Origin of the sequence: Bradyrhizobium tropiciagri (genome assembly GCF_001189845.1) — a bacterium.
GTDB lineage: Bacteria > Pseudomonadota > Alphaproteobacteria > Rhizobiales > Xanthobacteraceae > Bradyrhizobium > Bradyrhizobium tropiciagri.
On sequence record NZ_LFLZ01000003.1, the window covers coordinates 1 to 55891 of the forward strand.

Sequence of the window (55891 nt, forward strand, 5' to 3'; positions counted from 1 at the left end):
AGCTGCGCGCTGCTTGCGACAGTGGGGCCGTCGCACTGCGAGGCGTCGCGCCGAGGCTCGAGGATTGCAGTCAGGCTGGCCCAGCAGACGAAGAGCGCGACGATCCAGTCCAGTACATTGGTTGCCGTCATGGCAGCACCGGCATCAGCATTTCCATGCGCCGATGGTGCAGCCGGCGCGAGGCTTGCGCAATTCGGAAGCTACGAAACGTAACTTCGGCAAAACCGAGTGGCACATCCGTTCGCTAGACACCGTCATTGCGAGGAGCGCTAGCGACGAAGCAATCCATGTCTCCGCTTGCGGCACAATGGATTGCTTCGAGGAGCCTGTCATCCGGCGGCGCTTCGCGCCGACCGGGTGGCTCGCAATGACGGCGGATGGGATTGAGTGCCAGCCCTGAGTCGTATAGTCGCTGCTCCTGGGGCTACTCGGTCCGCGCCCGCCGTCCCTCGATCGGGTACGCTGGATCGTTGAAGCCCGGCGTCGACGGATGGCCTGACACGACGAGGCGGTCGATCAGGGCTTCGTCTTCGGCGGTGAAGCGATAGTCGAGCGCGCGGATGTAGTCGTCCCATTGCGCCTCGGTGCGTGGGCCGGCGATCACCGCGCTGACGAAGGACGAGTTCAGCACCCAGGACACCGCGAACTGCCCGGCGGTGATGCCGCGGCTCTCGGCGTGGCGCTTGATCTCCTGCGCGAGCTGCAAGGATTCCGGCCGCCACTCCGTCTGCATCATGCGCTTGTCGTTGCGCCCCGCGCGGGTGTCCGCGGGCGCGCCACATCGGGCGCGTATTTGCCGGTCAAGACGCCGCGCGCCAGCGGGCTGTAGGGCACGATGCCGAGGCCGTAATAGGCGCAGGCCGGAAAATGCTCGACCTCGGGCATCCGGTTCATCGCGTTGTAATAAGGCTGGCTCGCGACCGGACGGTCGATGCCGAGCCGGTCGCAGATGTTGCAGATCTCGGCGACGCGCCAGGCGCGGTAGTTGGAGACGCCGAAATAGCGCACCTTGCCGGCGCGGATCAGGTCGCCCATCGCACGCACCGTCTCGTCGAGCGGCGTCGCGTGGTCTTCCTTGTGCAGGTAATAGACGTCGATGTAGTCGGTGCCGAGCCGCTTCAGGCTCTCGTCGGCGGCCTGCAACACCCAGCGCCGCGACAGCCCGCCATGGTTCGGATCCTCGCCGATCGGATTGGCGAGCTTGGTCGCGAGCACCCAGTTCGACCGGCTGTTGGAGATCGCGCGGCCGACGACCTCTTCGGACTTGCCGCCATTATAGGCGTCGGCGCTGTCGATGAAGTTGATGCCGGCCTCGCGCGCCTTGGCCACGATCCGCGACGAGGTCGCCTCATCGCTCGGTCCGCCGAACATCATGGTGCCCAAGCAGATCGGCGAAACCTTCAGGCCGCTGCGGCCGAGCTGGCGATATTGCATCGATCGTTCCTCCGGAATGACGGGGATCAACTCTCGTTCTTCAGAATCTTGAACACGCCGTTGGCCATCGCGATGCAGCGCTTGTCAACCGTCACCTCGGCGGTGATGAAGATCAGGCTGCGGGTCGAGCGTACCACGCGCGGCCGCGTCGTAAGGATCTCGCCGATCTTGCCGGCCTCGACGAAATGGGTGTCGAGCTGCACCGTCGCAAGCGTCGGCTTGCCCGAGACGAAGCGCGCGGCCATGCCGCAGGCGCGGTCGGCGAAGGTCATGATCACACCGCCTTGCACGAGGCCGCGGCGGTTGTGGTGCTTGTCCTCGGTGATCAGCGCGAGCTCGAGCGCGCCGTCCTTCAACCGTTCCCACAGGGGACCGATCAGCGTCAGGAAACCCGTGGTGTCGGCGACCTTCCAGCCGTCGGATTTGAGTCTGTCCGCGGCCTTGGCCGTCATGAGGTGAGGATCCGTTGCTTGGCTATGATTGATCGCAGGAGGCATGTCGTTCAGCTCATTTCATCAAACGCTGATGTGTTGTAGTCAAGCGCAATGGCCCGCACATTTGACGATGCCACCCGGCGGAATATCGCAGAGCTCTGTGCCGCGTTCGCGCGTCAGGCCGCGGCCGATGCCGCGCCGACGCTGAAGCGCGCCGCGGTCGCGATCGCGCTAACCGAAGCCGATGACGGTAATGGCACAGCGTTCCTGCTGACCCGGCGCAGCGCGCGCCTGCGCGCCCACAGCGCGCAATGGGCGCTGCCGGGCGGGCGCTGCGATGCCGGCGAGACGCAGCCCCAGGCCGCGCTGCGCGAATTGCACGAGGAGCTTGGCCTTGCACTGTCCGAGCGCGACGTGCTCGGCATGCTCGACGACTATCCGACGCGCTCCGGCTATCTGATCACCCCAGTCGTGGTCTGGGCCGGCGCACATGCGGCGATCACGCCGAACCCGGACGAGGTCGCGTCCGCGCATCGCATCGGTCTCGATACGATCGAGCCGGACGACGCATTCACCTTCGTCACGATCCCGGAGAGCGCGCGGCGGGTGATCCGTTTCCGGCTCGGCGGCCAGCAGATCCATGCGCCGACCGCCGCGCTGGTCTATCAGTTCCGTGAGGTGCTCGCCGGCCGCAACACCCGCGTCGCCGATCTCGAGCAGCCGGTGTTCGCATGGAAGTAGGCCGATGCTATCGGTGAAGCCGCTTGCGGGCGTTCATCTTCATTGCCTTGCCCGGCGCAACAGCCGGATGAGTCGCGGTCGCGGGTTCCGGAGGCGCGCGCGACACATTCTCGTAACAAGAGAACCGTGAGCGCGTATCCGGAAACGACCCGCAGTCCGGACGCTCCGCGCGTGTCGGTGCGGCGAGTATCAGAGCGCCAGCGGCGGCGAGCCACAGTGCCATCCTCATCGCAATCTCCAAGCCCTTCCCGGGACACGCATTCTTCGGAGAACACCGCATTGTGGCGAAATTTCTGGACCTGATCGCGGCATCCGGCCGCCTTCGATCCGGACATTTCCGGGCTGACTTCGCAGCAGTGCTTGCTACAACGAGGCCATGCGCCTGCAATTGATTCGCCTCTCGTCAGGATTTGTCGCGCTCGCGCTGGCCGCAAGCGCGCCGTCAGTATCGGCCGGTGAGGCCGATGCGCTGCCGCCGTCCGTCGCCAATGCGATGGCGCAGGCCTCGCCGCAGGCGATCATGGAATATCGCCGCAAGCTGCAGGAATACGAGGAGGCGCGCGCCGCCTTCGAGCAGGATGCGGGTGCCTATTGGAGCGCGATCGCCGACAAGCGGCGCGGCCGCAATGCCAAGCGACGCGACCTCGTGCAGATCACGCTCGACGATTACGTGCTGCAGCAGCCGCCGGTCTATGAGGGGCCGCGGCGGCCGGTCAATCCGGCGCCCGAAGAGGAGGGCGGCAAGCCGCCGCGTCCGCCCAAGACGATCCCGGTGGTCTCCGATCTCGTCAGGGCGGCGGCCGAGCAATTCCAGTTCGCGCCGCAGCGGCCGTCGAGCGAGGTGGAGTTCAAGCGCGCCTATGCCCGCTACGCGCGCGCGGCGGGGCTGACGCCGGAGCAGGCGGTGCGGGTCTATTCATTCGAGACCGGCGGCACCGGCAATTACGACGTGCAGGCGGGGATCGAGCATGGCGGCAAGCGCGCCATCTCCACCGCGATGGGCTACAACCAGCTGCTCACCACCAACACCGTCGAGCTATTGGCCGAGCAGGGCCATGAATTCGTGCGGGATCTGACCGAGCGCGTTGCGGGGACGCAAGGGCCGGCGCGCAAGGCCATGGAGCATAAGCTCGCGGTGCTGAAGAAGATGGTCGCGTTCACCCGTACCGTGCCCGACGACTGGTCGGCGCATCAGCGCCTCGCCGACACCGCGCAAGGCTGGGCGTGCCACGCCATGGTGCTCGACATCGATGTCGGCCCGATGCTGCAGACCCACAAGCTGCTGACCTCGGTGATCTTCGCCCGCAACAAGGGCTACACAAGGCCGCTGACCGCGGCCGAGCTCGAGATGATGAACCTGACCGGCGACGGCACCGGGCTCGACATGGTGACCATGCCGCAGGCGATGCGCGAGCAGGTGCCGACCGCGAACTTCTTCCAGCGCTCGGGCTATGAGCGCAACCCGGTCGCGATCCGCCACAACACCGTGGCCAAGCTGCTTGCCGTCACCAACGAGCGGATGGACTTCAACAGCAACAAGTCCGGCGCAAGGGAATTGGCCGGGGCGTTCTGAGGTCTGCCGAACGACGTCAGCGCATTTCCGGTTCTGATTGAATCAGAACCGGAGCCCCAGACGCTTCCTTTGACGCGTTTTCTTCACGCGAACCGGCGTCCACTTCGCTCGAAAACGCTCTATTTCGAGCCGAACATGAACTTGCCGTCGCCCTCGAGATAGGGCCCTGAGCGCATGTAGAGCTGACCGTTCTGCCCGATGAAGAACAGCGTCCCCTTCGGCACCTTCTTGGCGCCCTTCAGCAGCGTGCCGGCATTGCTGGTCCCCATCTTGTAGGCCCAGGTCTTGCCCTCCTTGTCATAGGCATAGCCCATGTCGGACTTCAGCTCCCAGGGCGCAGCCTCCTGCGCAAATGCGCATGTCGTCATCGCAGCAAGGGTCGCGGTCGCAATAAAGGTCTTGGTCAAAAAATGCGTCATGATCCACCTCCGGCCGAAAAAAAACGGCATCGTCCCCACACTTCTGAACAAATCACGAACGGTGTTCGGGCGTCAATACGACAATCGGCGCGGCCCGCTCACAGAGATCAGCGACTTTGTGATTTCCCGCATCAAGCTTGGCGACTATCTTCGCGTTTCCGTTTACAAACGCTTTGATTGGCGGAAACACTACCTGGGGGTGATCGCGATGAACCACGTCATGAAGATCGGTATCGGTGTCGCACTGTCGTTCATGGCGCTGGCGTCGGTCGCGCGGGCGGACGAGTTCAAGCTCTCCAACAACCAGCGCATCTCCTGCAGCCGCGGCCTGTCCGCCGGCAAGCTCAAGACGTCGACCTGCAAGTCCTACGCCTATCTGTTCAACGCCAAGACCTCGGAATACTTCCGCTGCCAGGTCTCGCTGGCGCTGACGCAGGACAACAAGGAGGTCATCAACGTCCAGGCCGACGGCAGCTGCACCAAGAAGCCGCGCATCTTCGAGACCGACGGCAATTACACGTTCGATGCCACCGAGACCGAGCCGCCGAACACCAACTCGTTCTTTGGCACCGGTGGCTATGCGATCTGGGCCAACGACACCACCACCCAGAAGATCCGCGGCTGCATCACGATCTCGTCCGGCCTCGGCTCCGACATTTCGAAGTGCCTCGACATGACGTTTCAGTGACGGCGGTGCGGGCCGTGTGATGCGCAAGCTGCGCCCAGCCCCGCTCTGCCGCTCCTGGCTGTTTCTCGAAGGCGCCAACGAGACGGTGCTGCAGCACGCGGCCGCCAGCGGCGCCGACGTGCTGATCCATGAGCTCGAGGATTTCACCCCGCCGTCGCTGCGTCCGAAGGCGCGGGCGCTCGCGCCTGAGCTCTACGCAACCTGGCGCGACCAGGCGCGGTGGTTGCGGTTCGCGTCAACCCGTTGGACCAGGACGGCATGGACGATCTTGCCGCCGTGATGCGCGGCCGTCCTGATATCGTCGCGCTGCCAAAGGTCGCCGAGCCGCACCATGTTGTCAGGCTCGACGAGGCGGTGACGCGGTTCGAGCGCGACTACGGCATCGCCGAGGGATCGACGTCACTGCTGCCGAACATCGAATTCGCGCGCGGCCTGGTACAGACCGGTCCGATCGCAGCGGCGAGCCGGCGCACCATCGGCTGCCTGATGGCGTCGGAAGATCTCGCGGCCGATCTCGGCGCCGAGCGCGGCAGCGACGGCCTGGAGCTCGCTTACGCGCGGCAACGCTTCATCGTGGAATGTCGCGCCGCCGGCGTCGTCGCGGTGGACTGTCCCTACACCTGGAGCGACGCCGCGGGCGTCGCGCGCGACACGGTCTGGGCGCGACGGCTGGGATACACCGCAAAGAGCCTGGTCGATCCCGCGCATGCGGCCATCGTCAACGGCGTCCTCACGCCGAGCGAGGACGAGTTGCGCCAGGCGGGCAGGATCGTGGCAGCCTTCGAAACGGCGCGGACACAGGGCCTTGGCCGCGTCGAGCTCGACGGCTCGCTGCTGGAAGTCCCGACCTATTCCAACGCGAAGCGGTTGATCGCGCGCGGCGAGGCGCTGCACGCGATCGATCGCGAAGCCCGGGCCTGAACGGAGGCGATGCCTCAGGAGGCCGGCTCTTTCTCCGAGAAGTGCATGCGTGAACGGGCAAACTTCTTGACGCCCATCGGCTTGCCGAACAGGTAGCCCTGAACCTGATCGAAATCCATCTCATGCGCGGCGAGAAAATCCGCGCGCGTCTCGACGCCCTGGGCCACGACCTGCGCGCCGGCATCGTGGGCGAGCTCGACGATGCGCCGGCACACCGTCTGCTTCAGGCGCTGATCCGCGCAGCCGGTGACGTATTGATGATCGACCTTGAGCTGGACGAACGGAAAGTTCGGCAATCCGAGCAGGGACGGCCAGTTCGCGCCGACATTGTCGATCGAGATGCCGATATTGTGCAGGCGAACGCGCCTCGCGACATCGATCGCGAGATCCAGATTGTCGACCACCTCGGTGCTGTCGATCTCGATCAGCAGGCCAGCGAAGGCGGCATGGTCCGGAATCCGGTAACACAGCTCGCGCACCGCATCATCGTCGGCGAGAAACGAGATCGGCAGGTTGATCGAGAGATTGACCGGCCCGATCTGTTCGAGGAGATAACGCCAGTCCTCGATCGCGCGCTCGATCACGAACTCGGACAGCGCGTGAAAATGCGGATCGCTTTCGTCGGGGATGAAGTAGGCCGGCGGCACGACGCCCCATGCGGGATGGCGCATCCGGATCAGTGCCTCGGCTCCGCTCGGAACCAGCGTCCGGAGATGAATTTTCTGCTGATACCACAGCTCGAGCCAGCCGGCCTTCAGCGCTTCGGGCACGTCCACCGCCGGGCTCGGCGCCGGTTCGAGCGGCAGCAACGAGGCAAGACTGTCACGCAGGGTTCCGGCGCTGAACGGGGTGGACAGGGCCGGCAGCATGGCGATGCCGTACTCATCGCCGATCTGCCGGACCGCCTTGACGATGATCGAGTCCGGTTGGCCGATGACGAGGACCTTGCCGCGATAGTCCTTTCTCACCAAAGTCTCGAGAATTTTACTGACTTCGATGCCGTCCACGGACACGCCGAGCACCAGAAGATCGGGCCGTTCCGCGTCCAGGACGGTGTCGAGTTCCAGGGCCTGGCCGCATTCACTGGTGATGAAGCCGAGGTCTTCCAGCGCCTCCGCAAGGAAGGTTCGAAGGTGCTTTTTGCTGTCCGCAATGCATGCGCGCGGGGTCAGCTTGCGATGTCCGAACCATCCGGCGCGTGTCTGTGTGATGTGGCTGATGTGATTCATGCCCCGCCTTGTCCGTAATTACCCCGGCTTGACTCGTACATCTAAGAACCCCGGCAATCATGGAAATTTCTGGTTCATACATTGATTGGCTCGCTAACCTTAAAGGATTCAATTCGAATCAAATGATGCTGGAATCGCTGCATCTCGCCGCGGTTACACGTGCAACAAATGCGTCATCTGAGCTTCATGAGCGCGATTGCGCGCGACTTTGGACTTACGCAGAAACATTGCGCGCGTGTGTCATCGAGAGACGACGTTAATCACTGTGTTGTCGCGTCGATGCAGATGCGGAACTGGATCATTGTCGGACATCGGATCGCTTCACGCGCGGTGATCCGCAGCGCGCCAACGGCGAATCACGGATCATCCGTCGTGTGACGCCGAAGCGGATGTGTGTGATGTCGCCGTTGCCGTGCGCAGCGTCTCCGGCATCAACGCGCAGTAGCCGATCAGCCCTGCACAAGCGACGGCTGCAAGGAACAGGAATGCCGCGCTGTAGCCGGCGTGGACAATAATGAATCCGGCGACCGCCGTGCTCAGCGCGCCTCCGAGGCCGGTCGCCGTGGCGATCGCGCCCTGGCTGATGTTGAAATGCCCGGTACCGTGCGTGAGATCGGCGACCACGAGCGGGAACAGCGCGCCGAAGATTCCGGCGCCGATGCCGTCGAGCAATTGCACCGACACCAGCCAGTACGGGTTGTCCGACAACGGATAGAGCGCGCCGCGGACCGCCAGCACCGCGAGCGCCACAGCGAAGATCGGCTTGCGACCCCAGACGTCGGCCTTGCGTCCGACCAGCATCGCAACCGGCACCATCACGATCTGGGCCGCGATGATGCAGACCGACATCAGCGACGTGCCGAGGTTGCGGTTGACCAGCGCGAGCTTCTGGCCGACCAGCGGCAGCATCGCCGCATTGGCAAAATGAAAGATCACGGTCGAGACCGCAAAGATCAGCAGCGGCTTGCAGGTCAGCAGCACGCGAAAGCCGGATGGCCGGTGATGCGGCGTGCCGTGCGCCTCCGCGGCATCGTCGAGCCCGCGCGCGACCTGGTGGTCGATGGCGGCTGATGGGATCGACAGCGTCGCGGCGATGCTGGCGAGCGCCATCGCGGCCAGCAGCCAAAATACGACGACGGGGCCGAACCAGTAGGCGGTGCCGCCGGCGATCGCCGCGGCCACGGCGTTGCCGGCGTGATTGAACGCCTCGTTGCGGCCGGTCCGTGCCGCGAACGCCTTGGGGCCGACAATGCCGAGCGTCACCGCGGCGATCGCCGGCGCGAACACCGAGCCGCTCGCGGCGGCAACCGCCTGGGTCGCGGCGACCAGCGCGAAGTGGTCGAGCAGCGGCAGCAGCAGGCACGCGGCGGTGACGGCGACCGCGGCCGCGATCATCAAGGCGCGCTTGGCGCGACTGCCGTCGATCAGGGCACCGGCCGGTGTCTGTGCGACGATTCCCGCGATCGCGGCGATCGACATTACCGACCCGATCGAGGCCTCGTCCCACTTCCGTTCGGTGAGAAGGTAGATGGCAAGATAGGGGCCGAGCCCGTCCCGTACGTCGGCGAGGAAGAAGTTCAACGCATCAAGCGCGCGCTCAACGGTCGTCGTCCCGGACGGCTGCAAGTCATACCTCGCGGCGATATTGCGCATCTCAACCCGCTTGCTCGCGCGGAGTTCCCGCGCAGGTAAAGTGGTGCTGCCATCGGGGGTTTTTGGCTGCGCATGCGTCATTTGGATGGGTTGACCCGGCAGGGTTGTGCGGCCAATTTCCGGCCCGGCTTAGGGGAGAATATTACTCATGAATTCAAGGTTGATGGCTGCTGCGATCGTGGCAGCCAGTGTTTTGGCTGCGCCCGTCGCGCAGGCCGAGCAGTTCATTAACGTGCTCACCGGCGGCACCTCGGGCGTCTATTATCCGCTCGGCGTCGCGATCGGGAAGATCTACGGCGACAAGATATCAGGCGTGAAGACCCAGGTGCAGGCGACCAAGGCCTCGGTGGAGAACCTGGTGCTGCTGCAGCAGGGCCGCGGCGAGATCGCCTTCACGCTCGGCGATTCGCTGAAGGCGGCCTGGGAAGGCGACACCGAGGCTGGCTTCAAGACCAAGCTCGACAAGCTGCGCACCATCGGCGCGATCTATCCGAACTACATCCAGATCGTCGCGACCGCCGAAAGCGGCATCAAGACGCTCGCCGATCTCAAGGGCAAGAGCCTGTCGGTCGGCGCGCCGAAATCCGGCACCGAGCTCAACTCGCGCGCGATCCTCGCGGCCGCCGGCATGAGCTACAAGGACCTCGGCAAGGTCGAGTATCTGCCGTTCGCCGAATCGGTCGACCTGATGAAGAACCGCCAGCTCAACGCCACCTTGCAGTCCGCCGGCCTCGGCGTCGCCTCGCTGAAGGACCTCTCGACCTCGAGCGACATCACCGTGGTCGCCGTGCCGAAGGAGACCGTCGACAAGATCGGCTCGCCCTTCGTCTCCGTGATCATTCCGGCCAACACCTATACCGGCCAGGACAAGGACGTGCCGACCGCCGCGGTCGTGAACTACCTCGTCACCTCCAGCGCGGTGTCGGACGATCTCGCCTATCAGATGACCAAGCTGATCTACGAATCGCTGCCGGAACTCGCCAATGCCCACGCCGCGGGCAAGGAGATCAAGCTCGAGGCCGCCGCGACCGGCAGCCCGGTGCCGCTGCATCCCGGCGCAATCCGCTTCTACAAGGAAAAGGGCCTGATCAAGTAAGGCCTCGACATTCGCCTCCTGCCGTCATTGCGAGGAGCGAAGCGACGAAGCAATCCATGTCTCCGCTTGTGGCGTGATGGATTGCTTCGCGGAGCCTGTCATCGGGCGCGCGTTCGCGCGACCCGTTGGCTCGCAATGACGGGCGCGCTTTTCCTGACGCGGCTTTTGGTGGGCGGGTTCTATAGATATAAGCGTCGCGGGCACGGCGGGGGACCATTTCAATGCAGCAGCAGATTGCGGGCGAAGAGCCCATCAAGGTTGAATTCGACAATTTCGAACATGGCTTTCCGGAAGGCTTCGGCCCGGGCGCATGGGGGCATCTGGCCTACGCCATCGGTCTCGCCTTTGCGGTGTTCCAGCTCTATGTCGCGGCGTTCAACTATTTGCCGAGCCAGGTGGTGCGCGGCGTCCATGTCGGCTTCCTGATCCTCCTGACCTTCGGCCTGATCGGCAATTTCACCGCGAAAACCGATTTCGGCCGCGCGGTGAGCTGGATCGTCGGCGCCGCCGGCTTCCTCTGCGGGCTCTACCAGTGGATTTTCTATGCCGATTTGATCGCCCGCGACGGCGATCCGACCAACATGGACCTTGCGGTCGGCACGCTGCTCGCGATCCTGATCTTCGAGGGCACGCGGCGGCTGATGGGCGCGGCGCTGCCGCTGATGTGCGGCGCCTGTCTGCTCTACTGGTTCTTCGGGCAGTATCTGCCGTCGCCGTTCAACCATCGTGGCTATGATTTCGACCAGATCGTCACCCATCTCTCGTTCGGCACCGAAGGCTTCTACGGCGTGCCGATCTACGTCTCGGCGACGTACATCTTCCTGTTCATCCTGTTCGGCTCGTTCCTGGAGCGCGCCGGCATGATCCAACTCTTCACCGACGTCTCGCTCGGCCTGTTCGGCCGCACCCGCGGCGGCCCGGCCAAGGTCGCGGTGTTCGCCTCGGGCATGATGGGCACGATCTCCGGCTCGGGCGTCGCCAACGTCGTCACCGTCGGCCAGTTCACGATTCCCCTGATGATCAAGTTCGGCTATCGCCGCGCGTTTGCCGCCGGCGTCGAGGCCACCGCCTCGATGGGCGGCCAGATCATGCCGCCGGTGATGGGCGCGGTCGCCTTCATCATGGCGGAGACGCTCGGCGTTGCCTATTCGGAGATCGTCAAGGCGGCGGTGATCCCGGCGATCCTGTATTTCGCCTCGGCGTTCTGGATGGTGCATCTGGAAGCCGGCAAGCATGGCCTCGTCGGCATGAAGCGCTCGGAGATCCCGAGCGCCTGGAAGGCGCTGGTGGCACGCTGGTACCTGGTGTTGCCGCTCGCCGCTTTGGTCTACATGCTGTTCGAAGGCTTCACGCCGCTCTATGCCGGCAGCATGGGGCTCGCGCTGACGGTGGCGCTGATCCTCGGTGCCAGCATCACGCTCGGCTTCTCCAACACCGTCGTGCGCTACGTGTTCTGGATCGGCCTTGCGCTGGTGGTTGCGGCGGTGTCGCGCCACGGGCTCGAGATCGTGCCGGTTGCCAGCGTCGTCGCCGGTCTGATCGTGATCGCGGCGATCACGCGCGGCGGCCGGGCCACGCTCAGGGCCTGCCGCGACTCGCTCGCCGACAGCGCCAAGTCGGCGTTGACCGTCGGCATGGCCTGCGCGATCGTCGGCACCATCATCGGCATGATGACGCAGACCGGCGTCGGTACCATCTTCGGCAGCTGGATCATCGGGCTCGGCGCCAAGAGCCTGTTCCTGGCGCTGATCATGACCATGCTGCTGTCGATCCTGCTCGGCACCGGCATTCCGACGATCCCGACCTACATCATCACCGCAGCGCTGGCGGCGCCTGCGCTGGCCAAGCTCGGCGTGCCGCTGATCGCAAGCCACATGTTCGCGTTCTACTACGGCATCATGGCCGACCTCTCGCCGCCGGTGGCGCTCGCCGCACTCGCGGCAGCGCCGATCGCCAGGGAGAATCCGGACAAGATCGGCTGGGAGGCGATGCGGATCGCGCTCGCCGGCTACGTCATTCCCTTCATCTTCGTCTATTCGCCGGCGCTGATGCTGCAGACCAACGACCCGATGGCCGCCCAGCTCGGCTTCTACGGCGCGGTGGCGCTGGCGACCTTCAAGGCGCTGGTGGCGATCGGGCTGTTCGGCATCGTCGCGATCGGCTTCCTGTTCACGCGGCTGAGCTTGATCGAGATCGCGGTTGCGTTCGGCGCCGCGCTCTGCCTGCTCGGCGATTTCCGCTTCTCGGATACGGCGGGCTTCACGCTCGCCGCAGCCGTCGTGCTGTGGCAGTGGCGGCAGCGCCCGCGCGATGCGGTGGCGGCGGCTTGAGCCTCTGCCTTGCATCCGCCGGTGTCGTGAAGACGCTGCAGGTCGCAGCCTTCACGCTCGCCTGGACGCATTCGATCGAGAAGACCACCTGGCGGGAAGACTGGCAGGTCACGCCGGCGGGGCTGACGCTGCAACAGGCGCGCATCAAGGGCACCGGCGCCGGCATGGAGCCGACGCCGGAGGCGCGCCTCGTCGATGGCTGGTTTCAATGGTCGCCACAGCCTGTGCCACGGCCGGAGGTCGTGCTCGGCAATTCCGGCGCGGCGGGCGAATGGCATCTGTGCCACGCGGGACGCTGCCAGACGCTATCGGAGATTTTCGGACATCCGATCGGTGCTAATGTCACGACGATGAGTGTGTGTAAGAATCCGTAGCCCGCATGAGCGGAGCGATATGCGGGGACACTGTCCCGGATATCGCTGCGCTCATCCGGGCTACAATGACAACAACAACGGAGAACAGGCGATGGATCGGCTCAAGGGCAAGGTTGCGATGGTGGTCGGTGCGGGCTCGATCGGGCCCGGCTGGGGCAATGGCAAGGCGACCGCCGTCACCTTCGCGCGCGAGGGCGCCAGCGTGTTCTGCGTTGATCGCAACGGTGCCGCAGCCGAGGAGACGGTCAAGATCATCACCGAGGAGGGCGGCAAGGCTGTCGCATTCACCGCCGATGTCTCGCGCGCCGCCGAGGTCGAGGCGATGGTCGCGGCCTGCCTGAAGGCCTATGGCCGCATCGACGTGCTCGACAACAATGTCGGCATCGCCGAGGTCGGCAGCGTGGTGGAAGTGGCGGAGCCGGAGTGGGACCGCGTCTTCGCGGTCAACCTCAAGAGCGCCTATCTGTCGATGAAGCACGTCATTCCGGTCATGATCAAGCAGGGCGGCGGCTCGATCATCAACATCTCCTCGATCGCCTCGATCCGCCATGTCGGCATTTCCTATGTCAGCTACAATGCGAGTAAGGCGGCGATGAACCAGATGACGCGCTCGACCGCGGTCGAGTTCGCCTCCAAGCATGTCCGCGTCAACGCGATCCTGCCAGGGCTGATGAAGACGCCGATGGTCGCGCATTCGGCCGGGCTCGCGCAAAGCTACGCCAAGGGCGATGTCGAGGCGATGTGGCGCGCCCGCGACGCGCAGGTGCCGATGGGTCACATGGGCGATGCCTGGGATGTCGCCAACGCCGCGCTGTTCTTGGCGTCGGACGAATCGAAATACGTCACCGGCATCGAGCTCGTGGTCGACGGCGGCATCACCTCCAAATCTGGTGCATGAAGTCGGGCGCCTGAGCAGCGGCCTTCGCTTTACCTCGCCCCGCGTGCGGGGAGAGGTCGGAATGCATCGCTAGATGCATTCCGGGTGAGGGGGAGTCTCCGCAAATGCCGCTATCGCCGGTTTCGCGGAGACAGCCCCTCACCCCAACCCTCTAAGAGCAAGCTTCGCTTGTCTCGACCCCGTAAAGAACGGGGAGAGGGAGCGCAGTGCCGTCGCGGCGGCTATTCATCCCGACCTCATCACGCGCTACGCTTCGACGCTGAGCTCGGCGCGGTCGAGCTCTTCCTCGACCAGATGGAAGGCGTCGTCGCCGATGGTCTCGGTGCGGCGCAGCTTGAGCAGCGCCTGACGCGCTGCCGCGATGGCGCGGCGCCGCAGCGGATCGGCCGGCAGCTCGCGCGAGGTGAGCCCGCCGTCGGGGTCGTTTTCTGCGCGCATGAGTACCGCGCGGTATTCGAGCCGCAGGATCTCGGCCTCTTCCGATGGGTCCGCTTCGATCTCGTCGAGCGCCGCGCGAAACGCGACGCTTCGGGCGTGTGCGGCCTCGCGCCCGACCGGATCGTCGTCAGCGAAATTCAGCGCCAGGATCAGCGGCCGCAAGGTCAGGCCCTGGATCACCAGTGAGCCGAGCACCACGGCGAACGCGGTCAGCAGGATCAGGTCGCGATACGGAAACCATTCAGGCAGCGCGAACGCGGCCGCCAATGTGACGATGCCGCGCATGCCGCACCAGGACACGATGAAGCCGCGCTTCAGGGTCGGCACCGCGTCCACCACATGGGCGGGCAGCCAATGGCGCGCCTTCAGCGTGCGCAATAGCGCGCCGTAGGGCATCACCCAGAGGATGCGGGCGAGGATCACGACGGCGAGGATCGCGGCGGCGAAGCTGCAATATTTCCACCGCACCTCGGCGTCGAGCTCGGACCAGATCGGGCGCAGTTGCAGGCCGATCAGCATGAAGGCGAGCACGTTGAGCACGAACACGACGGTCTCCCACACCGCATAGGACGACACGCGCAGCCGCGCCGAGGTGCGGGCCGGCGCGGTGCGGGCGATGGTGATCGCATAGGCGATGATGGTGAGGATGCCGGACAGGCCGAGATGCTCGGCGACGATCCACACCATGAAGGTGCCGCCGAATTGCGTGATGATCGCGCTCGGCGCCTCGGTGATGCGGCGGGTGATCATCATCCAGACCTGCGCGAACAGATAGCCTGCGGCGAGGCTGCCGAGCAGCGCGATCGTGATCGACGGCACGAATTCGCGGATCTTCATGTGCTCGGCGGCGACCAGGCCGACCGCGACGCGATAGATCAACAGCGAGGTCGCATCGTTGAGCAGGCTTTCGCCTTCGAGGATCTTCTGGATCCGGTAGGGCAGGCTGACTTGGCGCAGGATCGCGGTGGCCGCAGCCGCGTCCGGCGGCGCCACGATGGCGCCGAGCGCGATCGCGACCGCCCAGGGCATGTCCGGGCGCAGCCAATGCGCGACCACGGCGACCGCTGCCGTGGTGACGCCGACCGCGACCACGACCAGCGTCGAGACCGGCAGCCAGTTGTTGCGCAGATCGCGCAGCGAGGTGTCGAAGGCGGCATCGAGCAGCACTGGTGCCACGAACAGCGCCAGCGCCAGCTTCGGTTCCAGGGCCCAGGTTGGCGCCCACGGCAGCAGGGTCAGCAGCACGCCGCCGAGCGCAAGGAAGGTCGGGTAGGGCACCTTGATCCGCCGCGCCAGCGCCGACAGCGCCACCGCTGCGAGCAACAGGCCGATGATCCATTCGAATGTCAGCAAGGCGAACCCCCAAGGTGCGGCTGCAGATGCGGCTCGAAGTGCCGCCGATCGTCGCAATTGACGTATAATCCAGCGTGTGGTTTTGCGGCAAATGGCACCGGTCGAAGTCGGAGGCCGGTGGTACAGGCGTGGGATGTCTTGTCGGTGATGGGAATGCGACGCAACACTCGAAATCTGGCTGTGGCGCTGCTGTGCGTTTGCCTGTCAGGCGTGCTGACTTCAGGCGGTGCACGCGCGACCAGCAGCGAACCCGGCAAGGATGTGCAGGCCGATGCCGGGCCCTGCGTTGCCGCCGCTGCGGCGACGGATGACGACAAGATCATCGAGGTCTGCGGCGCGCTGATCGACAACGAGAAGGCGGCCAAGCCCGATCGCGTCAAGGCCCTGCTGGCGCGTGCGAGCGCCTATGACCGCAAGCAGCTGATCGACCGCGCGATCGCGGACTACGACACCGTGCTCCGGCTCGATCCATCGCTTGCGGACGCGCACAATGCCCGCGGCGAGCTGTGGCGGCGCAAGGGCGACCGGCCGAAGGCGATCATGGATTTCGGCGCCGCCGTCAAGCTCGACCCGAACCATGCCGCCGCCAAGGCCAATTACAAATCGCTGTCGCTGGAGCTGGAGCGGATCGGCGCGATGATGGCGGTCGCCGGCAAGCCGAGCTTCGATTGCCGCAAGGCGCGCCGGCCGGTCGAGAAGGCGATCTGCGGCAATCCCGCGCTCGCCGATCTCGACCGCGAGATCGGCGCGTCGACCTTTCGCGCGGTGCGCGAGGCCGGGGATGCGCGCCAGGCGCGCGAGCTGCAGCGCGCGCAGGACGATTTCATCGCCCGCCGCAATGCCGAATTCGGCAAGCCGGGCTACGACCTGCAAAAGGCGATGCGCGAGCGGCTGCAGCAGATCAACGGGGTCGACGGTTATTAGCCGGCCCCAGATGATCCGGCCGAAGGTCGGGGTCATTTCGGCTTGAAACCGCGCCGCTTCCCGTGACAATGGTCGGCAAATGACGCGCGACCGCGCGAGGGAGAAACGCAATGAACATTCAGCAGGGCCGGTATCATGAGGTGTATGCCCGCTCGCTTCGGGACCCCGAGGGCTTTTGGGCGGAAGCGGCGCGCGAGATCGACTGGATCGAGCCGGCGCAGAAGATCTACGATCCCTCCGTGGGCGCCTATGGACGCTGGTTCGCCGGCGCCGTGGTCAACACCTGCCACAACGCGCTGGATCGCCATGTCGCCGGCGGCAGAGCTGACCAGGTCGCGCTGATCCACGATTCCCCGCTCACCAACGCGATCACCAAATTCACCTATTCCGAGTTGCTGAAGGAAGTGCAGACGCTTGCCGCGGTCATGCAGGATTTCGGCGTCGCCAAGGGCGACCGTGTCATCCTCTATATGCCGATGGTGCCGGAGGCCGTGGTCGCGATGCTCGCCTGCGCGCGGATCGGCGCGGTGCACAGCGTGGTGTTCGGCGGCTTTGCGGCCAAGGAGCTCGCGACCCGCATCGACGACGCCAAGCCGAAGCTGATCTTCTCGGCGAGCTGTGGCATCGAGCCCGGGCGCATCGTGCAGTACAAGCCGCTGCTCGACGAGGCGATCCGCCTTGCCGGCGCCAAGCCCGAGACCTGCATCATCCTGCAGCGGCCGCAGCAGGCGTGCGAGCTCACCGCGGGCCGCGACCATGACTGGGTGGCGCTCCGCCGTGCCGCGCTCGACGCCGGCAAGACCGCGCCCTGCGTGCCGGTCGCCGCAACCGATCCGCTCTACATCCTCTACACGTCGGGCACGACCGGGATCCCGAAGGGCGTGGTGCGCGACAATGGTGGCCATCTCGTCGCGCTGAAATGGTCGATGGGAAATCTCTACGGCGTGAAGCCCGGCGAGATCTGGTGGTGCGGCTCCGACATCGGCTGGGTGGTCGGTCACTCCTACATCGTCTATGGCCCGCTGATCCACGGCGCGACCACGATCATGTATGAGGGCAAGCCGATCGGCACGCCGGATGCTGGCGCATTCTGGCGCGTGATCTCGGAGCACAAGGCGGTCGCCTTCTTCACCGCGCCGACTGCGTTCCGCGCGATCAAGAAGGAGGATCCCGAGGGCAAGTTGCTGAAGAGCTACGATCTCTCCAGCTTCCGCACCCTGTTCCTCGCCGGCGAGCGCGCCGATCCGCCGACGGTGGAATGGGCGGAGCAGCAGCTCAAGGTGCCTGTGATCGATCACTGGTGGCAGACCGAGACCGGCTGGTGCATCGCCGGCAATCCGGTCGGCCTCGGCATGCTGCCGGTCAAGCACGGTTCGCCGACAGTGCCGATGCCGGGCTACCAGGTCGACATCGTCGACGAGGCGGCAAAGCCGGTCGCCGTCGGCACGATGGGCTCGATCGTGATCAAGCTGCCGATGCCGCCCGGTTGCCTGCCGACGCTGTGGCAGCAGGACGATCGTTTCCGCGACGCCTATCTCTCGGAATTCCCCGGCTACTACAAGACCTCGGACGCCGGCTACAAGGACGCCGACGGCTATGTCTGGGTGATGGGCCGCACCGACGACATCATCAATGTCGCCGGCCACCGGCTCTCGACCGGCGGCATGGAGGAGATCCTGGCCTCGCATCCGGATGTCGCCGAATGCGCCGTGCTCGGCGTCAAGGATGCGATCAAGGGCGAGGTGCCCTGCGGCTTCCTGGTGCTCAAGGCCGGCGTGACCAAGGCGCCGGACCAGGTCGAGAAGGAAGTGGTGGCGCTGGTGCGCGACAAGCTCGGCCCGGTCGCCGCGTTCAAGCTCGCGATCACGGTGGCGCGGCTGCCGAAGACCCGCTCCGGCAAGATCCTGCGCGGCACCATCAAGAAGATCGCCGACGGCGAGCCCTGGACCATGCCGGCGACGATCGAGGACCCGAAGGTGCTCGACGAGATCGGCGAGGCGCTGAAGGGCAAGGCGTAGCGCGGCGCACGTCAGTGATGTGCTCTCTTTCAGCGGAGAGCGCGCGCCGTGCGGCACCCCTCTCCCCACCCTCCCCCACAAGGGGGGAGGGAGCCTGACCAGCGTGCTCACCTTGCGTGAGGGAGGCATCGGCGGAAGGGTTCCCTCCCCCCTTGTGGGGGAGGGTTAGGGAGAGGGGTAAGCCGCGGGCGAGATGGTCGAGTGGTACAATGACCGCGCAATCGAGCCGCGCTCGAAACGCATCCGGAAGCAAAATGGCCTTGATTTTGATGGATTGCCGGGTCATCCCGGCCTTTCCTGTCACATTGCCACGAGATACGGACCACCGGATGCGATCCATTTCCGCACGCGCGCCTCTCGCATTGCTGCTCGCACTGCCGCTGCTGGCAGGTTGCCTCGAACGCGGGCGATCGCCCATCGCGGAGAGCATGGGCGACGACGATCAGTATTGCCAGGCGGGCGGCAAGGTTGCGGTCGGCTCGCCGGAATATGTCGCCTGCCGCAAGGACCGCGACGTCCAGCGCCAGAACGCCGAAGTCCGTAGCGACCGGCGGCAGCGCGATCTCGGCGAATACATGATGAACAATCCGGACCGGCACTAGCGCGGTGATTGCGGCCCTGCCGGAACGTGACAGGATCGGAGAGCTCGACGGGCTGCGCGCGATCGCGATTCTGATCGTCGTCATCTGGCATTATTTCGGCGCGCCGGACGGGCCGCAGGGCTCGCCGTGGAAATTGCTGCATGTCGGCCGCTTCGGCGTCGACCTGTTCTTCATTCTGTCCGGCTATCTCATCACCGATATCCTGCTGCGCCACCGCGCGGCTGAACGATATATTACTCGGCGTTCTACAGCAGGCGCGCGTTCCGCATCTGGCCGCTCTACTACCTGATGTGCGGCGGCGCTCTGATCGGCTGGTATTTTTCGCTAAGCCCCGATCTGTTCGACACCAGGGGCGTGCCCGGCTGGCTGTATCTCTTCGGCTTGCAGAATTTCGGCATGGCCAAGGCCCAGACCGATGGCGCTTACTTTCTGGCCGTGACCTGGTCGCTCGCGATCGAGGAGCAGTTCTATCTGTTGTTTCCGCTGCTGGTCCGGAACATCCCGCCCGAGCGGCTGTTCGCGATCCTGCTGGTGCCGATCCTGATCTGCCCGGTCGGGCGCCTGATCGATAGCGCGCTGCCGGACGCCTATGGCTGGTACGTGCTCCCGCAATTCAGGATCGATTCGCTCGCGATCGGCGCGCTGATCGCCTGGTGGCGTCTCTACCGCAAGCCGGATGCCGAAATCTCCAGACTTGTCGCCGGCATCCTCAAATGGTCGAGCCTCTCGCTTCCGCTGTTGTGGCTGTTCGGATGGAAGCGCTGGTCGGTGGCGTTCTCGCACACCCAGGTCGAGATCTTCTTCGGTGCCCTGCTGTTCGTCGTGCTGGAAAATCGCGGTTCACCAAGACTCGCATTGCTGCGCAGTTCGGCCGCGACCTTCTTCGCCAGGACCTCCTACGCGGCGTATCTCACCCACCACGTCATCGTGTACCTGCTGTTCGCCGTGCTCCATGAGCCGAGAACGATCGAGAGCCTCGCCGGCATTTCGCTGACCTTCGGCGCGCTCGTGCTGACCTTTGGGCTGTGTGCCTTGAGCTATCGCTATTTCGAACGTCCGCTGCTCGATTTCGCGCATCGGCGCTTCTCGTTCGACTGAGCGAAAGCGCAAGCGGGGATCAAGGCCATTCGTGCCCCCAAATGAAAACGCGGCGGGATGGCCCGCCGCGTTTGGTATTCCGTTCGCCGTGTTGCGACGTCCGCGCTTACTCTTCGTCGTCGGCCTTCTTGCCGCCGATCGTCTTCAGCTTGGCGAACACGGCATCGACATTGAGATCGTCGTGCCGCTCGATCGGCTGATCGTCCTCTTCCTTGCGCGTGGTCTCGGAGGCCGGCAGCAGCGTGGCGCCGCCGTAGACGGTCGTGGTCGGTTTCTCCTTGGCGGCGCGCTGCACCTCGAAATCGAGCTCGATCTGCGAGCACAGGCCGAGCGTCACCGGGTCCATCGGCGTCAGGGTCGAGGCATTCCAGTGGGTGCGGTCGCGGACGCTCGCGATCGTGGTCTTGGTGGTACCAACCAGCCGCATGATCTGGGCGTCCTTGAGCTCGGGGTGGTTGCGCACCAGCCAGAGGATCGCGCTCGGCCGCTCATGGCGGCGCGACACCGGGGTGTAGCGCGGGCCCTTCTTCTTGGCGGCGGTCGGCAGCACAACTTTGCTCTCCTGGAGCCTGAGCCGGTAGTTCTGGTCGCGCTCGCCGCGCTCGATCTCCTCGCGGGTCAGCTGGCCGTTGGAAATCGGGTCCATGCCCTTGATGCCCTGGGCGGCGTCGCCGTCGGCGATGGCGCGGACCTCCAGGGGGTGCATCTTGGTAAAATCGGCCACCTGATCGAACGTCAGGGCGGTATTATCGACCAACCACACGGCAGTCGCCTTCGGCATCAGCGGTGCGTTGCTCATGGCAAATCTCCTTTGTGCTTCGCCCACCTCTGTCGAGGCGAAGCTGGTAGTCATCGGCGATGACGGGAATTATGCCGCCTATATAAGCCCTCCGGGGGGAATGGCGCAATGGGCCAGCAAAATCGCCTTGACAGCGCCCGAAAGCAGTCCCAAGTCCTTACCTTAACTGGCCGTTCCCCGCCCGCCGGCGAGGGGTGATTCGGTCCCGAAATTGCCCCCGACACAGCCCCGAGACCAGCCCGATGTCAGCGAAAAAACCCGATCTTAAAATCGTGCTTTGTTCCCCCCGCGGCTTTTGCGCCGGGGTGGTCCGCGCCATCGACACGGTCGAGCGCGCCCTCACCATTTATGGCGCTCCGGTCTATGTCCGGCACGAGATCGTCCATAACAAGTACGTGGTCGACAGCCTGAAGACCAAAGGCGCCATTTTCGTCGAGGAATTGTCCGAAATCCCCGACGAAACCAACGCCCCGGTGGTGTTCTCGGCCCATGGTGTTCCCAAGTCGGTTCCGGCCGAGGCCAAATCCCGTAATTTCTTCTCGCTGGACGCGACCTGCCCGCTGGTGACCAAGGTCCACCGCGAGGCGGCGATCCATTTCAAGCGGGGCCGCGAGATCCTGCTGATCGGGCATTCCCACCATCCCGAGGTGGTCGGCACCTTGGGCCAGCTGCCCGAAGGCGCCGTGACCCTGATCGAGACCGCCGAGGATGCCAAAACCTTCATGCCGAAGGACCCCGACAATCTCGCCTTTGTGACCCAGACCACGCTGTCGATCGACGACACCGCGGAGATCGTGGCGCTGCTCAAGGAGCGTTTCCCGAACGTCAACGGTCCGCACAAGGAAGACATCTGCTACGCCACCACCAACCGCCAGCTTGCGGTCAAGAAGGTGGCGCCGGTGGTCGATGCCCTGATCGTGGTCGCGCGCCGAACTCGTCGAACTCGCAGCGCCTGCGCGAGGTCGCCGAGCGCGAGGGCTGCCCCATTGCGATCCTTGCCCAGCGCGCCGGCGACATCGACTGGGCGCGGTTCGAAGGCATCAGGAGCCTCGGCATCACCGCGGGCGCTTCGGCGCCGGAAGTGATCGTCGAGGAGATCATGGGCGCCTTCGCCGAGCGCTATGAACTGCACGTGGAGACGGTCTCGGCCGCGGAAGAGAACGAGTTCTTCCCGCTGCCGCGTTCGCTGCGGCCCGACGCTGCCGCGGCGGAATAGACCATATGGCGGTCTACACCGACGTTGCCGCCGAAGATCTCGCGGAATTCCTCAAAAGCTACGACATCGGCGAATTGCTCTCCTACAAGGGCATCGCCGAGGGTGTCGAGAATTCGAACTTCCTGCTGCATACCAGCCAGGGCGCCTACATCCTCACGCTCTATGAGAAGCGCGTGGCGGAGGACGACCTGCCGTATTTCCTGTCGCTGATGGCGCATCTCGCCGAGCGCGGCGTGTCGTGCCCGCAGCCGGCGCGCAACCGCAAGGGCGAGGTCACGAGCCGGCTCGCCGGCCGGCCCGCGGCGATCATCAACTTCCTCGAAGGCGTGTGGCCGCGGCGGCCGAACGTCGCGCATTGCTCCGGGGTCGGCGAGGCGCTGGCCAAGATGCATCTTGCGGGTGCCGACTTTCCGCTGGTGCGCAAGAATCCGCTGTCGGTCTCCGGCTGGCGGCCGCTGTTCGATCTCGCCGCCGCGCGCGCCGACAGCGTGCAGGTGGGCTTGCACGACTTCATCGCGCGCGAGCTCGATCATCTCGAAGCCTCCTGGCCGTCCGATCTGCCGGTCGGCGTGATCCATGCCGATTTGTTTCCCGACAACGTCTTCTTCCTCGGCGACAAGCTGTCGGGCCTGATCGACTTCCCGTTCGCCTGCAACGACATCCTGGCCTATGACGTCGCGATCTGCCTCAACGCCTGGTGCTTCGAGCCGGATCATTCCTTCAACGTCACCAAGGCGCGTGCGCTGCTCAACGCCTATGGCCGCGAGCGGCCATTGTCGGCGGCGGAGGAGGCCGCGCTGCCGCTGCTCGCGCGCGGCGCCGCGATGCGCTTCCTGCTGACGCGGCTGGTCGATTTCCTCAACGTGCCCGAGGGCGCGCTGGTGCAGCCGAAGGACCCGCTGGAATATGTCCGCAAGCTGCGCTTCCAGCAGAATGTCGCCAGCCTGAACGACTACGGCATCACGCCGGCCGGATGCGCGGCGTGAGCGACAAGCCGCATGTGACTGTCTTCACCGATGGTGCCTGCTCCGGAAATCCCGGACCGGGCGGCTGGGGCGCGATCCTCCGGTTCGGCGAGGTCGAGAAGGAATTGAAGGGCGGCGAGGCGCACACCACCAACAACCGCATGGAGTTGATGGCGGCGATCTCGGCGCTGGAAGCCCTCAAGAAGCCCTGCGTGGTCGACGTCACCACCGACAGCCAATATGTCCGCCAGGGCATCACCGGCTGGATCCATGGCTGGAAGCGCAATGGCTGGCGCACCGCCGACAAGAAGCCGGTCAAGAATGTCGAGCTATGGCAGCGCCTCGACGCCGCGCTGAAGCCGCACGAGGTGCGCTGGCACTGGATCAAGGGCCATGCCGGCCACGCCGAGAACGAACGCGCCGACGAGCTGGCGCGCGAGGGCGTGGCGATGGCGAGGCTGAAGGGGTAGGGGGCGCTGACGGTGCGCAGGATGGGTGGAGCGAAGCGATACCCATCACATCACCGCGCAGCACGAAGTTGATGGGTTTCGCTACGCTCTACCCATCCTACGATTCCGCGATCCCGGTGATCGCCATACCCAAAACTGTCATCGCCCGCGAAAGCGGGCGATCCAGTATTCCAGAGACAGTGGTGACTGAAACGAGAGGCCGCGGCGTACTGGATCGCCCGGTCACGCCGGGCGATGACAGTGTGCGTGGGGCGTCAGCTCAGAGCTGCCCGAGCAGCGTGTCGCCGCCGGAGACTTCGACCTTGCCCGGCGCCGGCTCCTTGTTGAGCTTCTTCACCACGCCGTCCTCGACCAGCATCGAGTAGCGGTGGGAGCGGATGCCGAGGCCGTTGCCGGAGGCGTCGAGCTCCATGCCGATGGCCTTGGCGAAGTCGGCATTGCCATCGGCGAGGAAGACGGCCTCGTCGCGCTGGTCGGTGTCGCGCTTCCAGGCGTTCATCACGAAGGCGTCGTTGACCGAGACGATCGCAATGGTGTCGACGCCCTTGTTCTTCATGGCATAGGCGTTGAGGAAGATGCTCGGCAGATGCATCTTGTGGCAGGTGCCGGTGTAGGCGCCGGGCACCGCGAACAGGGCGACCTTCTTGCCCTTGAAGATGTCGTCGGTGGTTTTGACCTGCGGCCCTTCGGCCGTCATCACGCGAAACTTGGCTTCCGGCAGCTTGTCGCCAACATTGATCGTCATCGGTGTTCTCCCTCGGTGAAGCGGAATTGTCTTAAACCCGGCGGTTGGACGGCACAATACGACCTGCTGCGAGAACGGCAATGCTGGAGCGCATTCACCGTTCCGTCATCAGCCGGAAAACCCGCCGGTGTCGAGGAAGGCCTGCTCCTCGGCGGTCGTTACCCGTCCCAGGACATGGTTACGGTGCGGGAAGCGGCCGAACCGGCGGATGATGTCGGCGTGGTCCTCGGCGTATTTCAGGTTGTCGGGATGGCAGTCATATTGCCGGAACAGCGTCACGCAGCGCTGCTGGTCGTTAAGGTCCTCCGAATGCTCGAATGGCAGATAGAGGAATTCGCGCAGCACCGGGTCGGTCCGCGCATCGACGCCGCGGTCGATGGCGCGGCTTGCCACGTCACGCGCCAGCGCATCGCTTGAGAAGGTCCTGGCGTCGCCTCGAAACAGGTTTCGCGGAAACTGGTCGAGCACGATGGTCAGAGCCAGCGCGCCGTCGTCGCTCGCCTCCCATGACGACAACTCGCCCGCCGCCGCCTTCTGCCAGGTGGCGAGGAAGCGGCTGCGGATCTCGGCATCGAAGGCTTCGTTGTGTGAGTACCAGCGGTCGCGGCCGGCGTCCTGCCAAAAGGCGAGCACGTCGGCCGGCGTCGCAATGCGCGCGTCAGTCATATCCAGTGTCAGTCCCGCTCACGCTCTACGCCGCAGCCTTCTTCTCGTCGCGCAGCTCGCGGCGCAGGATCTTGCCGACATTGGTCTTCGGCAAATCGGTCCTGAATTCGATCTGCTTCGGCACCTTGTAGGCGGTGAGCTGGGTGGCTGAGAACTTGATGATGTCCTCGGCGGTGACGTTCGGGTCCTTCTTGACCACGAAGGCCTTCACCGCCTCGCCGGACTTTGCGTCGGGCACGCCGATCACGGCGCATTCCAGCACGCCCGGATGGCTCGCGATCACTTCCTCGATCTCGTTCGGATAGACGTTGAAGCCCGAGACCAGGATCATGTCCTTCTTGCGGTCGACGATCTTGGTGTAGCCCTTCTCGTCCATCACGCCGATGTCGCCGGTGCGGAAATAGCCGTCCGCGGTCATCACGCGCGCGGTCTCGTCGGGCCTGTTCCAGTAGCCTGACATCACCTGCGGACCCTTGGCGCAGATTTCGCCGGCCTGGCCGATCGGCAATTCATTGCCGTCATCGTCGCGGATCGAGAGCCAGGTCGACGGGACGGGAAGGCCGATCGTGCCGGAAAACTCCTCGATCGTCGCGGGATTGCACGTCAGGGTCGGCGACGTCTCCGACAGGCCGTAGCCTTCCGACAACGAGACGCCCGTCACCTTCAGCCACTTCTCGGCGACCGGCCGTTGCGTCGCCATGCCGCCGCCATTGGCGATCTTCAGCTTGGAGAAGTCGAGCTTGTCGAAGCCGGGTGTGTTCAGCAGGCCGTTGTAGAGCGTGTTGACCGCCGGGAAGAAGCTGACCTGGTACTTCGACAGTTCCTTGACGAAGCCGGCCATGTCGCGCGGATTCGGAATCAGCAGATTGGTGCCGCCGCACCGCATGCCCAGCAGATAGCACGCGGTGAGCGCAAAGACGTGATACAGCGGCAGCGCGCAGACGATGACCATCTGTTCGACGATCGGCGGCTTCGCCAGCGCCGGCTGCAGCCATGCGTCGTTCTGCAGCACGTTGGCCAGGATGTTGCGATGGAGCAGGGTCGCGCCCTTGGAAACGCCCGTGGTGCCGCCGGTGTATTGCAGGAAGGCGACGTCATCGAGCGTCAGCGCCGGCTTGTTGAGCCTGGCGGCGCGGCCGGCCGACAGCGCGTCGTTGAAAGAGACCGCGCCCGGGATCGACCAGGCCGGCACCATCTTCTTCACCCGGCGCACCACCAGGTTGACGATCACGCCCTTGAAGCCGAGCAGGTCGCCCATGCTGCCGACGATGACGTGCTTGACCGCGGTGTTGGGCAGCACCTTCTGCACGGTGGTGGCAAAGTTCTCCAGCACGATGATCGCTTCGGCGCCGGAATCCTTCAGCTGATGCTCGAGCTCGCGCGGGGTATAGAGCGGATTGACGTTGACCACGGCATAGCCGGCGCGCAAGACGGCTGCGGTCGCAACCGGATATTGCAGCACGTTCGGCATCATCAATGCGACCCGCGCGCCCTTCTGCAGGCCCTTGCTCTGCAGATAGGCGCCGAGCGCCGCCGACATCTCGTCGAGCTCGCGATAGGTGATCGCCTTGTCCATGCAGATGAACGCCTTGCGATCGGCGAACTTCTTGAAGCTCTCTTCCAGCAATTCGACCAGCGACGAATATTGCGTGACGTCGATATCGGCGGGCACGCCGGCCGGATAATGCTTGAGCCAGATGCGCTCCATAATGGTCTTTCCCTCTCTCAAATTTGGCTGACGTCCCGGATTGTTTCCGGGTTTCTCGACCCTTGGTCGTATTATTCTTGGTCGCGGTATTTCGGGCAGTATTGAGCGATGCCGCGGCCAATGGCAAGCCGCTGCGCGCTATCGACGCATTGGGAGATCGGAGGGGGTGACGCTCTGTTAACCGGCCGGCTTGGCGTCGGCCTTGGGCTTGGCGTCGGCTTTCGGCTTCGCAGCCGGTTTTGCCGCCGTCGCCGGCTTGCCGGCGGGCTTTGCGGCGGCCTGTTTGTCCGCGGCCGGCTTCGCAGCTGCGGCATCCGGCTTGGCGTTGGCGTGACGCACCGGCTTGGCCGCCGGCTTGCTGTCCGGCTTGGCAGCGCTCTTGGCGGTGCTCTTGGCGTCGCCCTTCGCGTCATCGGCCGTATCGGACTTCTTGCCCGCGACGCGGGTGTGCTTGCCCTTGGTGCGCTTGACCGGCTGCAGCTTCTCGGTGTCGGCCTCAACCGCGGCGATCAGCGCTGCGCCGGTCTTGGTCGGCCCCGTATAAACCACGACCGGTTCGGACGCCGCCGCCGGCTGCGCCAGCATGTCGGCCGGCTTGGTCGGCATCGCGGCCTGCAGGCCCGAGGCGAAGAAGCTCACGCCGCTGTCGCCGTTGGTGCTCGCGCCGGCGCTGGCGACGGTGTCTTCGCCGTCCTCGTCGCTGGCGGGCCGCTTGTGCTTGGCGCCGCACATCTCCTCGCGCAGGTTCGGCGGGGTGGAATCGATCGGCACCAGATTGTCGACGGTGCCGAGCGAGGGCCGCAGCCACGCCAGCCCGTTATTGGCAAAGCCGCGATCCAGCAGCTGCGCGGCGCGGATCGCGCGCATGCGGCCCGAGGAGGCGCCGAGCACCACCGCGATCAGCCGCTTGCCGTCGCGCGTCGCCGACGCCACGAGGTTGTAGCCGGACGCGCAGATGAAGCCGGTCTTGAAGCCGTCGGCGCCCGGATAGCGGCCGATCAGCTTGTTGAAATTCTGGGTGATGCGGCGGCCGAAGCGGATCGAGGGGATGTGAACGAAATACTCGTATTCCGGCAGGTCGCGGATGATGGCGCGGGCGAGGATCGCCATGTCGCGCGCCGAGGTGATCTGGCCGTCGGCGGGCAGGCCGTTCGGGTTGACATAGCTCGTTTGCGTCATGCCGAGCTTTTGCGCGGTCTGGTTCATTTCGCCGGCAAAGCCGTCGATCGAGCCGCCGATGCCCTCGGCCAGCACCACGGCCATGTCGTTGGCCGACTTCACCAGCATCATCTTCAGCGCGTTGTCGACGGTGACCTGGGTGCCGGGCCGGAAGCCCATCTTCGAGGGCGACTGCGATGATGCCGTCGGCGACACCGTGAGCAGCGTGTCGAGCGAGACGCGGCCGTCCTTGACCGCCTTCAGCGTGACATAGGCCGTCATCAGCTTGCTGAGCGAAGCCGGGTACCACGGCATCGTCGCATTGTCGGCCTGCAGCACCTTTCCGGTATCGGCCTCGACCACCAGCAGCGCCTCGGCCTGCGCCATCTGCGGCGTTGCGATGGCGAGCATCGCGACGGCCAGAATCCATTTCAACGACGGGCGCAGCGGGCGAGGAAAATGCACGAGTCCGGTTCCGGTCCTTTGAGACCCGCCTTGAAAAAAGGAGGTCTTGCGATGTGACGTACGGGTTTCAAGCGTGTCCGGCGCCGCGTCGCGGCAATGCAAACCCTATACCGGCTTGCCAGCAGAGAACAGAGGCTGGCCAATTATATCGTGGACGAAATCGGCTGAATTTCGGCAGCCGCCTCAATTGGAAAGGGGAGAATTATGGTGTCTCGATGCCGGCGCGCGCCCGTTCCTGGACCAGGAACTGGGCCCGCGCGAGCTCGGCAAAACGCCCGCCTTTCGCCACCAGTTCATCGAAAGTTCCGCTTTCGATCACCCGTCCCTGGTCGAACAGCAGGATGCGGGTGGCGTGGCGGATGGTCGAGAGGCGGTGCGCGATCACGAAGGTGGTGCGGCCCTTCATCACTTCGTCGAGAGCAGCGTTCACCTTGGCCTCGGTGACGGCGTCGAGCGCGCTGGTCGCCTCGTCGAGGATCAGGATCGGCGGGTCCTTGAGCAGCGCCCGCGCAATCGACAACCGCTGGCGCTCGCCGCCGGACAGCATGCGGCCGCGCTCGCCGGCATGGGTGTCGAACTTCTTCTCGCTGCGCTCGATGAAATCCAGCGCCTGCGCGCGCGCCGCGGCGGTGCGCAGTTCCTCGTCGGTCGCGTCGGGCTTGCCGACACGCAGATTGTCGGCGAGCGAACGGTTGAACAGCAGCGCCTCCTGAAACACCACGCCGATGTTCCGCCGCAGCGCCGTCAGCTTCAGCGCGCGGATGTCCATACCGTCGATCTTGATGATGCCGGATTGCGGATCGAACGCGCGGTGCAGCAGCGCGATCGCGGTGGACTTGCCGGCGCCGGTCGAGCCGACCAGCGCGATGGTCTGGCCGGGCAGCGCGGTGAAGCTGAGATCCTCGATCGCCGGCCGCTTGCCGTCATAAGAGAACGAGACGTCGTTGAATTCGACGAGGCCCGACAGCCGGCCGGGATCGACCGCGCCCGGACGGTCACGCACCGCCGGCACCGCATCGAGCACGTCGAAGAATTCCTGCAGCCGCGGCGCTTCCATGAACACGTTGTTGATGAAGCTCACCACCTGCTCGAGCTTCTGGATCAGCATGGTGGCGAACGAGACGAACATCACGATCTCGCCGACCGTGGTGAGCCCCTCATTGTGGAGCGCGATGCCGACGGTGAAGATCGCGAGCACCGTGATGGTGGTCGAGGCGCGGGTGATCACGGTGACCATCGCCCACCACGACAGCACCGGCATCTGCACCGCGAGCAGCTTGTCGGCGACGTAGCGCAGGCCCTGCACCTCGGAATCGATCCGCACGAAGCTCTGGACCAGCGCGACGTTGCCGAGCGCGTCGGAGGCGCGCGCCGAGAGGTCGCTGTAATAGGCTTCGACCTCGCTCTGCATGCCGTAGGTCTTGCGCACCACCATCGTGGTCAGCACGGTGAACACGACGCAGAGCACGAACAGCAGGATGGCAAGCCGCCAATTGATGTAGAGCGCGAGCGGCAGCAGCACGACCAGCGACATGATCGCGGCGAAATGCTCGCGGAAGAAGCCGAGCCAGAGCCGCCACAGCGCATCGGTGCCGTTCAGCATCACCTTCATCAGCCGCCCGGAATGGGTGCCGGAGTGGAAGGTCAGCGGCAGCTGCAGGATGTGCTCGAAATAATCGGTCAGCACCGCCTGGCGCTGGCGGTGCGCCAGCCGGTCGGCCTGCAATGCGACGACCGCGCTGCAGCCGATCGTGAACAGGCCGAACGCCGCCCAGGCCACCAGCAGCGGCCATGCCGAATTCGTCGCGAACAGCCCGGTGACCGGCCGGCCGGACAGCACGTCGACGATCTTGCCGAACAGCACCGGCTCGGCGAATTGCGCGCCGGCGAGCAGCATGTTGGCGGCGGCGAGAATCCAGCCGAGCCGCGCCTCCTTGCCGAGCAGTTCGAGGACGCGGGTATAGAGGCGGAGCATGGACATGCCGGCGGGACTCGTAAGCGGTGGGCGCCGGGCCATTGTAAGCCGGGATTACGACGGAGAACTACCCACTTTCCTTGTTCGGTCCACACACTTCGACGCCCAGTCCTGAGGCGCTGGTGAACAAATGCAGCCAGTCATTGCGAGGAGCGAAGCGACGAAGCAATCCATCCATCCCCGCACGGGGACAGATGGATTGCTTCGCTTCGCTCGCAATGACGGCGGAGGGGCCGGTCTCTTGGCGGAGGACGCGCCTCAATTCACCAGCCGGCCGTCGATCGGCGGCAGGAATTGATCGTCGAAGATGTCGGCGGCGTTCGGCCGCTTCTGGAATTTGAAGTCTTCCGCGAGCTGGTCGATCGATCGCTCGAAACGCTCCGGCTCGATGCCGCCGAGACCGTTGCGCTTCACCTCGGCGGTCAGGATGTTGTCGCGGATGATGGCGCCGAGCCGCTCGAGCTCCAGATCGCGCGAACCACCGTCCATCCGGCTCACCACCTCGCTTGCGGCGCGGGCCGGGTCCTTGACGGCGAGATTGGTGCCGCCGACCGCCGCGCGCACGAAGCCCTTCACCGCGTCCGGCTTCGCTGCGGCAAGGTGCGGGCTGACGATCACGGCAAAGCCGTAGGCTTCGCAGCCATAGTCGGCGAAGCGCAGCACCGCAAGATCGTCGGCGGGCACGCCGCGATCGCGCAGATTGATCGCCGAGAGATAGGAGAAGCCGGTCACCGCATCGACCTGGCCTGCGGACAGCATCGGCTCGCGCACCGCGGCGCTGATCGTGTTCTGCTTCACGCTCGATAGCTTGATGCCGTTCTGCTTGGCGACCGCGGGCCACAGCCGGATCGAGAGGTCGCCCTCGGCAACGCCAAGGCTCTTGCCCTCCATGTCCGCCAGCGCCTTGATGCCGCGGCTCTTGCGGGCAATGATCGCGTATGGCGCCTGGTTGAACAGCACGAACACCGCCTTGACGGGGGCCGCGTCCGGCTTGTCGCGAAAGCGGATCAGCGAGTTGATGTCGACGAGCGCGAAATCGCTCGAGCCGTCGGCGACGCGCGCGATTGCGTCCGCCGAACTGGTGGCAACGTTGGTGCCGACCGCGAGGCCCTCGGCGCTGAACAGGCCGCCGACCGACGCCATCACGAATGGTGCAGCGGCCGCGTCAAGCGGACGGTCGAGCGTGAACTGGATGGTGAGCGGCTGCGGCTGATCGCCGGCGTGCAGCGGCGTCAGCGCCGGCCACACGCCGCCCGAGAGGCCGATCGTGCCGGCCAGTATCCAGCGGAGAACGGTGGTCCGACTTACATGCATCGTGACATCCGGGAGGCGAGACAAAGTGCCGCGCCGGCTGCGCGCCTTGGTCATGACATCGAATGCGCCAAGGCAACGGTCATTTCAAGCTGCAATTTCAGGCGTTATTCGCATTCATTCTGCCCCGGGCAAGGTGAACGGCCGATGACTGCCTCGATTTCACCTTGGGTTGTTCAGCTTGCATTCGGTTTCGGGAACCTAATCTGGAGGGAGTGGTTAGCTTACCAAGGCCCGACGGGCCGGCTTCCACAAAGGCCGGCTTCCACAAAGGATGACTGCAATGTTTGCGCGAAAAGGTGTTTTTTCGTCTGTTGGCCGCGCAGCCACATTGGCAACGGTTGCCGCGGTGGCGTTGACGGCCGTTGAGCCGACGATGGCGTTCGCAGGCTCCGCTCCGGCGGGCAAGGCTGCGGCCATGACTACATCGCACGGCACGAGCGGCGCGACCGACATCAGCGCGCGCCGTCGTTACTATGGCGGCGGTGGCGCGGCTGCCGCGGCTGCGTTCGCCGGGATCGTCGGCACCGGTCTTGCGATCGCCGCGGCGCAGAGCCGCCGCGACTATTACGACTCCTACGGCTACTATGACGGCCCCGGCTACTACGGTGGTCCGGCCTATTATGGTGGTGGCCCGGTCTATTACGGCGGCGGACCGTATTATGGTTATCACGGCTATTACGGGCGCCGTTCGCAACTGCCCTATACGCCGTACTGACACCGTCGTCGGTTCTCACAACTGTCACAAAGCATCGATCCACCGGCTGCGAGGCCGGTGGATTTTTCGTTGTCAGTCCGGCCGTTAACACGCTGGCGACGCGTTTCGATTAGGCTCGCAGGATGAGTGATTCGATCGAGCGGCTTTACCAGGCGGTGATCGCGGCCAGGGATCTTGATCCGGCTACGTCGCGCACGGCACGGCTGTTCCAGCGCGGGCCGGCCAAGATGGCCAAGAAGCTCGCCGAGGAAGCGGTCGAGGTCGTGATCGACGCCATCAGCGGCAAGCCGGATGCCGTCGTCCGCGAGAGCGCGGACCTGCTCTACAATCTTACGGTTCTGTGGGCGTCGGCCGGCGTGAAGCCGGAGGATGTCTGGCGCGAGATGGAGCGGCGCGAGCGGCTGCTCGGGATCGCCGAGAAGCTGCCGAAGTCACCGGTCAAGGTCCCCAAGAGCCTGCCCAAGACCGCACCGGTCCCGGTGGTGCGGCGTCGAATTGTCGCGCTGGAGAGCCGGCTGCGTAAACGGCAGCCGTAAACCCAACAAGAAAGGCTGGAACGCCCGATGCCCCGTCATCCTGAGGAGCGCGCTCTTGCGCGCGTCTCGAAGGATGCACGGCCCGGCTGGTGGCCGATTCATCCTTCGAGACGCCGCTTCGCGGCTCCTCAGGATGACGGTCAGAGAGGTTGGCTCGCTGTGGCGATCCGATATCGTTGAAAATCGACCCTATTCGGCCCAATCCCGGCATGGACAAATCGGCTCCATGATGGTTCATCGCGCCCATGTTGAAACGGATTTACGACTGGTGCGTCGAGGCGGCCGACAAGCCCTACGCACTCTGGATTCTCGCGGCCGTCGCCTTCGCGGAGAGCTCCTTCTTCCCGATCCCTCCCGACATCATGCTGCTGCCGATGTCGTTGGCGCGGCCGAAGCGGGCGTGGTGGTTCGCGACGGTCTGCACCATCGCCTCGGTTGCCGGCGGCGTGCTCGGCTATGCGATCGGCGCGCTGCTCTACGACTCGGTCGGGCAATGGCTGATCCATCTCTACGGCCTCTCCGACAAGGTCGACGCGTTCCGCGCCTCCTATGCCGAGTGGGGCGCCGTGATCATCCTGGTGAAGGGGCTGACGCCGATCCCCTACAAGCTGGTGACGATCACCTCGGGTTTTGCCGGTTACAACATCTGGCTGTTCATCCTGTGCTCGATCGTCGCACGCGGCGGCCGCTTCTTCTTCGTCGCGGTGCTGCTCAACCGCTATGGCGATGTCATCCGCGCCGAGCTCGAGAAGCGGCTCGGCCTGTGGGTCGCGATCGGCGCGATCGTGCTGGTGCTGGGCTTCGTTGCCGCATTCAAGCTGATCTGACCAAAGTTCAAGTCGTTCGCGTCTTTGCGCGAGGACGGCTTCGGACTACGCTCGCTGCGATGGCTGATGGAATCTGCAACCGGTGAATCCCGCGCGGCTCAATCCCGCCAAGGCGCGCATTGCTATGGCGGGCCTTGCGCTGTCGATGGCGCTGCCTGCGATCGAGGGCGGATGGGCTCAGACTGTGTCGCCCTCGCTCGGCGTGCAGTCGCCGACGCCGCAGCCCGCTGAGTCTCAGCAGCAGCAGATCGAGCTGCCGCCGGCACCGGTGGAGCGCGAGAAACCCGGACTGATCAACGAAATCGGAAAACTGTTCGAGAAGTCGAAGTCGGCGCTGCCACAGCTGAAGAGCCCCAGCGAGACCTTCGACGACTTGTCGAACCTGGCACGCCCCTCGAGCATGGTGACCGGGCGCGCCGCCTGCGTGGTGGCCGCGAACGGTGCGCCCGACTGCAAGATCGGCGCCGACCGGCTGTGCCAGAGCAAGGGGTTCAAGGAAGGCAAGGGCATCGATATCGACACGTCGGAAAAATGCTCGCCGCTGGTCTATTTGCCGGGCCACAAGCGCGGCCCGAACGACTGCAAGACGGAAAATTTCGTGACACGGGCGGTCTGCCAATAGCGGCGGCGAGGCTTGCGTCTAGAGAGTGATGCGATTGGGTCGAACTGGATTAACAGCGGAGGTTCACCTCTCCCTTGGGAGAGGTCGGCGCGTAGCGCCGGGTGAGGGATTACGGTCTCTCGTTAGCCCTGCGGCCCCTCACCCGATTTGCTTCGCAAATGACCTCTCCCCGATGGGGAGAGGTGAAGACGTGCGTGCCGAACCGATCCAAACTCATTTTGCGCTGGGATGCCAGATGCGCCCGGAAAATGCGCCCTTTAGATGAGGTTTTGTCATCTTTTTTGCAGCGCCAAAACGCAATACTTGACACTGGAAAGATTGCCTTGTTGGTATGACGGTCAGCATTCGAGCTAAAACCAACCGACCAAACCTTTGAGGATCCGCCGCCAATGTCCATGCCAGCTCTGTTCAAGGGCCGCCTGTCTCTTCCCGTGATCGGGGCACCGCTGTTCATCATCTCCGTGCCCGACCTCGTCATCGCCCAGTGCAAGGCCGGCGTGGTCGGCTCGTTTCCGGCGCTGAATGCGCGGCCGCCGGAGCTGCTCGACGAATGGCTGTACCGGATCAAGGAAGAGCTCGCCGCCTATGACAAGGCGCATCCGGAGCGGCCGTCGGCGCCGTTCGCGGTGAACCAGATCGTGCACAAGTCGAACAACCGGCTCGATCACGACATGGCGCTTTGCGAGAAGCACAAGGTGCCGATGATCATCTCCTCGCTCGGCGCACGCGAGGAGCTCAACCAAGCTGTCCATGGCTGGGGCGGCATCGTGTTCCACGACGTGATCAACCAGAAATTCGCACACAAGGCGATCGAGAAGGGCGCCGACGGCCTGATCCTGGTAGCGGCCGGTGCCGGCGGTCATGCCGGCACGCTGTCGCCGTTCCCGTTCGTGTCGGAGACGCGGCAGTGGTTCGACGGGCCGATCGCACTGTCGGGCACCATCGCCAACGGCCGCGCCATTCGCGCCGCACGCATCATCGGCGCCGACTTCGCCTATATCGGCTCCGCCTTCATCGCGACCAAGGAGGCGAATGCGGTCGAGGGCTATAAGAGCATGATCACCAATTCGTCCGCCGAGGACATCGTCTACTCCAATTTGTTCACCGGCGTGCACGGCAACTATTTGAAGCCGTCGATCGTCGCGGCCGGCATGGATCCGGAAAACCTGCCGACCTCGGATCCCTCGAAGATGAGCTTCGGCACCGATACGTCGGGCGAGCGCGCCAAGCCGAAGGCCTGGAAGGAGATCTGGGGCTCCGGCCAGGGCGTCGGCAGCATCTCCAAGGTGGTGCCCGCCGCCGAGCTGATCGGCCGCTTCAAGAAAGAGTACGACGAAGCGGTCGATCCGGCGCTTGGCTAAAGCGCGGTGATCAGGATGATCGACCGCACTTTAGCTTTCTGTTTGAGCATGATCTCTTCGGAAAACCGCTCCACACTTTTCCGGATCATGCTCTGATGGACCCGATCTTTCGCGTTGACGGTGACCGCGTCGTCACCAGTCCCGATGCCGCGGGTCCGTGGGATCCGCGGATGCAGCATGGCTCCGCGCCGGCCGCGCTAGTGGTGTGGGCTGCCGAAGCGATCCCGACGCCGGTGCCGATGCGGATCGCGCGGGTCTCGATCGACCTGATGCGTCCGGTGCCGGTGGCGACGCTGACGGTCTCGAGCGAGATCCTGCGCGATGGCCGCAAGATCCAGCTCTGCGGCGTCAGGCTGCTCGCCGACGGCGTCCTCGTCGTCTCGGCCACCGTGCTGAAGATCAAGCAGCAGGCGGCCGAACTGCCGCCGGACATCACAGCGCTTGCGGTCGAGCTGCCGGGGCCCGACGAAAGCATGGTCGAGCCGGGTAATCTTGCGAACAGCCCGTTCGTCAAATGCATCTCGATGCGCGCGGCGCGCGGCCGCTTCGGCGTGATGGGCCCAGGCGCGATCTGGTTCCGCGTCAACCAGCCGCTGATCGCGGGCGCAGCCGTCTCGCAGGCGATGCGCGCCGTGGTCGCCTCCGACTTCTCCAACGGCACCGCGCCGGCGCTCGATTTCAACCAGTGGACCTTCATCAACGCCGATCTCACCGTGAGCCTGGCGCGCGAGCCGGTCGGCGACTGGATTCTGCTCGACGGCGAGTCCTGGATCGGGCCTGACGGCGCCGGGCTTGCGATGTCGCGGCTCGCCGACGTGCAGGGCTATTTCGGCCGGGCGGTGCAGAGCCTCGTCATCGAGCGGCGCTGACCAGGGCTATCCCTCTCCGACCTTCCCTTGAAAAAGGGAAGTTGGCTTGCTCGCCAGAGCAATGCGGGCGGGGACCTGCATCCTCTGCAGCGCGAGGGGCACTTACATGATTTCGGAATATTAGAAATATATCCCTGATTTGCCTGACGTGTCAAGTTGCCGCGTCGAAGGCCGGCAGCCGCCGGCGCCTTTGCATGGGGTTGTTTTCGATATTTTTGCCGCGCGGCCTCAGCGAGCCAAGCCATGCCGGCAAGGCACGATGCGATAGCTGCGGCCGCGGGTCCCGCACGGGGCAGGGCAATCGCATAAGCGGCTGCCTTTGCGGTAAAAATAACTTCGCGCCGCGGGAACGGTGGCAGCACGAACGAGTTTCGTTCCGGTTAGGGGGCCCTATGACGCCTATCGATCCCGCCGCCGGCACTATGGTCATGGCCACCCGGCGCCATTGTGCCGTCTCGGCCGCTGCCGAAGCCCGGCCGTCGCAGGGACAGACGCGATGAAGCCCGGCCCGTCCTCGGAGCGCGCGGTCATCCTTGCCGCGAGCGAGCGGGATGCCGTCAAGACTGCCCACCTGATCAAGGAAGCCGGCTACTACGCCAACATCTGCGGCGACCTCGCCGAGCTGGAGCGCCAGGTCGCGAGCGGAGCGGGCCTTGCCATCATTGCCGACGAGGCGATCAGGACCGCCGATCTTGCCGGCCTGACGCGCTGGCTGAACGAGCAGCCGTCATGGTCGGATTTCCCGATCGTGCTGATGAGCGAGGGCGGCGGGGCCGAACGTAGTCCAGAAGCGGCGCGGCTCGGCCGCGCGCTCGGCAATGTCACCTTCATCGAGCGCCCGTTCCATCCGACGACGCTGGTGAGCCTGGTTGCGGCGGCCGTGCGCGGCCGCCGCCGCCAATACCAGACCCGCGCGATTCTCGAGGATCTCACCGAGAGCGAAAGCCTGCTGCAGACGGCGCTCAATGCCGGCCATCTCGGCGCGCTCGAACTGCACGTCCCCCGTTTCGAGCTGGAGGCCTCCGCGACCTGCAAGCGCTTCTTCGGGCGCCCTGCGAGCGAGCCGTTCACCTATCAGGAACTGCTCGAGGCGGTTCATCCCGACGATCGTGCCCGGCGGCAGGAGGTCGTCGAGCACACGCTCAAGACCGGCGTCGACTACAAGATCGAGTATCGCAACATCTGGCCCGACGGCAGCCAGCACTGGGTCGACGTGCGCGCCCGCGCGGTGCGCGGGCCGGACGGCAGCATCCGCTCGCTGGTCGGGGTCTGCTCCGACATCACCGCGCGCAAGACCGCGGAGATCGAGCGCGAGGCGCTGCTGGCACAGCTCGCCGCCGAGCGCTCCGCGCTTGCCGAACTCACCGCGACGCTGGAGCAGCGGGTCGAGCAGCGCACCGCCGATTTGATGAAGGAGGTCGCGGCGCGCGAGCGGGCGCAGGAGCAGCTGCGCCATGCGCAGAAGATGGAGGCGATCGGCCAGCTCACCGGCGGCGTGGCGCACGACTTCAACAATCTCCTGATGGCCGTGATGGGCAATCTCGATCTGCTGCGCAAGCGGATGCCGGAGGACCCGCGGCTGCAACGGCTGGTCGACGGCGCGTTGCAGGGCGCCGAGCGCGGCGCTTCGCTGACGCAGCGGCTGTTGGCATTCGCGCGGCAGCAGGATCTGCGCGCGGTGCCGGTCGATCTCGGCGCGCTGGTGCGCGACATGAGTGAATTGCTCGAGCGCTCGCTCGGACCGCGCATCGTGCTCCGGCTCGACATTCCCGACGGATTGCCGCCGGCCTTCGTCGATGCCAACCAGCTCGAGCTCGCGGTTCTCAATCTTGCGATCAATGCGCGCGATGCGATGCCGGATGGCGGCGTGATCGAGATCCGCCTCGCGGCCTGGCAGGCCAAGAACGAGCAGACCAGGAACGAGCAGACAAAGAGCGATCCGGCGCTGCATCCGGGCAACTACCTGAAGCTGTCGGTGGTCGATAGCGGCAGCGGCATGTCGCCGGAGGTGCTGAAGCGGGCGATCGAGCCGTTCTTCTCGTCGAAGCCGGTCGGCAAGGGCACCGGGCTCGGCCTCTCGATGGTGCACGGGCTCGCGGTGCAGCTCGGCGGCGCGCTGCAGCTGTCGAGCGCGGTCGGCAAGGGCACCACGGCGGTGCTGGTGCTGCCGGTGGCGACCGCCGCGCCGGAAGCCGCAAGTCCCGTGCCCCTCGCGCCGCCGGTCAAGCGCTCGGCGGTGATCCTGCTGGTCGACGACGATCCGCTGATCGCGATGTCGACCATGGAGATGCTGGAAGACCTCGGTCATCGCGTCATCGGCGCCAATTCCGGACCGCACGCGCTCGATATCCTGAGGAGCGACCAGGAGATCGACCTGATGATGACCGATCATGTGATGCCAGGCATGACCGGCATCGAGCTCGCCGCGGCCTCCCGCGAGGTCCGGCCGCAGCTCGTCGTCCTGCTCGCCACCGGCTATGCCGAACTGCCCGACGGCACTCACGTCGACCTGCCGCGGCTGGCCAAGCCCTATCACCAGGATCAGCTCCGCGAGCGGCTCGATCAGTTGCTGGGGCAGCGGGACGGACGGCAGATTGCTGCTACCGGTGCGGATAGTCTCGCTGCGCCATCCACTGTCTCCTCGTCGGTCTGAGGAGCTGTTCTCTCTAACCGTCACCCTGAGGTGCGAGCGGAGCGAGCCTCGAAGGGCGACGGCCCCGCTGCCGCCGCGATCGGTCGGGACGCGAGCTGAAGTATTGGGGCCGTGCATCCTTCGAGGCGCGCAAGAGCGCGCACCTCAGGATGACGGTGGCAGGTTTGCGCGCTACCGCCTCACCCCACCATGCGGTCGCGGCCGGTCCAGAAGCGCGCCTTCAGCACTTTCTTGTCGACCTTGCCGACGCCGGTCATCGGCAGCTCCTTGACGAACTGGATCTGCTTCGGCGCGTGCGCCGAGCCCTTCTTGGCCTTCACCAGGCCGATCAGCTCGTCGGCGTCAGGCGTTGCACCCTCGCGCGCCACCACGACGGCGGTGACGGCCTCGCCCCATTTGTCGTCGGGCACGCCGACCACGGCGACCATCGCGACATCGGCATGCTGCGACAAGACATCCTCGATTTCGCGCGGAAAAATGTTGAAGCCGCCGGAGACGATCATGTCCTTCTTGCGGTCGAGGATGAACATGTAGCCGCGCTCGTCCTTGCGCGCGATGTCGCCGGTGTGCAGCCAGCCGCTCTTCAGCGTCTCCGCGGTGATGTCGGGCCGCTTCCAGTATTCGGCCATCACATGCGTGGCGCGCACGCAGATCTCGCCGGCTTCGCCGGTTGCGACCTCCTGGTCGTCCTGATCGAGGATCTTCACCTGGCAGGCGGCGATCGGGAAGCCGCAGGACAGGAACAGCTCCGGCGTCTTCGGGTCGTGGTCCGCCTTGCGCAGCACCGAGACCGGATAGCATTCGGTCTGGCCGTAGAGCTGCGAGAACACCGGGCCGATCCGCTCGATGCCTTCGACCAGCCGGCTCGGCGACATCGCGGACGCGCCGTACAGCAACAGCTCGAGCGAGGAGAGGTCGGTCTTGGGCAGCGCCGGATGATCCAGCATCACGTAGATCATGGTCGGCACGAACAGCGTGAAGTTGATCTTCTCGCGCTCGATGGTCTTGAACACCGCCTCCGGATCGAACCCCTTCAGCATGTGCACGGTGCCGCCGCGCATCAGCGTCGGCAGCACTTTTGTACCCGCGACATGGCTGATGGGAGCCACCGTGAGGTAGCGCGGCGTCTCGGGAATCTCGAAGTCGGCGAGGATCGCGGTGGCGAAGCCGCCATATTCGCGGTGGTAGCGCAGCGCGCCCTTGGATTTGCCTGTGGTGCCGCCGGTGTAGTTCAAGGTCGAGATATCGTCCTCGCGCGCGAAGTTTTTCGCGGTCGCGCTGCCGGAATCCTCGACCACCTGCAGCAGGTCGGCGCCGTAGTCCGCCGGGCCGAGCGTGAAGATAGTCTTCAGGTCCGCTGCCTTCGCCGCAAGCTCGCCGCCGCGGTCGCGAAACGTGATGCCGTCGACGATCAGCATCTGCGCTTCGGAGTCCTCGATCTGGAACAACTGGTCGTCGAGCGAGCCGAGCGGATGCAGCCAGGTGATGGCGAGCCGCGACAATTGCGCGGCGACACCGGCGCACCAGCTGTCGGCACGATTGGCGGTGAGGAAGGCGACGCGGGTACCCGGCGCGAAGCCGAGCCGCATGAACACGCTCTGCATCCGTCCGATCAAATCGGTCGCACCCTGATAGCTGAGCGAGCCGCCCGGCCATGCGAAGGCGGTGCGCGACGGATAACGCGCCAGCGCCCGCAAGGTCTGCTCGCACGTTGCCGGAAATGCATAGAGCGGATTGCTCATGTGGTGGTCTCCTCCCGCTTTGTGTTTGGCCTCTTGCGTGCCAATGTTGGCGCAACGCTAACACAATGATGATGGGAAGAAACAACTTGTCCGCAGATCTTCTCGCGCGATTTCGCGATCGCCTTCGGCTGCCGCTGATCGCGGCGCCGATGTTTCTGGTGTCCGGCGTCGAGCTGGTGGTAGCTGCCTGCCGCAACGGCGTGATCGGCTCGTTTCCGACGGTGAATTGCCGTGAGACGGAACAGCTCGATGCATGGCTCGGCGACATCGCGCGCCGCCTGAATGCGCACGCCGATGCAAGCGGCAGGGTGGCGGCGCCGATCTGCCCCAACCTGATCGTGCACCGCTCCAACACACGGCTACAGCAGGACCTTGCCGTGCTGCTGCGGCACAAGCCCGAGCTCGTGATCACCTCGGTCGGCTCGCCGGCGCCGGTGCTGAGCCCCCTGCACGATGCCGGCGCGCTTGTGTTTGCCGATGTCGCCTCGATCCGCCATGCCGAGCGCGCGGTCGCGGCCGGTGCCGACGGGCTCGTGCTGCTCACCGCGGGCGCGGCGGGCAGACCGGCTGGCTCAATCCGTTCGTGTTCGTCCGCGCGGTGCGCGCATTCTTCGATGGCCCGATCGTGCTGGCCGGCGGCATCAGCGATGGCCACGCGCTGCGCGCTGCGGAAGCGCTCGGCTGCGATCTCGCCTATATGGGCACCAAGTTCATCGCGACGCGCGAGAGCATGGCGGATGCGAGGTACAAGCAGATGCTGGTCGAGGCGACCGCCGACGACATCCTGCTCACGACGGCCTTCACAGGCCTGCAGACCAACATGTTGCGGCCCTCGATCGAAGCCGCCGGTCTCGATCCCGACGACCTGCCGGCGCGCGGCGCGATCGACATCGGCAAGGACATCGACATCGGTGCCCGCGAGAGCCGCCCCAAACGCTGGCGCGACATCTGGAGCGGCGGTCATTCCACCTCGGGGGTGACCGGGGTGCTTGGGGTCGACGAGCTCGTGGCGCAGGCCGTCGCGGAGTACGAGGCGGCGTGCGCGCGGGTACGGCTCGCCTGACCGGTCAAGTCCCGCCTGTCCGCTTAACGCGGCATTAACCATGCCAGTCCCAACTATGCGTCACGGGATGGTCCGCCGCCACGGCGGGCCGCCCGGCAGTTGTGGGAATGCGACATGGCTTTTGAGGTGCTCTCCAAGACCCCGGCCTCGCTCAATGAGCTCCGGACCCGGGTGTTCTACGCCCTGCAGCGGCATCCGCTGTGCCGTCAGGTCGAGTTCGACATCGTCAGCACGCCGCGCACCCGCCGGACCAACTGGACGGTCAGCCTGCACGCGGTCCAGCCCGGCGCCCTGTGGACCGCGCATGAGATCGTGGCCGACATCCAGGAAGCCTATGAGCTTGACGCCGCGGCCTGATTTTTCGGGCCGTTTCGGGACAATTTCACCTATTTGGCGCGGTCATGGCACGCTAACGCCGCATTTGCCGCGCAGTTTGCGGTGACACCGGCCGGCAATGGAGTAATTTTTGACCAGAGCCATCACCCTCGCCGCCCTGACATGCTTCCTGCTCGCCGGCGCCGCGATCACCGCCATTTTGGGCCGCGACAGCCTGCCGGCTGCGCAGGCCGACGTCGGCCCGGTCGCCAATCGCGCCAGCAAGCAGGACAAGCTCGCGGTCACCACGCTTGCCGCAGCCTCCTTTGAAGCGCCGCAGCCGGCGGAGCCGCCCGCCAATCCATCGCCGCTCCTGCTGCGGGCACAAGCCGCGATTCCGGGCGCGGCCGATACCGTGCGCCAGGCCTATGCGTCCGCCGAGCCCGCCGACATCGGGCTGCCGAAGCTCAATGACCCCGTCGATGCGGCCCAGCCGAAGATCGCCGAGCCTGTCCCAGCGCCGGCCGCGGTCGCGCCGCCGAAGCCCAAGGCTGCCGCCAAGCCGGCGCCGCAGAAGACCTACGCCCTGCTCAGCGACGCGCAGATTGCCGGCATCAAGGACCGCCTGAAGCTGTCGTCGTCGCAGGAATATTACTGGCCGGCAGTCGAGACCGCGTTGCGCGCGGTCGCGCGCAAGATCCACGCCAAGCGCCAGGGCGATCCCGCCTCGGGCACCATGCCGATCGATCCGGATTCCGAGGAAGTGCAGCAACTGAAGTCTGCGGCGATGCCGCTGCTGTTCCAGCTCCGTGAGGACCAGAAGAACGAGGTCCGTTCGCTGGCGCGCCTGATTGGCCTCGAGCGCGTCGCGTCGATGATCTGAGCGCAGGGGGCGGCCGAGCCGAACCTGCGTTCGGCGCGCGTCAGCGGGCCTCCAGCGGACGCAGCTTCTCCACCTTGCCCTGGGTTTCGACGAGCAGTTGCTTCATGAAGTCCTTGTTGCGCTTCAGCCAGGGCTCCAGCGTTTGCCGCACATCGCCCGGCGACTTCTTCTCGATGGCCTGCGCGAGCCGGCTCTGAAACGTTCCCCAATCCTTGAACATCTCCTTCAGGAGCGCATCGTCGGAGATGTTGATCGTCGACTTGATGTCGCCGACGGTCTCAAGCTCGCGCATGTTGCCCTGTCGCAGGATCGAATCGAGGTTTTCCAGGCATTCGTGGTAGCGCTGCAGCAGGTCGTCCCATCGCTTGGCGCTGAAGTCATCGTCGAGGTCCTCGACCGCGTTGTAGAGCGGCTCGAGGAACGACCATCGGAAGCGCCGCGCCAGTCGCAGCAGGATCGACAGGAACACGATGTCCTTCGGCATGTTCTGCGCGACCATCAGCCTTGGGTCCTCGCTGAACGGCGGCATCGGCACGAAGATGATGACGACCGAGAACGGCGTGTTGTCGAGATATTCGAGCCGGGCGATCACCGGTTGATACAGCTTCAGATCGCGGAAGATCGGGCTGAGGACCTGCTCGCGGCTTCGCCGGCTGGCAATATCCACGTCGGAGAACGAGTTCGCGACATAGCTCGTCAGCTCGTCGAGCCAGGCGCCGCTGTCGTAGCGGTTCTGGGCGCGGAGCAGGTCCTCCCAGTCGAGATCAGCCGCATCGGGACCTGACAGCAGCGTCGTGGTGGCGGGATCCGCTTCCAGCCTGGCATCCGTCAGGAATCCGCGCGCACGCTCCGCAGGCGGCAATGCCTTCAGCGCATCGGCCTTCTGCCGGAACGACAGCTCGTCGCTGAACACGACGCGAAGCCGAAGGCGGAACAGCTCTTCCGGGCGGGTGATCTGCATGAATTGCGCGTGCAGATCCTTCACCGCTTCGTTGAAGTCGCGGGCATGATTGGCGTTCAGTTTCGGCCGCAGCGGTACGGGACCGAAGGTCGGCCGGACGAACAGATCCTCGAGAAACCGCCGCACCTCGTCGTCGCCGATCCCGTAGAACTCGTTCTCCGCCAGCATCGGAAACGAGGGCGAACTATCGACCGAGAACCACAGCACCTTTGACGTGAGCTTCAGCGCGCGCTTGTAGCCGTCGAACTGGGAAATCTCGGACGCGCACCAGGTCCAATTATGTTCGGCGTTGGTGTGGATGAAGATCAGGCAGTCGGCCTTCGCCGTGTTGTCGATCATCCACTGGCGCCACTCGGCGCCGCCGGGAATTTCCTCGCACACAAAGCATCCCACCGAACGCTGTCCGTCCAGGCTGCTGAGATATTCGAGCCGAGCCTTCAAGAGGCGTGCGAGAAACCTGTCTTCGGCGCGATGGCTGATAAAGACCGAGAAATCGTTTGGCATGGCAAAATCCGATCTGCATGAATCTTATGCGACGGCTGGCCGTGACTGGTCGGCCGGATGCTGCGGCTGCATGTCTCGCCGCGGACCGATGATAACCCGTCTCTGAAAATTGCGATCGCCGGCCGCGAAAAAGAAAAACCGCCTGCCAGTGAAGTATCTCACTATACCCTAGGGTGTATCATGTGCAACATGCGCAGGGAGCCGGCGCGCGATGCTTGTCCTGCTCCGGAATGCACTGACTAAAATTTTTCGAAACATCAGCAGATGTGTCGACGTGAGCACATCGCTTCATTTCATGCCCCGGCGCCGTACGGGCGAAAGCGCGACCAAGTGAGCCTTCGGCCGTGATCGCTCGGCCGTATCGAGATCAGCAACAGTCATAGTCGGAGGGCCAGCCATGCCGAAGACGAAGCAGCAGCATCTCGATCGTGACGCTGGGCCGAAGCGGATATTGGCGCTCGACGGCGGCGGCATTCGCGGCATCCTGACGCTCGAATATGTCGGCGCCATCGAGGCGATGCTGCGCAAGCGGTCCGGCAAGGATGACCTGCTGCTCTGCGACTATTTCGATCTGATCGGAGGCACCTCCACCGGATCGATCATCGCGGCCGGGCTTGCCTGCGGGATGACGGTGGACGCCTTGAAGAAGCTCTACCGCGGAATCGGCACGGACATCTTTCAGGAATCGTTCTGGCGGCGGGGGCTGCTGGCGCCGAAATTCAATTCCGACGCCTTGCAGCACGCGCTCGACGCGCAGCTCGGCGCCGACACGGCGCTCGGCGGCGATCACGTCCGCACCGGCCTGATGATCATGACCAAGCGGCTCGATACCGGCAGTCCCTGGCCGCTGCACAATCATCCGGACGCGCCCTACGCCAGGCAGGACGGCGCGTTGCGGCTGACGCAAGTGGTTCGCGCCAGCACTGCGGCCCCAACCTATTTCAAGCCCGAGGAGATCAAGATCTCCGCGCGCGACGGTCACACGGTCAGCGGCGCCTTCGTCGACGGCGGTGTCAGCCCGTTCAACGATCCGGCGCTGCAGCTGCTGATGCTCGCTTCGCTTCATGGTCATGGTTTCCGGTGGCATAGCGGCAAGGACAAGCTCCTGCTGATCTCGGCAGGGACCGGCGTATTCAAGTCGACATACTCGACCGACCAGATCGTCCACATGCCGGCGGCGGAGCAGGGCGTGCGGGCGCTGCAATCGCTCATGGACGATTGCGGACGGCTCAATCACGGCATGCTGCAATGGCTGACAAATTGTCTGACGCCGTGGCCGATCGATCGCGCGGTGGAAGACATGGCGGCGGACAGCCAGGGCGGACCGCAACTTGCGACCTATGCGCGCTACAACGTGCTGCTGGAGACGGGCTGGCTGAAGACGACGGTCGCCATCGACCGGACGCCGGAGGCGCTGGCAAAGATCGCCGCGATGGACGACCCGTCCAACATGGACGAGCTCGCCGCGATCGGAGCGCTCGCCGCGAAGGTGCAGGTCAAGCCCGAACATTTCCCGCCGGCCTTCGATATCAATTGATGTCGCGCAGCGCGGCGTCCTGACACTCGGGTCCCGGCTTCGACAGGAGATTCGCCTTCAGCTAAGTTTGTCATCGAGACACAATGATCCAACCATCAGTCGGGTGTCACGATGACCACGGACCAACGCGCCGGATCACCTAACATAGTGGTTCTCTTCAGCGGTCACATGATCGATGCGCCAGATCGAAAAACGCCTCGCTTTCCGCCGGACAAGGAGCCTGCCGCGGCCGCTGCGATCGCCGATGCGCTTGCGAAGATCGGTGTCGCCAAGGGCGACCTCGCGATCTGCGGCGGCGCTTGCGGCGGCGACCTGCTGTTTGCGGAGGCTGCCCTCGCGCAAGGCATGGGGCTTGAGATCTACATCCCGTTCGACGAGCCGACCTTTCTTGCCGGCTCGGTCGATTTCGCCGGCGGCAATTGGCGCGCGCGCTATCTCGCGGCGAAATCACGCGCGGCGCTCCATGTCATGCCGGACGAACTCGGCCCGCTGCCGGCCGGCGAAAACGCCTATGAGCGCGACAATCAATGGATGCTGGAGCGGGCCGCCCGATTTGGCGACGAGAAGCTCGCCTTTGTCTGCCTGTGGAACGGCGAAGGCGGCGACGGTCCCGGCGGCGCCAAGCACCTGATGGATGAAGCGGGGCGCAAGACGACGTGGGTCTACTGGCTGGATACGAGAAGATTATGGGACTGAAGGGATTGCAACATGCCGTCGTGTTTCATGATCATGCCTTACGGCCGCAAGCCGACCCAGGCCGAGTCCAAGCTTGGTCCGGCCGAAATCGATTTCAACGCGCTGTGGGATCGCGGCTACGTTCCGGTGATCAAGGAGCTGGGCTATGAACCGGTTCGCGCCGACCAGGACACCGGTGCGCTGATCGTCGGCCAGATGCTGGAGCGGCTCTATTTCGCCGACCTCGTGCTGGCGGACATGACGATCCCGAACGGCAACGTCTATTACGAGGTCGGTATCCGCCATGCGGCGCAGAAGACCGGCTGTGTGCTGCTTGCCGCCGACTGGTCGAAGCAATTGTTCGACGTCGTGCAGATGCGCACCGTGCGCTACCCGCTCCCCGAGGGCAATATCTCCGACGACACCGCAGCCGGTCTCCGGCCCAGGATCAAGGAGGGCATCGTGTCGCTCCGCGACGGGCTCTCGCCGATGCCCCAATCGATCCCCGGCTATCCCGAAGATGTCGATCCGACGAAGGCGACGACGACCAAGGAGCAGCTCGCCGAGCTCGCGGCGTTCCAGACCAAGGTGCGCGAGGTGCGTGCCGCACCGCACGCCGAGCGCATGCAGCGCGCGCAGGCGCTAATCGCCAGCGAAGGCACGCCGCCCGCGACCTATCCGATTGCGCTCGCATTGCTGCTGCTGTTGCGCGACAGCGTGGACAAGACCACGGACTGGAGCTGCGTCCTCGACTTTGCGGCGGGCCTTCCGAAGAAGTTCAAGGACGTCCCTGAAATCCAGGAGATCCGTGAATTCGCCGCCGCCTATGCCGGCAACAATCTCCAGGCCATTGCGGCGCTTGAGACGCTGATCAGGACGGCGGGGCCGACACCGGAACGCCTCGGTCTGATGGGCGGTCGCTACAAGCGCCTGGCAAGAGCTGCCACACTGGCTGTAGACAAGCGGCAAGCCCAGGCGAAGGCGATCGAATATTATGAGCAGGGCATGCAGATCGACCTCAACGCCTATTATTGCTCGAGCAATTTGCCGCGTCTTTATCGCGCGCGTGCCCGGGCAGGCGACGAGGAGCGTGCGCTGACCGCGTTGCGGCTGACGATCGCCGCTTGCGAGCGTGCCAGACGGCTTCAGGTCGGCGACGAATGGACGCGTCAGACGTTGCTCGCCGCGGCTTTCGACCTCGGCGATCCCGACAAGGCCGACGAACTGGCCGACGCGGTGATCGATGAAGGCCCCGCAGCATGGAAGATCGACAGTGTGCTCGGCGATCTCGAGGCCAGCGTCACGCAGGTCAGCGACGCCGCAAAGCGCGCGCGATTGTCCGCCGTCATCGACAAGATCAAGGCGGCCTGATCGCGCGCGTCTTGCATGTCGGCCTCAGCCCAGGCGCATCGACAGTTCGACGTCCTCGCCGAACGGCGTCGAGATGTAGCCGTTCGCCGGCAAACGCACCCGCGCCAGATAGTCTGGGCTGTGGTCGGCATTGTCGGCGACGACAAAGGCACCCGGCTTCAGGCGGCTCTCCACGAGATCGAGGATGTCGGGATAGAGCGCCTTGGCGCCGTCGAGCAGCACGAGATCGATCGCATCGGGCAGACCTGTGCGCAGCGTCTCGAGCGCATCGCCCTCGCGGATCTCGACCAGGTCGTCGAGCCCGCCGGCGACGAGATTGTCCCGGGCGCGCACCACCTTCGACGATTCGAATTCGCTGGTGATCAGATGGCCGCCGCCATTGTCGCGCAGCGCCGCGGCAAGATGCAGCGTGGAGATGCCGAACGAGGTGCCGAACTCGACGATGCTCCGCGCCCGCGTGCTGCGCGCCAGCATGTAGAGCAGCACGCCGGTCTCGCGCGAGACCGCGAGCGGCACATTGTTGAAGCGGCCGTACAGTGCGCGGTAGTCGGTCCTGCTCCGCATCAGGCGCGTCCGTTCCTCGCCGGAAAGGTCGGCCACTGCGAGCTGGGTCTCCTCCACCGCGGCGGAGGCCTGCGCGAACAGGCGGTCGAGCAGGCCTGCGAGTCGGGGTGAGGTGAGGGTCGTCATGTAAGTCTCCGGTCCAAAAATCGGCGCGTCCTTGCGCCGCGCTTGAAATACGAATAATTAGTCGCATTCGCTAATCGCATTCCCGGGGACGTCCATGGATGAGCGGCGAACCTCTTCAATTTCCTCGCGAAAACAGCCGCAACAGGTCCGCTCGACGGAGCTCGTCGCGGCCATTCTCGATGCTGCTGTTCAGGTTTTGACCAAGGAGGGCGCGCAGCGCTTCACGACGGCCCGGGTAGCCGAGAAGGCCGGCGTCAGCGTCGGCTCGCTGTATCAGTATTTCCCGAACAAGGCCTCGATCCTGTTCCGGCTGCAGAGCGACGAGTGGCGGCAGAACATCAGCTTGCTGCGCGACATCCTCGAGGACGCCGCGCGGCCGCCATTGGACCGGCTGCGCACGCTGGTGCACGCCTTCATCCGCTCCGAATGTGAGGAAGCTGCGGTGCGCGTTGCACTCAACGACGCCGCGCCGCTCTATCGCGACGCGCCCGAGGCGCGTGAGGTGCGGGCAGCGGGCGAACGCATCGTCGCAGCCTTCATGCGCGACGCACTGCCGACGACATCAGACGCGGTGCGCGCGATGGCGGGCGATCTGATCACGACGACGCTCAGCACGGTGGGCAAGGATTTTTCGGAGAGTCCGCGAAGTCAGGCCGAGATCGAGCGCTATGCCGACGCCATGGCCGACATGTTCTGCGCGTATCTGAAGAGTCTCGGAAAGCGCTGACGGTTCAGAGATAGTGCCTGGCGACCAGCAGGAACCCGAGCACGCCGCCGGTCACAGCGAAAACAGTCACGCCATTGCGGAAACTGACGTAAGCGGCCGACCAATAGGAGGCAGTGGTGGAGACGGAAGCGGCTTTTTTCGGTTTCTGAGGCAAGCTGGTGCATTCCTGAAAAAGCGCCGCCACCTGGTCAACACAGGTGACGGCGCCCGTCTGAGGGCTTCAGGGCGAAACCCCGACGGAGCGTAGGCCGCGATGATGAACGGTTCGTATACCGCTCGGCGGCGCACGCTCGGATGTCGGCGCTGAAGCGAAGTTCCCTAAAACTGAGCGTAGGCGTTGCGGAACGCGATGGCGCCGGCCAGTGAGCGCGGACGCGTGCGCACGGCGTGTCCATCGTTGCCGCTCTGCACGATCCACTGGCCGTTCTCGTGACCCACGATCTTGCCGACGTGATGACGCCAGACGACGATCGCGCCGACCGAAGGGCCGCCGGCATTGCTGCCGTATCGCGCCCAGGATCGCGCCAGATTGTATTGCGGACCCGGATCGCTGCCGACCTGCGTGCGCATGAACCATCCGCACCACGCAGCGGGGCGACCGGAATGCGCATAATGCCGATGATGGTGATGACGGCCGCGCGCTTCAGCAGCAGACGAGGCGAAGGCCAAAAGCACGGCGACAGCCGCGAGAGTTTTACGCATTACAAAGTCCTCTTGTTGTTGGCAGACCATCCGTGTTGTGGGGGGAGGCGCAGCGATGATCTGCGATTTGGTTGCGAAGCGGCCGCATCGGCCGGACGACGCAAAACAGAGGCGGGACATGGCCCGCCCGGGCCTTTAAGAAACGGGCTATGGCCAAAATATGACGGCAATTTCCGTCAGGCGGTCGAGATCTTGCCGAACACGTCAGATGCGGGTCATGAGACGGCCGCCATGTTCTGCGCCCGTCTCAACAGTCTCGCGCAGCGCTGGAGCCGTCAGTGCAATTTGCACAGCGCGTAACAATGCGCGACCGCATGGCCTCAAATCACACGCCGATCAGGCTCCGTGATCGGTTGGGTCGATCGCGTTCGCCTTGCTTTGACGAGCTGACGCGAGACGGGTGTGGGCGTCGGGCTATCTCTCGCTTCAGATGGCGCAAGGCGCCGCGGGCAAGGCGTTCTATTCCCGCGCTGAACGTTCAGTAAAACGTGGTACTAAACATCGAGTCGAGCCTGCCCTGGTGTTTTCCATCATCCGGCGTTGCTGCAGTGCGGGCGGATGGACCGGTCATACGTGCCAGATTGGCGCTTCGCCGCAGCTCCCAAGAAACCGGCTTGACGGGTTCCTGAATTTAGTAATACGTTTAGTATTACAAGAACGATAAACATCACGCATCGAGCCGATGTGTGGGAGGAGCCCAGCGGTCCGGATCTCGATTTCCGGGCGCGTTTCGTCTCGCTCTCCATCATCGCTCATCAACTCGGTTTCGGAGTGTCGGCGTCAATCCGGCAGGATGCGCCGAGCGGGTCAGGTGCTTCAACGATAGGGAGGAAATGGATTATGCGAGCATTGGGATGGTTGCGTAGTACGGCGGCGTCCGCGGTCGTTGCGGTTGCTGCACTCGGAGCTCTCGGCGGCGGGCAAGCCGCGGCACAAGGCAAGCAGCTCACGCTGTGCTGGGCGGCATGGGACCCGGCCAACGCGCTGGTCGAGCTGGGCAAGGACTTCACCAAGCAATCCGGCATCGAGATGAAATACGAGTTCGTCCCCTGGACGAGCTACGCCGATCGCTTCCTCAACGAGCTCAATTCGCACGGCAAGCTCTGCGACCTGATCATCGGCGACAGCCAATGGATCGGGGGTGCCGCCGAGAACAAGTGGTACGTCAAGCTCAACGACTTCTTCGACAAGGAGAAGATCTCGATGGACGATTTCGTCCCGGCGACCGTGGTCGGCTACTCGCAGTGGCCGAAGAACACGCCGAACTACTGGGCGCTGCCGGCGATGGCCGATGCGGTGGGCTGGACCTATCGCAAGGACTGGTTCTCGCGGCCCGAGATCCAATCCGCGTTCAAGGCCAAGTACGGCCGCGACCTGGCGCCGCCGAAGACCTATGACGAGCTGAAGCAGATCGCCGAGTTCTTCCAGGGCCGCGAGATCGACGGCAAGAAGGTCTATGGCGCCTACATCTTCACCGAGCGCGGCTCGGAAGGCATCACGATGGGCGTGACCAACGTGCTCTACAATTACGGCTTCGCCTACGACAATCCGAAGAAGCCGTATCAGATGCAGGGCATCGTCAATTCGGCCGATGCGGCCAAGGGGCTCGAGTTCTACAAGGAGCTCTACAAGTGCTGCACCGCGCCGGGCATGACCAACGCCTACATGCAGGAAGGGCTCGATGCCTTCAAGTCCGGCCAGGTCGCGATGCAGATGAACTGGTTCGCGTTCTTCCCCGGCCTCTACAAGGATCCGAATGTCGGCGGCGACAAGATCGGCTTCTTCGTCAATCCGGCCGGTCCGAAGGGGCATTTCACCCAGCTCGGCGGCCAGGGCATCTCGGTGGTGGCAACCTCCGACCACAAGGACGACGCGCTCGCCTACATCAAGTGGTTCGCGCAGCCTGCCGTGCAGCAGAAATGGTGGCAGATCGGCGGCTACTCGGCGCTCAAGGCGGTGGTCGACGCGCCCGACTTCCCGAAGAGCGCGGCGTTCGCGCCGCAATTCCTGGAGTCGATGGGTATCGTGAAGGACTTCTGGGCCGAACCGTCCTACGCCCAGCTGCTGCTCGACATGCAGAAGCGGGTGCATGACTACGTCGTCGCCGACAAGGGCACGGCGCAGCAGGCGCTGGATCTCCTGGTCAAGGACTGGACCAAGGTCTTCAAGGAGCAGGGCAAGGAAGTCGCCTCGCAATAGGCGCCATACTTCACCTGAACTGGCTTCCCCGAGGACCGCCCCGGGGAAGCCGAGCCAGCCCAGCCGATGGATACGATGACGACGATCTCGCAACCTGATCATGCTACGATGCCAGGCGTGAGCACGCCTGCCAAATCCCGCGACGCCCGGCGCGTCCGCGGCCTGTCGGACCGGGCCATTGCCTGGCTGTTCGTCGCGCCGACGATCGCGCTGCTGCTTGCGATCAACATCTTTCCGCTGATCTGGATGATCCGGCTGTCCTTCACCAACCTCAACCTCAGCATGTCTTATCTGCCGCTGCGGTTCGTTGGGCTCGACAATTTCAGGGACATCCTCACCGACGAGGACGTCTGGTTCCGGCTGCAGACCACGGCGCAGTTCGTGATCTCGTCGGTGGTGTTGCAGGTGGTCGTCGGGTTCGGTCTCGCGCTCCTGATCAACCGTCAGTTTCGCGGCCACAGCTTCTGGACCACGATCATCCTGCTGCCGATGATGCTGTCGCCGGCGGTGGTCGGCAATTTCTGGACGCTGCTGCTGCAGCCGCAGATCGGGCCGTTCAACTATCTGATCAGCCTGTTCACCGGCGTGCCGCCGAGCTCGTTCAGCATGACCGGGCAGGTGTCGCTCGCGCCGTGGACGATCGTGCTGGTCGATACCTGGATGTGGGCGCCCTACGTCATGCTGATCTGCCTCGCCGGGCTGCGCTCGATCCCCGATTACATCTATGAGGCGGCAGAGGTCGATCGCGCCTCGGCATGGCGGCAGTTCTGGTCGATCACGCTGCCGATGACGGTGCCGTTCCTGATGCTCGCGGTGCTGTTCCGCGCCATCGAGAACTTCAAGATGTTCGACATGGTCAATCTGTTGACCTCGGGCGGGCCGGGCTCGACCACCGAGCTGGTGTCGATCTCGCTGAAGCGCGCGGCGTTCGAGAAGTGGCGCACCGGCTATTCCTCGGCGCTCGCCATCATACTGTTCGTGACCGTGTTCGGTGCCGCCAACATCTACGTCAAGACGCTCAACAAGGTGAAGCAACGATGACCGCTGCCGCCACCAGATCCACCGCGCATTCGATCGTCGAAGCCTCGCCGCGCACCAAGGCGTTCGCCGGCGGCCTCGTCATCCTCTATGCCGTGATCACGATCCTGCCGCTGCTGTGGATCGTCGCCACCGCGTTCAAGTCGCAGAGCGATGCCATCGCCTATCCGCCGAAGGTGATCTTCGAGCCGACCCTCGAAGGCTATGTGAACCTGTTCACCGTGCGCACGCGCCAGACGCCGGACTTCATCGCCAAGCTGCCGCCGCCGCAGACCTGGTACGACCAGCTGGTGCGCAAGCGGGACATGGTGATCGCCGGGCCGTCGAAAGTCGTGCCGCGCTTCGTCAACTCGCTGATCATCGGCTTCGGCTCGACCTTCCTCGCGGTCTTCCTCGGCACGCTCGCGGCCTACGCATTTTCGCGCTTCCGCATTCCGCTGGCCGACGATCTGCTGTTCTTCATCCTCTCGACGCGCATGATGCCGCCGGTCGCGGTCGCGATTCCGATCTATCTGATGTACCGGCAGCTCAACCTGACCGACACGCGGCTCGGCATGATCCTGCTCTACACCGCGGTGAACGTCTCGCTTGCGGTCTGGCTGCTCAAGGGCTTCATCGACGAGATTCCGCGCGAGTATGAGGAGGCGGCGCTGGTCGACGGCTACACGCGGCTGCAGGCGCTGCGCAAGGTGGTGCTGCCGCAGGCCGTCACGGGCATCGCTGCGACCGCGATCTTCTGCCTGATCTTCTCCTGGAACGAATACGCCTTCGCGGTGCTGCTGACCAGCGGCGAGGCGCAGACCATGCCGCCCTTCATCCCCTTCATCATCGGCGAGGGCGGGCAGGACTGGCCGGCGGTTGCCGCCGCGACCACGCTGTTCGTCGTCCCGATCGTCATGTTCACCGTGCTGCTTCGCAAGCATCTGCTGCGCGGCATCACCTTCGGAGCGGTGCGCAAATGAGCGGCTCTGTGGTTGCCAAAGGTGGCGTAGCGCGCTGGTTTCGCCGCGGGCCGTGGGAGGCCGTTGCGATGACCCTGATCGGAGGCGGCATCATCATGCTGGTGCAGCCCTGGTCGATCGATCTCTACAGCTACTCCTTCGTGACGATCCTCGCCGGCACGGTCGGCTTCGTCATCGTTAGCCATTTTCCGGAATAGGGCCATGGCACAGATCCGTATCGAAAACCTGCGCAAGTCGTTCGATCAGTTTACCGCGGTGGAAGGCTCGACCTTCACGATCGACGACGGCACGTTCTTCGCGATGCTCGGGCCCTCCGGCTGCGGCAAGACCACGACCTTGCGCATGATCGCCGGCCTCGAGCTCCCGACCGAAGGCAAGATCCTGCTCGATGGCGAGGACGTCACGTTCCACCGCGCCGCCGCCCGCGACATCGCCTTCGTGTTCCAGCTGTTCGCGCTCTATCCGCACATGAATGTCGGAGAGAACATCGGTTTCCCGCTAAAGTGCCAGGGCATGGCGAGGCGCGAGATCCGCGAGCGGGTGCAGGAGACCGCGCGGATGCTGCGGATCGAGCATCTACTGTCGAGCAAGACCTCGAAACTCTCGGGCGGCGACCGGCAGCGCGTCGCGCTCGGGCGGGCCATGGTGCGGCGGCCGAAGGCGTTCCTGATGGACGAGCCGCTGGGCGCGCTCGACGCCGAGTTTCGTCATCTGATGTGCGGCGAGCTGCGCGACCTACACGATCGCATCAAGGCGACCACGGTCTATGTCACGCACGACCAGCTCGAGGCGATGTCGATGGCCGACCAGATCGCCGTCATGAACAAGGGGCGGGTCGAGCAGATCGGCACGCCGCAGGAGGTCTATGACCGGCCCGCCAGCATGTTCGTCGCCGACTTCATCGGCTCGCCGCCGATGAATTTCCTGCGCTTCGAGGGCGGTCTGCGATCCGGCGATCGCGCGGTCAGCTTCCACGACACCAGGCTGGCGGTGCCGGAGATCCGCGAAGACCGCGCCAACGCGCCGCTCGCGCTCGGCGTCCGCCCAGAGCATATCCGTTTCGCCGATGCGGGCGCCGTTCGCGGCGAAGTGTTCGGTGCTGAATATCTCGGCACCACCCAGATCGTCACCGTCGACACCGCCTATGGGCGGGTCGCGGCACGGCTGCCGTCCAGTGCGTCGGTGCAGATCGGCGAAACCATCGGTCTCGAATTCAACGCCGAGCGGCTGGCATT

The 55891-nt window shown here is 64.9% G+C and carries 53 protein-coding genes and 3 pseudogenes (1 of these 56 cut by a window edge); 37 read left to right on the plus strand and 19 right to left on the minus strand.

Annotation, left to right across the window (positions count from 1 at the left end; all coding sequences use genetic code 11):
- Nucleotides 1-424 precede the first annotated feature (424 nt).
- Nucleotides 425-1434: pseudogene (locus AKN84_RS03260) on the minus strand (aldo/keto reductase).
- A 26-nt stretch (nt 1435-1460) separates the two neighbouring features.
- Complete coding sequence (locus AKN84_RS03265; RefSeq protein WP_050419346.1) at nt 1461-1886, minus strand: PaaI family thioesterase; 426 nt, start codon at nt 1884-1886, stop codon at nt 1461-1463.
- A gap of 93 nt (nt 1887-1979) precedes the next feature.
- Here AKN84_RS03265 and AKN84_RS03270 point away from each other — a divergent pair, with 93 nt between their 5' ends.
- Both AKN84_RS03270 and AKN84_RS03275 read left to right on the plus strand, forming a co-directional pair.
- Nucleotides 1980-2609: an NUDIX hydrolase gene (locus AKN84_RS03270; RefSeq protein WP_050419347.1), complete on the plus strand. Its 630-nt coding sequence runs from the start codon at nt 1980-1982 to the stop codon at nt 2607-2609.
- Nucleotides 2610-2985: 376 nt separating this feature from the next.
- A complete protein-coding gene (locus tag AKN84_RS03275; protein ID WP_050419348.1) occupies nt 2986-4182 on the plus strand; it encodes a hypothetical protein in 1197 nt (398 codons plus the stop codon).
- A gap of 119 nt (nt 4183-4301) precedes the next feature.
- Here AKN84_RS03275 and AKN84_RS03280 read toward each other — a convergent pair whose 3' ends face one another.
- A complete protein-coding gene (locus tag AKN84_RS03280; protein ID WP_050419584.1) occupies nt 4302-4601 on the minus strand; it encodes a hypothetical protein in 300 nt (99 codons plus the stop codon).
- Nucleotides 4602-4809: 208 nt separating this feature from the next.
- Here AKN84_RS03280 and AKN84_RS03285 point away from each other — a divergent pair, with 208 nt between their 5' ends.
- Genes AKN84_RS03285 through AKN84_RS03290 form a run of 3 tightly spaced genes read left to right on the plus strand, consistent with a single transcriptional unit; the run spans nt 4810 to nt 6210 of the window.
- On the plus strand, nt 4810-5289 hold the full coding sequence (locus tag AKN84_RS03285) for a hypothetical protein (RefSeq protein ID WP_050419585.1): 480 nt from the start codon (nt 4810-4812) through the stop codon (nt 5287-5289).
- Nucleotides 5290-5308: 19 nt separating this feature from the next.
- On the plus strand, nt 5309-5569 hold the full coding sequence (locus AKN84_RS49895) for an aldolase/citrate lyase family protein (protein WP_202814657.1): 261 nt from the start codon (nt 5309-5311) through the stop codon (nt 5567-5569).
- Nucleotides 5548-6210: an HpcH/HpaI aldolase/citrate lyase family protein gene (locus tag AKN84_RS03290; RefSeq protein WP_283805486.1), complete on the plus strand. Its 663-nt coding sequence runs from the start codon at nt 5548-5550 to the stop codon at nt 6208-6210. The genes AKN84_RS49895 and AKN84_RS03290 overlap by 22 nt, the downstream gene beginning before the upstream one ends.
- Nucleotides 6211-6224: 14 nt before the next feature.
- Here the strand turns inward: AKN84_RS03290 and AKN84_RS03295 are convergent, their stop codons facing one another.
- Together AKN84_RS03295 and AKN84_RS03300 are read right to left on the minus strand one after the other, a co-directional pair.
- Nucleotides 6225-7439: an EAL domain-containing response regulator gene (locus AKN84_RS03295; protein ID WP_050419349.1), complete on the minus strand. Its 1215-nt coding sequence runs from the start codon at nt 7437-7439 to the stop codon at nt 6225-6227.
- A 363-nt stretch (nt 7440-7802) separates the two neighbouring features.
- Entirely contained in the window at nt 7803-9092 is a 1290-nt protein-coding gene (locus AKN84_RS03300; RefSeq protein ID WP_050419350.1) for an MFS transporter, read from the minus strand.
- 148 nt (nt 9093-9240) lie between these two features.
- On the opposite strand from AKN84_RS03300, the gene AKN84_RS03305 reads away from it, so the two are divergent.
- From AKN84_RS03305 to AKN84_RS03320, 4 genes are all read left to right on the plus strand, one after another.
- Nucleotides 9241-10188: a TAXI family TRAP transporter solute-binding subunit gene (locus AKN84_RS03305; RefSeq protein ID WP_050419351.1), complete on the plus strand. Its 948-nt coding sequence runs from the start codon at nt 9241-9243 to the stop codon at nt 10186-10188.
- 221 nt (nt 10189-10409) lie between these two features.
- Complete coding sequence (locus AKN84_RS03310; RefSeq protein WP_050419352.1) at nt 10410-12518, plus strand: TRAP transporter permease; 2109 nt, start codon at nt 10410-10412, stop codon at nt 12516-12518.
- A complete protein-coding gene (locus AKN84_RS03315) occupies nt 12515-12892 on the plus strand; it encodes a DUF1850 domain-containing protein (RefSeq protein WP_244484910.1) in 378 nt (125 codons plus the stop codon). The genes AKN84_RS03310 and AKN84_RS03315 overlap by 4 nt, the downstream gene beginning before the upstream one ends.
- Nucleotides 12893-12983: 91 nt before the next feature.
- Nucleotides 12984-13790, plus strand: a complete 807-nt coding sequence (locus AKN84_RS03320; RefSeq protein ID WP_050419354.1) for an SDR family NAD(P)-dependent oxidoreductase — start codon at nt 12984-12986, stop codon at nt 13788-13790.
- Nucleotides 13791-14036: 246 nt separating this feature from the next.
- Here the strand turns inward: AKN84_RS03320 and AKN84_RS03325 are convergent, their stop codons facing one another.
- Nucleotides 14037-15581 carry a cation:proton antiporter gene (locus tag AKN84_RS03325; RefSeq protein WP_050419355.1) on the minus strand — a complete coding sequence of 515 codons (1545 nt, stop codon included), beginning with the start codon at nt 15579-15581 and terminating at the stop codon, nt 14037-14039.
- Nucleotides 15582-15734: 153 nt separating this feature from the next.
- Here AKN84_RS03325 and AKN84_RS03330 point away from each other — a divergent pair, with 153 nt between their 5' ends.
- The 5 genes from AKN84_RS03330 (at nt 15735) to AKN84_RS03350 (ending at nt 20223) form a co-directional block, all read left to right on the plus strand.
- Nucleotides 15735-16505: a tetratricopeptide repeat protein gene (locus AKN84_RS03330; protein WP_050419356.1), complete on the plus strand. Its 771-nt coding sequence runs from the start codon at nt 15735-15737 to the stop codon at nt 16503-16505.
- 110 nt (nt 16506-16615) lie between these two features.
- The gene (locus AKN84_RS03335) at nt 16616-18523 is read left to right on the plus strand and encodes a propionyl-CoA synthetase (RefSeq protein WP_050419357.1); all 1908 of its coding nucleotides are present in this window, start codon (nt 16616-16618) and stop codon (nt 18521-18523) included.
- Nucleotides 18524-18852: 329 nt separating this feature from the next.
- Nucleotides 18853-19125: a hypothetical protein gene (locus AKN84_RS03340; RefSeq protein WP_050419358.1), complete on the plus strand. Its 273-nt coding sequence runs from the start codon at nt 18853-18855 to the stop codon at nt 19123-19125.
- A gap of 4 nt (nt 19126-19129) precedes the next feature.
- The gene (locus AKN84_RS03345; RefSeq protein WP_050419359.1) at nt 19130-19414 is read left to right on the plus strand and encodes an acyltransferase family protein; all 285 of its coding nucleotides are present in this window, start codon (nt 19130-19132) and stop codon (nt 19412-19414) included.
- Nucleotides 19414-20223 carry an acyltransferase family protein gene (locus AKN84_RS03350; RefSeq protein WP_050419360.1) on the plus strand — a complete coding sequence of 270 codons (810 nt, stop codon included), beginning with the start codon at nt 19414-19416 and terminating at the stop codon, nt 20221-20223. Before AKN84_RS03345 ends, AKN84_RS03350 begins: the two co-directional genes overlap by 1 nt.
- 106 nt (nt 20224-20329) lie before the next feature.
- On the opposite strand, the gene AKN84_RS03355 is transcribed toward AKN84_RS03350, so the two are convergent.
- The gene (locus AKN84_RS03355) at nt 20330-21022 is read right to left on the minus strand and encodes a DUF1013 domain-containing protein (protein WP_050419361.1); all 693 of its coding nucleotides are present in this window, start codon (nt 21020-21022) and stop codon (nt 20330-20332) included.
- 242 nt (nt 21023-21264) lie between these two features.
- Between AKN84_RS03355 and ispH the strand changes: the two are divergent.
- From ispH to rnhA, 3 genes and pseudogenes are all read left to right on the plus strand, one after another.
- A pseudogene (gene ispH / locus AKN84_RS03360) lies at nt 21265-22238 on the plus strand (4-hydroxy-3-methylbut-2-enyl diphosphate reductase).
- A gap of 5 nt (nt 22239-22243) precedes the next feature.
- Complete coding sequence (locus AKN84_RS03365; protein WP_050419362.1) at nt 22244-23224, plus strand: homoserine kinase; 981 nt, start codon at nt 22244-22246, stop codon at nt 23222-23224.
- Entirely contained in the window at nt 23212-23673 is a 462-nt protein-coding gene (gene rnhA, locus AKN84_RS03370; protein ID WP_050419363.1) for a ribonuclease HI, read from the plus strand. The genes AKN84_RS03365 and rnhA overlap by 13 nt, the downstream gene beginning before the upstream one ends.
- Before the next feature lie 259 nt (nt 23674-23932).
- Here rnhA and AKN84_RS03375 read toward each other — a convergent pair whose 3' ends face one another.
- From AKN84_RS03375 to AKN84_RS03400, 6 genes are all read right to left on the minus strand, one after another.
- The gene (locus AKN84_RS03375; RefSeq protein WP_050419364.1) at nt 23933-24418 is read right to left on the minus strand and encodes a peroxiredoxin; all 486 of its coding nucleotides are present in this window, start codon (nt 24416-24418) and stop codon (nt 23933-23935) included.
- Between the two features lie 108 nt (nt 24419-24526).
- Entirely contained in the window at nt 24527-25084 is a 558-nt protein-coding gene (locus tag AKN84_RS03380) for a DUF924 family protein (RefSeq protein ID WP_050419365.1), read from the minus strand.
- 25 nt (nt 25085-25109) lie between these two features.
- Nucleotides 25110-26792, minus strand: a complete 1683-nt coding sequence (locus tag AKN84_RS03385) for a long-chain fatty acid--CoA ligase (RefSeq protein ID WP_050419366.1) — start codon at nt 26790-26792, stop codon at nt 25110-25112.
- 177 nt (nt 26793-26969) lie between these two features.
- Nucleotides 26970-28415, minus strand: coding sequence for a D-alanyl-D-alanine carboxypeptidase family protein (locus tag AKN84_RS03390; protein WP_050419367.1), 1446 nt, complete (start codon nt 28413-28415; stop codon nt 26970-26972).
- A 202-nt stretch (nt 28416-28617) separates the two neighbouring features.
- Nucleotides 28618-30396 (minus strand): glucan ABC transporter ATP-binding protein/ permease, encoded by a 1779-nt coding sequence (locus AKN84_RS03395; protein WP_050419368.1) that lies wholly within the window; start codon nt 30394-30396, stop codon nt 28618-28620.
- 252 nt (nt 30397-30648) lie between these two features.
- On the minus strand, nt 30649-31704 hold the full coding sequence (locus tag AKN84_RS03400; RefSeq protein WP_050419586.1) for an ABC transporter substrate-binding protein: 1056 nt from the start codon (nt 31702-31704) through the stop codon (nt 30649-30651).
- A gap of 280 nt (nt 31705-31984) precedes the next feature.
- On the opposite strand from AKN84_RS03400, the gene AKN84_RS03405 reads away from it, so the two are divergent.
- The 5 genes from AKN84_RS03405 to AKN84_RS03425 all read left to right on the plus strand — a co-directional run bounded on the left by AKN84_RS03405 (nt 31985) and on the right by AKN84_RS03425 (nt 35765).
- Nucleotides 31985-32419 (plus strand): hypothetical protein, encoded by a 435-nt coding sequence (locus AKN84_RS03405; protein ID WP_050419369.1) that lies wholly within the window; start codon nt 31985-31987, stop codon nt 32417-32419.
- A 122-nt stretch (nt 32420-32541) separates the two neighbouring features.
- The gene (gene hisE, locus AKN84_RS03410; protein ID WP_050419370.1) at nt 32542-32955 is read left to right on the plus strand and encodes a phosphoribosyl-ATP diphosphatase; all 414 of its coding nucleotides are present in this window, start codon (nt 32542-32544) and stop codon (nt 32953-32955) included.
- 245 nt (nt 32956-33200) lie between these two features.
- Nucleotides 33201-33782 carry a YqaA family protein gene (locus tag AKN84_RS03415; RefSeq protein ID WP_050419371.1) on the plus strand — a complete coding sequence of 194 codons (582 nt, stop codon included), beginning with the start codon at nt 33201-33203 and terminating at the stop codon, nt 33780-33782.
- An 82-nt stretch (nt 33783-33864) separates the two neighbouring features.
- Entirely contained in the window at nt 33865-34404 is a 540-nt protein-coding gene (locus AKN84_RS03420) for a hypothetical protein (protein WP_430649883.1), read from the plus strand.
- 389 nt (nt 34405-34793) lie between these two features.
- Nucleotides 34794-35765 carry an NAD(P)H-dependent flavin oxidoreductase gene (locus AKN84_RS03425; RefSeq protein ID WP_050419372.1) on the plus strand — a complete coding sequence of 324 codons (972 nt, stop codon included), beginning with the start codon at nt 34794-34796 and terminating at the stop codon, nt 35763-35765.
- Here the strand turns inward: AKN84_RS03425 and AKN84_RS47705 are convergent.
- A complete protein-coding gene (locus AKN84_RS47705; protein WP_162240842.1) occupies nt 35762-35944 on the minus strand; it encodes a hypothetical protein in 183 nt (60 codons plus the stop codon). The genes AKN84_RS03425 and AKN84_RS47705 overlap by 4 nt on opposite strands.
- Between AKN84_RS47705 and AKN84_RS03430 the strand changes: the two genes are divergently transcribed.
- Entirely contained in the window at nt 35861-36634 is a 774-nt protein-coding gene (locus AKN84_RS03430) for a thioesterase family protein (protein ID WP_050419373.1), read from the plus strand. The genes AKN84_RS47705 and AKN84_RS03430 overlap by 84 nt on opposite strands.
- A 496-nt stretch (nt 36635-37130) precedes the next feature.
- A complete protein-coding gene (locus tag AKN84_RS03435) occupies nt 37131-39287 on the plus strand; it encodes a hybrid sensor histidine kinase/response regulator (protein ID WP_050419374.1) in 2157 nt (718 codons plus the stop codon).
- Nucleotides 39288-39466: 179 nt separating this feature from the next.
- Here the strand turns inward: AKN84_RS03435 and AKN84_RS03440 are convergent, their stop codons facing one another.
- Entirely contained in the window at nt 39467-41029 is a 1563-nt protein-coding gene (locus AKN84_RS03440; RefSeq protein ID WP_050419375.1) for an AMP-binding protein, read from the minus strand.
- 65 nt (nt 41030-41094) lie between these two features.
- Between AKN84_RS03440 and AKN84_RS03445 the strand changes: the two are divergent.
- The 3 genes and pseudogenes from AKN84_RS03445 to AKN84_RS03455 all read left to right on the plus strand — a co-directional run bounded on the left by AKN84_RS03445 (nt 41095) and on the right by AKN84_RS03455 (nt 43290).
- Nucleotides 41095-42092 (plus strand): annotated as a pseudogene (locus AKN84_RS03445) (NAD(P)H-dependent flavin oxidoreductase).
- Nucleotides 42093-42206: 114 nt separating this feature from the next.
- Nucleotides 42207-42449 (plus strand): hypothetical protein, encoded by a 243-nt coding sequence (locus AKN84_RS03450; RefSeq protein ID WP_050419376.1) that lies wholly within the window; start codon nt 42207-42209, stop codon nt 42447-42449.
- Nucleotides 42450-42558: 109 nt separating this feature from the next.
- Complete coding sequence (locus AKN84_RS03455) at nt 42559-43290, plus strand: hypothetical protein (protein ID WP_050419377.1); 732 nt, start codon at nt 42559-42561, stop codon at nt 43288-43290.
- Nucleotides 43291-43330: 40 nt separating this feature from the next.
- Here the strand turns inward: AKN84_RS03455 and AKN84_RS03460 are convergent, their stop codons facing one another.
- Complete coding sequence (locus AKN84_RS03460; protein WP_050419378.1) at nt 43331-44755, minus strand: toll/interleukin-1 receptor domain-containing protein; 1425 nt, start codon at nt 44753-44755, stop codon at nt 43331-43333.
- 397 nt (nt 44756-45152) lie between these two features.
- Between AKN84_RS03460 and AKN84_RS03465 the strand changes: the two genes are divergently transcribed.
- From AKN84_RS03465 to AKN84_RS03475, 3 genes are all read left to right on the plus strand, one after another.
- The gene (locus AKN84_RS03465) at nt 45153-46292 is read left to right on the plus strand and encodes a patatin-like phospholipase family protein (protein ID WP_050419379.1); all 1140 of its coding nucleotides are present in this window, start codon (nt 45153-45155) and stop codon (nt 46290-46292) included.
- Between the two features lie 168 nt (nt 46293-46460).
- A complete protein-coding gene (locus AKN84_RS03470) occupies nt 46461-46988 on the plus strand; it encodes a hypothetical protein (RefSeq protein WP_050419380.1) in 528 nt (175 codons plus the stop codon).
- 12 nt (nt 46989-47000) lie between these two features.
- Nucleotides 47001-48338 carry a tetratricopeptide repeat-containing protein gene (locus AKN84_RS03475; RefSeq protein ID WP_128970387.1) on the plus strand — a complete coding sequence of 446 codons (1338 nt, stop codon included), beginning with the start codon at nt 47001-47003 and terminating at the stop codon, nt 48336-48338.
- 24 nt (nt 48339-48362) lie between these two features.
- Here the strand turns inward: AKN84_RS03475 and AKN84_RS03480 are convergent, their stop codons facing one another.
- Nucleotides 48363-49028, minus strand: a complete 666-nt coding sequence (locus tag AKN84_RS03480; RefSeq protein ID WP_050419382.1) for an O-methyltransferase — start codon at nt 49026-49028, stop codon at nt 48363-48365.
- A gap of 94 nt (nt 49029-49122) precedes the next feature.
- Here AKN84_RS03480 and AKN84_RS03485 point away from each other — a divergent pair, with 94 nt between their 5' ends.
- Complete coding sequence (locus AKN84_RS03485; protein WP_050419383.1) at nt 49123-49755, plus strand: TetR/AcrR family transcriptional regulator; 633 nt, start codon at nt 49123-49125, stop codon at nt 49753-49755.
- 4 nt (nt 49756-49759) lie between these two features.
- Here the strand turns inward: AKN84_RS03485 and AKN84_RS47170 are convergent, their stop codons facing one another.
- Nucleotides 49760-49909, minus strand: a complete 150-nt coding sequence (locus tag AKN84_RS47170) for a hypothetical protein (RefSeq protein WP_157863241.1) — start codon at nt 49907-49909, stop codon at nt 49760-49762.
- Between the two features lie 164 nt (nt 49910-50073).
- Nucleotides 50074-50325, minus strand: coding sequence for a C40 family peptidase (locus tag AKN84_RS03490; RefSeq protein WP_050419384.1), 252 nt, complete (start codon nt 50323-50325; stop codon nt 50074-50076).
- A gap of 42 nt (nt 50326-50367) precedes the next feature.
- Between AKN84_RS03490 and AKN84_RS44520 the strand changes: the two genes are divergently transcribed.
- The 6 genes from AKN84_RS44520 to AKN84_RS03515 all read left to right on the plus strand — a co-directional run.
- Nucleotides 50368-50757 (plus strand): hypothetical protein, encoded by a 390-nt coding sequence (locus AKN84_RS44520; RefSeq protein ID WP_128970388.1) that lies wholly within the window; start codon nt 50368-50370, stop codon nt 50755-50757.
- 540 nt (nt 50758-51297) lie between these two features.
- Entirely contained in the window at nt 51298-52656 is a 1359-nt protein-coding gene (locus tag AKN84_RS03495; RefSeq protein ID WP_050419385.1) for an ABC transporter substrate-binding protein, read from the plus strand.
- A gap of 108 nt (nt 52657-52764) precedes the next feature.
- Nucleotides 52765-53697: a carbohydrate ABC transporter permease gene (locus AKN84_RS03500; RefSeq protein WP_050419386.1), complete on the plus strand. Its 933-nt coding sequence runs from the start codon at nt 52765-52767 to the stop codon at nt 53695-53697.
- Complete coding sequence (locus AKN84_RS03505; protein WP_050419387.1) at nt 53694-54656, plus strand: carbohydrate ABC transporter permease; 963 nt, start codon at nt 53694-53696, stop codon at nt 54654-54656. The genes AKN84_RS03500 and AKN84_RS03505 overlap by 4 nt, the downstream gene beginning before the upstream one ends.
- A gap of 68 nt (nt 54657-54724) precedes the next feature.
- Nucleotides 54725-54853 (plus strand): hypothetical protein, encoded by a 129-nt coding sequence (locus AKN84_RS50585; RefSeq protein WP_371817950.1) that lies wholly within the window; start codon nt 54725-54727, stop codon nt 54851-54853.
- Between the two features lie 4 nt (nt 54854-54857).
- On the plus strand, nt 54858-55891 hold the 5' portion of the coding sequence (locus tag AKN84_RS03515; RefSeq protein WP_050419389.1) for an ABC transporter ATP-binding protein. It continues 64 nt past the right edge of the window; only the first 1034 of its 1098 coding nucleotides appear in the window; it begins with the start codon at nt 54858-54860; the stop codon falls past the right edge of the window.

Bases quoted from the DNA above. Each gene is read 5' to 3' on its own strand.
- AKN84_RS03265 (WP_050419346.1), bottom strand. From the start codon at position 1,886: ATGACGGCCAAGGCCGCGGACAGACTCAAATCCGACGGCTGGAAGGTC.
- AKN84_RS03270 (WP_050419347.1), top strand. From the start codon at position 1,980: ATGGCCCGCACATTTGACGATGCCACCCGGCGGAATATCGCAGAGCTC.
- AKN84_RS03275 (WP_050419348.1), top strand. From the start codon at position 2,986: ATGCGCCTGCAATTGATTCGCCTCTCGTCAGGATTTGTCGCGCTCGCG.
- AKN84_RS03280 (WP_050419584.1), bottom strand. From the start codon at position 4,601: ATGACGCATTTTTTGACCAAGACCTTTATTGCGACCGCGACCCTTGCT.
- AKN84_RS03285 (WP_050419585.1), top strand. From the start codon at position 4,810: ATGAACCACGTCATGAAGATCGGTATCGGTGTCGCACTGTCGTTCATG.
- AKN84_RS49895 (WP_202814657.1), top strand. From the start codon at position 5,309: ATGCGCAAGCTGCGCCCAGCCCCGCTCTGCCGCTCCTGGCTGTTTCTC.
- AKN84_RS03290 (WP_283805486.1), top strand. From the start codon at position 5,548: ATGGACGATCTTGCCGCCGTGATGCGCGGCCGTCCTGATATCGTCGCG.
- AKN84_RS03295 (WP_050419349.1), bottom strand. From the start codon at position 7,439: ATGAATCACATCAGCCACATCACACAGACACGCGCCGGATGGTTCGGA.
- AKN84_RS03300 (WP_050419350.1), bottom strand. From the start codon at position 9,092: ATGCGCAATATCGCCGCGAGGTATGACTTGCAGCCGTCCGGGACGACG.
- AKN84_RS03305 (WP_050419351.1), top strand. From the start codon at position 9,241: ATGAATTCAAGGTTGATGGCTGCTGCGATCGTGGCAGCCAGTGTTTTG.
- AKN84_RS03310 (WP_050419352.1), top strand. From the start codon at position 10,410: ATGCAGCAGCAGATTGCGGGCGAAGAGCCCATCAAGGTTGAATTCGAC.
- AKN84_RS03320 (WP_050419354.1), top strand. From the start codon at position 12,984: ATGGATCGGCTCAAGGGCAAGGTTGCGATGGTGGTCGGTGCGGGCTCG.
- AKN84_RS03330 (WP_050419356.1), top strand. From the start codon at position 15,735: ATGCGACGCAACACTCGAAATCTGGCTGTGGCGCTGCTGTGCGTTTGC.
- AKN84_RS03335 (WP_050419357.1), top strand. From the start codon at position 16,616: ATGAACATTCAGCAGGGCCGGTATCATGAGGTGTATGCCCGCTCGCTT.
- AKN84_RS03340 (WP_050419358.1), top strand. From the start codon at position 18,853: ATGCGATCCATTTCCGCACGCGCGCCTCTCGCATTGCTGCTCGCACTG.
- AKN84_RS03350 (WP_050419360.1), top strand. From the start codon at position 19,414: ATGTGCGGCGGCGCTCTGATCGGCTGGTATTTTTCGCTAAGCCCCGAT.
- AKN84_RS03355 (WP_050419361.1), bottom strand. From the start codon at position 21,022: ATGAGCAACGCACCGCTGATGCCGAAGGCGACTGCCGTGTGGTTGGTC.
- AKN84_RS03365 (WP_050419362.1), top strand. From the start codon at position 22,244: ATGGCGGTCTACACCGACGTTGCCGCCGAAGATCTCGCGGAATTCCTC.
- rnhA (WP_050419363.1), top strand. From the start codon at position 23,212: ATGCGCGGCGTGAGCGACAAGCCGCATGTGACTGTCTTCACCGATGGT.
- AKN84_RS03375 (WP_050419364.1), bottom strand. From the start codon at position 24,418: ATGACGATCAATGTTGGCGACAAGCTGCCGGAAGCCAAGTTTCGCGTG.
- AKN84_RS03380 (WP_050419365.1), bottom strand. From the start codon at position 25,084: ATGACTGACGCGCGCATTGCGACGCCGGCCGACGTGCTCGCCTTTTGG.
- AKN84_RS03385 (WP_050419366.1), bottom strand. From the start codon at position 26,792: ATGGAGCGCATCTGGCTCAAGCATTATCCGGCCGGCGTGCCCGCCGAT.
- AKN84_RS03395 (WP_050419368.1), bottom strand. From the start codon at position 30,396: ATGTCCATGCTCCGCCTCTATACCCGCGTCCTCGAACTGCTCGGCAAG.
- AKN84_RS03400 (WP_050419586.1), bottom strand. From the start codon at position 31,704: ATGCATGTAAGTCGGACCACCGTTCTCCGCTGGATACTGGCCGGCACG.
- AKN84_RS03405 (WP_050419369.1), top strand. From the start codon at position 31,985: ATGTTTGCGCGAAAAGGTGTTTTTTCGTCTGTTGGCCGCGCAGCCACA.
- hisE (WP_050419370.1), top strand. From the start codon at position 32,542: ATGAGTGATTCGATCGAGCGGCTTTACCAGGCGGTGATCGCGGCCAGG.
- AKN84_RS03415 (WP_050419371.1), top strand. From the start codon at position 33,201: ATGTTGAAACGGATTTACGACTGGTGCGTCGAGGCGGCCGACAAGCCC.
- AKN84_RS03425 (WP_050419372.1), top strand. From the start codon at position 34,794: ATGTCCATGCCAGCTCTGTTCAAGGGCCGCCTGTCTCTTCCCGTGATC.
- AKN84_RS03430 (WP_050419373.1), top strand. From the start codon at position 35,861: ATGGACCCGATCTTTCGCGTTGACGGTGACCGCGTCGTCACCAGTCCC.
- AKN84_RS47705 (WP_162240842.1), bottom strand. From the start codon at position 35,944: ATGCTGCATCCGCGGATCCCACGGACCCGCGGCATCGGGACTGGTGAC.
- AKN84_RS03435 (WP_050419374.1), top strand. From the start codon at position 37,131: ATGAAGCCCGGCCCGTCCTCGGAGCGCGCGGTCATCCTTGCCGCGAGC.
- AKN84_RS03440 (WP_050419375.1), bottom strand. From the start codon at position 41,029: ATGAGCAATCCGCTCTATGCATTTCCGGCAACGTGCGAGCAGACCTTG.
- AKN84_RS03450 (WP_050419376.1), top strand. From the start codon at position 42,207: ATGGCTTTTGAGGTGCTCTCCAAGACCCCGGCCTCGCTCAATGAGCTC.
- AKN84_RS03460 (WP_050419378.1), bottom strand. From the start codon at position 44,755: ATGCCAAACGATTTCTCGGTCTTTATCAGCCATCGCGCCGAAGACAGG.
- AKN84_RS03465 (WP_050419379.1), top strand. From the start codon at position 45,153: ATGCCGAAGACGAAGCAGCAGCATCTCGATCGTGACGCTGGGCCGAAG.
- AKN84_RS03470 (WP_050419380.1), top strand. From the start codon at position 46,461: ATGATCGATGCGCCAGATCGAAAAACGCCTCGCTTTCCGCCGGACAAG.
- AKN84_RS03475 (WP_128970387.1), top strand. From the start codon at position 47,001: ATGCCGTCGTGTTTCATGATCATGCCTTACGGCCGCAAGCCGACCCAG.
- AKN84_RS03480 (WP_050419382.1), bottom strand. From the start codon at position 49,028: ATGACGACCCTCACCTCACCCCGACTCGCAGGCCTGCTCGACCGCCTG.
- AKN84_RS03485 (WP_050419383.1), top strand. From the start codon at position 49,123: ATGGATGAGCGGCGAACCTCTTCAATTTCCTCGCGAAAACAGCCGCAA.
- AKN84_RS03490 (WP_050419384.1), bottom strand. From the start codon at position 50,325: ATGCGCACGCAGGTCGGCAGCGATCCGGGTCCGCAATACAATCTGGCG.
- AKN84_RS44520 (WP_128970388.1), top strand. From the start codon at position 50,368: ATGCCGATGATGGTGATGACGGCCGCGCGCTTCAGCAGCAGACGAGGC.
- AKN84_RS03495 (WP_050419385.1), top strand. From the start codon at position 51,298: ATGCGAGCATTGGGATGGTTGCGTAGTACGGCGGCGTCCGCGGTCGTT.
- AKN84_RS03500 (WP_050419386.1), top strand. From the start codon at position 52,765: ATGCCAGGCGTGAGCACGCCTGCCAAATCCCGCGACGCCCGGCGCGTC.
- AKN84_RS03505 (WP_050419387.1), top strand. From the start codon at position 53,694: ATGACCGCTGCCGCCACCAGATCCACCGCGCATTCGATCGTCGAAGCC.
- AKN84_RS50585 (WP_371817950.1), top strand. From the start codon at position 54,725: ATGACCCTGATCGGAGGCGGCATCATCATGCTGGTGCAGCCCTGGTCG.